This is a genomic window from Streptomyces sp. col6, from assembly GCF_008042035.1.
GTDB lineage: Bacteria > Actinomycetota > Actinomycetes > Streptomycetales > Streptomycetaceae > Streptomyces.
Window position 1 is genome coordinate 1 of record NZ_RDBL01000027.1, and the last position, 55990, is coordinate 55990.

A 55990-nucleotide genomic window follows, 5' to 3' on the forward strand; every position below is an offset into this window, starting at 1 on the left:
GCTTTCACCGATCCCATCGACACGTGCGCCGACGCCGGCACGGTCACCGCGAACGGCACGCACGTCGGCACCTACGCAGGCGACGACGCCGTGCTCTTCTCGGGGTCCTCGGCCGGGGTCCGGGCGAGGGAGGCGCGGGTGCCGCCGACGATGATGTCTGTGCCGTCGGACAGCCGGACGTGCAGGGCGTTGACGACGAGACCGCGTCCGTCGCCGTAGACCCGCTGCTCGTTGAGAGTGACCGTGCCGCGCTGCGGGAGGCTGATGATGGTGTTCGGTGCCGGGTGGGCGGCGACCGTGGTGTTGCCCACGCGAGCCCCGGTGAAGGTGGTCGTGCCGGTGGCGGAGACCGTGTCCAGAGCCGTGGGTGCGGTAGCGGTGGCCGTGGCGGTTGCCTTGTCCGCGCTGATCGCGCCACCGAGGAGATGTAGTCCGTTCACGGTGGCGGTGGACGTGGCCGTACGGGCACTACCGGAGCCTGCGGTGCCCGCCGCGTGGGTCGTGGCGGAGGTGAACGAGGCGATGGAGGAGCCGACATGGGTGCTGCCGAGCTGGGCGCTGTCGGTGGCCGGGTCCTCGGTGCAGGCGACATCCGAAGGGGCCAGTGGCGCTGCCGGGGTGGCTGTCACGGCCTGGGCGTGCGCGTCCATGAGCAGCGCCACGAACGTCACCGAGGAGCAGCCGGGCGGGTCGACGCCGTGCCGGGCGGTGGTCGCCGTGGCGCACAGGGTGTACGTGCCGCTGCGGGCCGAGGTCACCCGGATCGTGATGGTGCAGGACTCCTGACCGGCGGCGAGGTCCCCGCCGGCGGTGAGGCCGTGCCCATCGGGGTCGACGGCTACCGTGCCGGAGGAGCAGTTGGTGGTGGCGGAGCCGGGTTCGGTGATGAGCCCGGCCGGTATCTGCTCAGTAAAGGACCAGCCGCGCTTCGCCGCCCTCTCGGTGGTGTTGGTGACGGTGAAGGTCAGCGTGGTCGGATCGCCCGCGCCCACCGGGTCGCGAGCGAAGGCCGTACTGAGCTGCGGGGTGGCGTCCATGATCCGGAGGTTGTCGATCGCGCCGTCGTTGCCGGTCCCGCTGGCCTGCGCGTTGACCATGCGGACCCCGGCCGAGGACCCCGAGAAGAGCACGGCGTCGTCGCCTGCGTAGGTGCCGACGTGCGTGCCGTTCGCGGTGACCGTGCCGGCGTCGGCGCACGTGTCGATGGGATCGGTGAAAGCCGGGACGACCCGCTGCCCGTCGAGCAGGGAGAACTCCAGGAGCGGATGCGCGGCGAAGCAGTTGACGGCCGCCGCGTCCACCGAGAAGGTCAGGAAGCGGCCGGCCGACGCCACAGGCACCGGCTGCACCGTCTCCAGTTGCGTCTTCCCGGCCCCCGGATCCCCCGCGGTGTATGCGGTGACGGCGTGGTTGCCGATCGGGTCGGCCCCGGCCCATTCGGCCAGCGCCGACGCCATGGCCTGCTGAGAGGGCCAAGTGGTCCCGCAGCCACTTCCGGCCGGGGCGGTGGGGGAGTCGGCCGCTGAGACCAGCCAGCCGTTGCAGGCGGTCAGCCAAGCCGGGTCGGCGGTGTACGTCTCGGCGAGAGGCGGAGCCCCGGTGTACGCGGTCAGCGGGCGGGGAGCGCCCGGGGCGTTCTCGAACCCCTCCTCGAAGAGCACGGTCGCCGGCCGGGGCGCAGGCGCGTCGGCGGCCGCGACCGGATGAGCGCCGACGCCCGGGGAGGGCGCGGACACGGCTGAAGTCCCGGTGCGTGCAGGTGTGTCCGTTGCGGCGGCCGCGGGCAGTGCGGCGGCGAATGCCGTCGCGAACGCCGCGCCGGTTGCCACGGCGGCGCGCAGCAACGGTACGGCACGGCGTGGCCGATCCGGTAAGTGTCTGTGCACGTCTTCCCCTCCTCGACTCGTTCCGCGGACCGCGACCGCGGTTCGCGGCACGTCCCTCGTCGGGCGACGCGGGACGCCCGACGGCCGCGTCCGGACCCGAAGGCGATGCGCGGCCGCGAAACGGTAGTCAGTCTGTCCGCCGCGCCCGGACCCGGCAGCGGCGCACACAGGAGGGCAGGGCAGCGCACGCCGGGCGCAGGCATCCTCACACCCTCCCTGGTACGCCGAGGTGCGTCGCCTGCGCGGCCCCGGGTCTGCAGGTCGGCGTCCAGCACTGCCGGGCAGCCCGCTGTCCGGCGACCCGCTCATCTACGACCGGGCCTTCTGCGGAGCCGGAAAAGGCTCCTCGGTCGCCCTGAGGTACGGGCCCCGCCGGAGTCCCCGGACCATGCGGGGCAGGCACGCGTCGAGCGCCACGACACGGATGCTGTCGAATAGAGCTGGGCAAATGATGGCGGCGGGACCGGACCGGTCGCGGTCGCAGCGTTGGATCAGGCAGTGTCTATGGAATCTGCGTGGGGACAAGGAAGAGCGCGTCGGTTCAGCATTTGTTGGCAGCGGGTCCAGTGGGCGCAGCATGTTGGCCCCGGTGGTTCGCGTGCGCGGGTTGTCTTGGGCTGATGGGCCCCGTGGCTCTTTGTCAACGAGGACGGAGGTTCGGGCATTGTTCGAGGGCTTTGAGACCGGGCGGATGGAGGTTGGCGAAGCATCGAATTTCCTTCGCTATGGCGAGGGAGGGGCCGCCGGTGGTGCTGCTGCGCGGCCACCCCAGGACATCGGCGACCTGGCATCGTGTCGCCCTGCTCCTGGTCCGGCGCGGTTTCACTGTGGTCTGTCCCGATCTCCGGGGTTACGGCCGGTCCACCGGGCCGGCGCCTGCCGCAGACCACGCCGGGCACTCCAAGCGGACTGTCGCCGGTGACGTGGTCGAGGTGATGCGATCCCTAGGCCATGACCGGTTCTTGCTCGCGGGGCACGACCGCGGAGGCAGTGTCGCGCTGCGTCTGGCGCTCGATCATCCAGACGCGGTTTCGCGGGTGGCTCTGCTGGACTGTCTGCCCGTCACCGAGCACCTGTCCCGCATCACGGCTGCGTTCGCCGCGCAGTGGTGGCACTGGTTCTTCATCGCTCACCCAGAGATTCCCGAGCGGGTCATCAACGCCGGTCCGGACAGCTGGTACCGCGGCGATCCACTGAGCATGGGACATGAGAACTACGAGGAGTAGGGCGCGGCCACGAGGAACCCCGACGTGGCGCGGGCGATGCGGGAGGACTACGGGCCGGCCTCACCGTCGATCGGCGGCGCGAGGAGAAGGACAGCGTGACAGGGACGAGGATCCGGTGCCCGGCACTGATCCTCTGGTCACTCCGGGACGACCTTGAGGAGCTGTACGGGGACCCGGTGAAGATCTGGCAGAAGTGAACACCGGACCTACGAGGCCACGGCATCGACTCCGGGCACCACATGGCCGAACAGGCTCCAGTGGCGATCGCATCCTCCCTTGCAGAGTTCTTCGCTGAGCAACCTGCCTGAATGGCTGGATCGTTGGCAATCAGGATGCCGAGGTTGTGGTAGTTCGCGATCCGGATCCGCCAGTCAGTGTCTGCCGGCGGAAAGGGCTGGGGCGGAGGAGCGGGGCGGGGATCCGGTCCTGGTCGGCATCGTCGATGAAACGAAAGGCTCCACGAATGTGCAGGTCAGGCGGATCGCCACGCACGGGCCGCGGCCTTGCCGAGGTACACGGTGTGTTTGCCGTGGTGGGCGGGGGCGTCTTCAGCCGGCTGCCGGTAGGTGATCGTGCCGTGGGAGACCTGGTACAGGACGACCGTCACGCCGACGGCGACGAAGCCGGGTCCGTTCAAGGCTCTACAGGTTTGCGAAGAGCCCGTCGAGCGGGGGCGGCGTCCGGTCCGGTGCGAGGGCCTCGACAAGGAGACGGCCGTAGCGGATCTTGCGGCCCTTCTTCGTGCCGAGGAAGCGCCTCACCTGCTGCTGCCGGGGCCGGCCCTGCTGCGCAGGCTGACGCTGGAAGGACTGCCAGGCACGAAGCTCGCCCTCAGCGCGGAAGATGTCCACGACTTCCGCCGCGCCGAGCGCCCGGACAAGTTCGTCCTCAAGATCCGCGCTGCATACGTAAAGGTCCGTGAGCGCAGCCTGCGACCGCGTCAGGCCACGCTCGTAGAAGCCCTTCTCCCGCTCATCGCAAAGTCCTGTCAGACGCAGACCGAGACCGGGAGGCCCGAGAAGCCTGGCATAGCGGCTGACGTTCATCGCCCCGCCCATGGGCACGACCCACACCCCCTCGGCGGCCAGGTCCCGGCCATGCCGAACTGCCAGCGCCTCGACGGCCGCGAGATCGCTGAGCCCTTCAAGGAGCACCGCGGTGTCCACCCTCAGCTCTTCGGCCAGGTGGCGCACAGGCCCCGGAGGGCCGCCCGTCGCCCAGTCGGTGACCGCGTCCTGCAACATCCTGGTGTCTGCCACGGGGTGAGTCTGCAACATCCACCGGTGACATAGCACGGGATATATCCCTGGCTGCGGATTTGACTTCTCACCTCTTGACCTGGTCCTCGGTGTGAGGCAGACGAGTCGCTCGCACTTGACCGCCCGAGCGGTCGTTCGCGTTGCCCGGACCATCGCGCGTCATTCTAAAGCTGCGCGGCACCGTCCGGTCTCCTGCCCGCATCCGGACGTCCAGGCGCGGTCGCATGGTGAGCGGCCGAGCCTGGCCCCGGCCTCTGGCTTGTCGGACGCCTCCGGTACCGGCATCCCGTTGTTCACCGGCAGGAACCAGGCTTCGCGCCGCCGCTTCGCCGTACCCGACCACACCGTGCTGGCCAGCGGAGTGGTGATCCTCACCTACAACTCCAACTGAAGCAACTGCTACGGCTTTCGCACTTGTGGCCGTTTCGCATCCTTCGGTGGATGCGTCGACCGCCCGGGAGACCGGAGGGGTTCGGTGAAACCGCCGTCGCCCGTGCGCCGTCTCCTCTAGCCTGACCAGTTGTTTGTGCGCCTGCGGGCGAATGGTGGCGAAGGAGGACGTGCCTGTGCGGGCCCTGCGGGCGGACGACCCAGTACGCGTGGCGGACTACCGGCTGCTCGGACGGCTCGGCGAGGGCGGGATGGGCGTGGTGTATCTCGCCCGGTCCCCGCGCAGCCGCATGGTGGCGGTCAAGTCCATCCGGCTCGAACTCGCGGCGCTGCCGGACTTCCGGCTCCGGTTCGCCGAGGAAGTTGCCATCGCCCAACGCGTGGGCGGCGACTGGACGGCCGCTGTGCTCGACGCCGACCCGCACGCCGAGCGGCCCTGGGTCGCCACCGCGTACGTCCCGGGCCCCACCCTCGCCGAGGTGGTGGCCCGTCACGGGCCGCTGCCGGAGCGCTCGGTACGCGGGCTGGCATCCGGTCTCTGCGACGCGCTGGCCGACATCCACGCGGCCGGGCTCGTCCACCGCGACCTGAAGCCCTCCAACGTCATGATCACCATCGACGGCCCCAAGGTGATCGACTTCGGGATCGTCCGGGCCCTGGACGGCCCGACCCACGGTGGTCTGACCTCCACCGGCGTGGTCGTCGGCTCCCCGGGCTTCATGGCACCCGAGCAGGTACGCGGCGAACGGCTCACCACCGCCTGCGACATCTTCTCGCTGGGCTCGGTCCTCGCCTTCGCCGCCGCCGGCCGTCTGCCCTTCGACACCGCCGAGGGGCGCCCGCACGCCCTCATGTACCGCGTGGTGCACGAGGAACCCGACCTCACCGGTATTCCGGAGGCCCTGCTCCCGCTGATCGGCGACTGCCTCGCCAAGGACCCGGAGGCCAGGCCGTCGCTCGCCACGCTCCGGACACGTGAGGAGACGCAGTTCCGGCATCTCGGCCCCTGGCTCCCCGCGCCGGTCCTGGCCAGGCTCGGGCAGGATGCGGCCCAGCTGCTGGAGCACGAGGATCCCGGCACCGTTCTGACGGGGGAGGGCGGCCCGCCCCCGGCACAGCCGCCCGAGGACGAGATCGGGACCGTTCCGGCCCAGCGCCCCGCCGTCCCTGCCACCGCCCCCGTCACCGCTCGGGCCGAACCGGAGCCGCGGCGTGGGACGTCACCACGCACCTTGGCCGAGGAGCGCAACGGGCGCAACGGCCCAGCCCCGTCCACGGTGGCCGTGTACGTCACCCTCGCCCTGTTCGGGCTGGCGGCGCTGGGCGCCACGATCACCCAGCTGAACCTGCTGGGTGACACCGTTTCGAGCGCCTGGTCGATGGACGAGGAAACGGCCTACCCCTGGGGTTACATTCAGACGGGGGCGGCGGTCGGCTTCATCATCGCCTGGCTGATCTGGTGCGCGAAAACGCGTTCCACCGCCGAGGAGTTCGCCCCCGGACGGCTGCGATACGGGCCCAGACTTGCCGTCCTCTCGTGGTTCATCCCCCTGGGTAACGTCTACCTGCCCAAGCAGATCGCGAACGACGTCTGGCATGCTTCCAGCCCGACCGCCCTGGGCGGTGCCATGGCACCGGCGACCCGGCTCCACGTCTGGTGGGGATGCGCGGTCTTCGCGATCGTGACATCGCCGCTGTACTGGTACTTCGCGGCGTACGAGTGGGCCGACAACGACAATTTCACCCAACACGACAACGGGGCGGAGTTCCTGAGCGACTCCTATGACAGCTGGTACACGTACGACATGGCAGAGGGCGCATGGCTGGGCCTCGTCCTCCGCATCCTCGTGCTCCCCGCCGTCGTGGCGACCGCCCTGTACGTGTCCCGGCTGACCGCGATGCAGCAGGCGCGTCGCACCAGCTGACACCAGTACCGCTTAGGGCTTGCCGGGAAACAAGTCGTGGCTTCCAGGCGTGGGGCTCGTTGTTCTGGTATGGGGAGACCGGAGGGGATCGAGGCCGTTCTGGCGGCGAAGTTCCAGGTGTTGTTGCCGCATCTGGACGAGCGTCAGCGTCGGCTGGCCATAGGCGCGGAAGCGCTGTCGCTCGGGCATGGCGGGATCAGGATCGTCGCCGCTGCAGCCGGGGTCCGGGAGGCCGCGGTCTCACGCGGGGTGGCTGAACTGGATTCCGGTCAGGCCCCGTTGGGGCGGGTGCGTCATCCCGGTGGAGGGCGAAAGAAGGCGGCCGAGCTGGACCCTGGGCTGCGGCCGGCACTGCTGGCGCTGGTCGAGCCCGACGAGCGGGGCGACCCGGTGTCGCCGCTGCGCTGGACGACGAAGTCGACCCGGAAACTGGCCGCGGAGCTCACCCGCCAGGGGCACCGGATCTCCGTCGCCGGCTTGCTGCGCGAGGAAGGCTTCAGCCTGCAGGCCAACACCAAGACCATCGAAGGCACTCAGCACCCCGACCGGACGCCCAGTTCCACTACCTCAACGAGCAGGCACGAGACCACAGGGACTCCGGTGACCCGGTGATCAGCGTGGACAGCAAGAAGAAGGAACTGATTGGCGACTACAAAAACGCCGGGCACGAATGGCAACCCACAGGACAGCCCGTGAGGGTCGAGACACACGACTTCCCCGGCCAGGCCGAGAAGGCGATTACGTACGGAATCTACGACATGACGGCGAACACCGGTTGGGTCAGCATCGGCACTGATCACGACACCGCGGCGTTCGCCGTCGCCTCGACCCGCCGCTGGTGGCAGGCCCGCGGCCGACACGACTACCCCAGCGCCCGCCGGCTGCTGATCACCGCCGAAGGCGGCGGCTCCAACAGCTACCGCACCCGCGGCTGGAAGACCCAACTCGCCGATTTGGCTGCCGAGACCGGCCTTGAGGTCACGGTGTGTCACCTGCCACCCGGCACCTCGAAGTGGAACAAGATCGAGCACCGGCTGTTCTCCCACATCACCATGAACTGGCGAGGCAGGCCCCTGACCAGCCACGAAGTCATGCTCCAGACCATCGCAGCGACCACCAGCCGCACTGGCCTGACGGTCCAGGCTGAACTCGACAGCGGTGAGTACCCCACCGGCATCCGCGTCAGCGACGACGAGATCGCCGCCCTGCCCATCACCCGCCACCGCTTCCATGGCGACTGGAACTACACCCTCCACCCCCAGCGCCCGGCGGACGCGGCGACCACCGCCAGCACACCGGACGAGGCCCTGACGAACAGACCGGCCCGCCTCACGCGGCGTTCACTCCAGGACCCGGCTACTCACCGGGATGACCCACCGGCAGCTCAACGAACTCATCGACGTGCCGACTCCAGCGATGGACGTTCAACGCGAGCAAGTGCTCCGCACCCGCAGAGGCCACGAGCGCCTGGTGGCCCCTGGCACGGGAGCCAAACCCAAGCTCTCCTCAGCCGTCCGGGTCCTGGCCACCGTGCTCCACCTGCGAAAACTCGCGACCATGGCCCTCCTGGGCCAGCTCTTCAACACCACCGCCATGACCATCAGCCGCGCAGCGGAAGACGTCCGCCCGCTCCTGCAAGCCCACGGCATTCACATCCCCGCCTCGACCGCCCGCTTCCGCACACCGACTGACATTGCGAAGTTCCTCGACCTCGACGAAAACAAGATCAAACCGACGTATTGATTTCCAGCAAGCCCTAAGCAGGGTTCACTTGATGCTTCCGGCCTTCGGCCGGCGCACCTACTGCTTCCGGTCCTGTCACCTCGCCGCTACCCCACTGCGCTGCCGATGCGGAGCACCGCTGTGATGCCCTCGTCGGTGTCAGCGACGAGGGTGAGCTTCTTGAGGTCCAGACGGACCAGCCGGTCGCCGTATTCAAGTCTCAGAGCTCGGACGTGGCCAGTCATCTTGCCGCTGAGGTAACTGAGGCCGACGCCGAAGCAGCCCGCCGATCCTCCACGGTCGATCTCGGCATGCCGGCCTTCGCGGAGGTTGGCAGCCGCACCACCATCACAACGTCGACGGACCGGCACCGTCCCTGAAAATTCGTGGTCGTCACAAAGCTGACTGGCTACGCTCCAGCCCATGCGAACCGTGTTCGTGTTTCCTACAGGTGAGCGAGCTGAGACCGTTGCCTCGCTCGATCGGTACCTGCCCAAGCAGCGCAATCCGTGGACTCTGGACGGCAACCTCTACATCGACATCGAAGATGAGCAGACCGGCTACCTCTTCTCCGACTGGGATCCCGAGGATGTGGCGATCCTCGAAGCGGCCGTCGGACATCACCCCACTTGGGCGGTGCAGATCGACATCTCCGGGCGGATCGACGGCACCACAGAGGTTCACCGAATGATCGCGCTGCTGCTTGAGCATGGAGGCGTGGCAACGGACGACTACACCCCCCACCCTTGGACCTTGCCGGAAATCCTGTCTGGAGCGGTGGACGGCCTGCGGTTCTTCGACTTCCGCGGCTACCGCGAACTCACCCGCGAAGACGAGCGTTTCTGACTCGATCACCTCACCAGCGCAAGTTCAGAGAAGCCTGCGTTCGATGTCCGATGCTCCGCGTCGACCCACCTCAGCAGCGACGCCTAACTTGATCTTTAACCTGTGCGGCGCGGACGTGGGGTCGTCGACTTCTTCGTTCGTCGCTTTGTGGAGCCGGGTTTCCGACGGTGTGCACGTCGTAGCGTGCGGTGGGCTGGCTGTTCTTGCGGCCGGGCGGCCGTCCTGGACCGGGCTGCGTCCATTTCGGTGCTCCGGCTGGGCAGGCGGCCTTCGGGCGGAGGTGCCGAAAGTCGCGGCGGACTCGTGCGGGGGTGAGTTTGTCGGGCGGAGTCGGCTTCTCCCACGGCCGGCGGAGGTCTGCCGCCAGTGGGCGGGAGAGTCGGAGCTGGGTGAAAACTGCGAGGATCAGCCAGGTCCAGCGGTCTGCGGCTTCAGGGATGCGGATCTTCGGGCAGGTCCAGCCCAGGGTCTGCTCGAACAGACGGAAGGTGTGCTCGATATCGAATCGCCGCAGAAACGCCTGCCACAGACGGTCGACCTGGACCATGGTGGCGTCGGTGCCTGACCACCACAGCCAGACCGGCTTGGGTGTCGCGCCGCTGGGCAGGTGCTCGACCTGCAGGCGGATCACCGTGCCTTCGATGATCGGCAGCGCGCCTAGGCAGTTTCGTTTGGATCAGCCGATCGCTGGTTCAGGTGTGCCGTTGACCGACGCGCAGTGGGCGCGGATTGAGCCATTACTTCCGGACCGGACGCCGAAGCGGGGTGGCCGGTGGCGGAATCACCGTGAGGTGATCGATGCCATCGCCTTCAAGTTCCAGAGTGGATCGCAGTGGGTCCACCTTCCGGAGAAGTACGCCAACTGGCGCGGCGTCTACAACCGGCTGCGGATGTGGTCCGTCGACGGAACGTGGGAGCGGGTGTTCACCACGCTGATGGCTCAGGCCGACGCGGAGGAGAACCTGAACTGGGCGGTCTCGGTGGACTCCACGATCGTGCGGGCGCACCAGCATGCGGCTGGGGCCCGCAAAAAGGGGCACCAGTTGACGAACCTGCCGACCACGCCATCGGGCGGTCCCGTGGGGGGCTGACCACGAAGATTCACCTCGCAGCCGATGGACACTGTCGGCCTCTCGCCTTCGTTCTTACCGCCGGACAAGCCGGCGACGCGCCCGCGTTCTCCGACGTAATGGCCCGAGTGCGCGTTCCCCGACGCCGTGGACGGCCCCGGACCAGGCCGGACGTGGTTCTGGCGGATAAGGCGTACTCCTCCCGTGCGATTCGCGAGCACCTCCGCAAGCGTGGCATCCGGGCAGTGATCCCTACCCCGGCAGCTGGGCGGTCCAGGCCGAGCGGTGGGTCAGTCTCGGGTGGAGCCGGTCCCATGCCCGTGCGACGGCGGTGCCGTAGAGACGTGTCGCGGTCACTGTCTGTGCGTCGGGAGTGTTCCAGGAGTCCGGGTCACCGAAGACGAACTCCCCGCCGTGGCGTGGTGGCCGGCCGCGGACACCGGGCTCACGCGAGGGGACGGCGCGTCGCAGGACGCGGTCCGAGCGCATTCGGCCCAGCACCTGCACCGGAAGATCCTTCAGGAGGAAGGCCAGGCGGGGAACGCCGTAGCCGGCGTCCACGACGATGAGGATCTCGCAATCGCCCTCCGTCCACTGCCTGGCATCGATCAGCCGCTCGACGAGCTCGCGTGCCTGCCTGGCGGTGACGGTAGCGGCGTCGTCACCCGGCGCCAGACGTAGTGCGTCCAGCGGCGCGGTCCAGGAATTGCGGCCCGTCTCAAGTGCGCAGATCACCGAGTAGGGCCAGCCGGGAACGAGAATGTGCTGGTCCTTGCCCCGGCCGTAGGTGTGGCACAGGATCCGCTGCGGTGAGGTGTGCGCGCTGGGCCGCAGCCAGCAGGTGAGGTCGGCGGCCAGGACCAGTCGTCCGTCCGCCGTCCGCGGCAGAGGCACCGTGGCCAGGGCCCGTCGCAGTCGGGCCACATCGACCCGGCCTGCGGACAGGGCGTCGTAGAGCCCGCCGTGCCCGCGTCGGTGTTCACCGACCAGCGACAGTTCCACCAGCGACCGGACCGGACCGTCCGCGCACAACACCGCGTCTGCGAGTTCGAACAGCGCGTCCGCACGCCGGGTCAGGCAGGAATAGAACTCACCCCGGAAGCGTGACAGTCCCGCAAACGGATCCTGCCGGACGACGTGATGCGACAGACTCATCCTCACGGCCTTCGTGCTGAGCTTGTGTGTTCCTTGGTCGGATCACATGCTCAGCCGAAGGTCGGCTGCTCGTACGGCACTTACCAGCCCGAGTGATCAAGTACGACGAACTGTTCGACCTACGAGGTTCGCGATTGAGACACTGGGCTACTCGGAGCGCCACCAGCCCTGTCCGAGGTGCCAGTCCCTCACCCAGTCTAGGAAGCCGACTCCAAGTTCTCCGGAAGAAGAATAGGGTGTGGCGCATCCGTCCCTGAGCCACCACACCTTGCCGCGCTGCGGGCCAGTCACCACCAACGTCCAGTAGTCGCCGGATTGATCACTGCCCAGCAGCACGGAGCCGTGCTGGTAGATCTCGTGCAGCAGCCCCGAGTGGAGGGCGTGGTCGTAGTACTCGTACTCCCACTGCCACTCCTCTACAAGCGGGAAAGGCCGGTCGAGCTTGCGTAGGGCGGTGCCGTCGAACGGCTGAGGACTCATCCAACAGTCAGCTTCCCAACTGACCCAGCTGTCGGACTTTGCTCCCAGGGGCAAAAGACCGCCCTCGTACATGGGGCCCTCGTTCGTTCCGTTCGCAATCTCGGCCACGAAGGTGCGATACGGCTCCGGCAACACGACCCGTTCCTGGTCCTCCCACGATCGAAGCCCCTCCCAGCCCAGCGGCCGTCGACGGGTCTCTGCCACGAAGGCATCACTTAGCAGGGCTATCGCACTCGAGATCGCATCTTCCACGCCCCACAGATATCACCAGCAACCGACATAAGGTCCTGAGCACAGCGCAGTAGGTTAAAGATCAAGCTAAAGGCTGTCCCGTAACTCAGAATCAGGGTCGGCGGGTCACCGCAGACAGTTCGGCTTGTCCAGTACGCCCGACTCGCGGCTCTGACTGGAGCCGGGCCAAGCGGGTAAGAACGACACTGGTAGGCGGTAGTGGAGGTACGGGACAGCCCCTAGAAGAGATCAACCGCAACCTCGGTGACCGCATCGAGGAAGCCCGCGCCAACGGCTGACTCGGCGAGGTCCACGGACTCCAGATCACCCTGGACGCCGCTCGAAACAAGCTCGCCTCGCTCGACCGCCTCACCCGGCACAGAGCCCACGACATCGCTGTAGTAAACCGCGGCTGCCGCGGCGGGGGTCAACCTGTCGTCCCCGATCAGCCACTCGTATACATCGGAAAGCGCCCCATAACCAGCCACCGCGATAACCTCCATCACTCGACGACACGCGGGCGGGACCGCGCTGCGACTCGGACCTTGCGCCTCGCACTGTTCCAGGCCGTGTCAGCGAAGCATTGAGCAGGACCTAACCACCTCCGGCCGCTGAGACTTCACCGGATTTCATGGGAAACCGCGGCAGGCCGCACCGACGTAGGTCCCCACTTCACCAGCGCCCCATCGGCCACGATGGGGACAACGAACCCTTCTCAAGCTGCGGTGCCTGACCAGGACCTCACGGCTGCCGGGCCCGCCCCGCGTGTCGGCGGCTCATGACCGACTACGCATCAGCGCGAGCCGGTTGCCGTACGCCTGCACCGCCGACTTGAGCTTGCCGGTGGAGCCCGAGGTGAAGTGCGGTACGGCGATGTGGCCCTCGTCGCACTCCGTGTCGACGAGTTCCGGCTCGGCGTCCGCGAGGGCCTCGGCATAGCCGGGCCGAGATCGCTCGGGCCGTCATAGCCGAGAACGGTCTTCACCCCCGTGCCGGGCACCGCCACGCGGACGATGTCCAGAGGCGCGGCATCCGTCAGGAGGACAGACGCGTCGGACTCGGCGAGCAGAGAAGCCACCTCGGCGGCACCGAGCCTGGCGTTGACCGACACCAGAGCCGGGCCGGTCTTGAAGAGGGCCACCTCCGTGACGACGAGTTCGGCCCGGTTGGCCGCGCGGTCGCCCCGGGTTCGCACCGGCGCGAGGGCGAGATCGATGGGCGTCGGTAGGGGGTTTTGGAGGTGCGCGATCAGAGCGTCGCTGTCGTGGAGAGTAGTGGGTGAGGGTGACGCCGCCTCAGTTACGTGAGCTCCTGAGTAGCAGCAGCAGGAACTTTCCGGTGAGGCGTTTCGTTGCCCCTGAGCTCATCCACGTTGCTACCTTTGGGAGTCTCGTGCCCGAAACCACGCCCGCCGCCTCCACTTTTGCCTCCGCACTCCCGACGCCCAGCGCGCAGGCGGAACGACTCATCGAACTGGGGGTGCACGAGCTGGCACGGCTACCTGCCACCGAGCTTCGCACCTTCGCGGCAGCCGCCGAAACCCACACCAGCGACGAAGACGTTCTACTCGCCCTTCACCCGGACCACGCACCCGCCTCCGCCCTGGCGCCGCTGCTCCGCCGTGACGGCAAGGAGGGCTTTGTCGTCACCGACATGGCGGACGTCGACCGCTTCGCCCCACTCGAGACGCTTGCGCTGCCCGGCACTCCGCTCTACCTCCTCACCGGCCTCGACCGTGGCGACCAGATGGCCAACTGGAGCCCGGAAGAGGCGCTCCCCGCCATCACCGCAGGTGCCCGAACCCCCTTGCTGCTCACCGAAGGCATCCATTGGGTGCTGCAGCAGCCGACCGTCCTCGAACGCAACCACTGCTTCATGACCATCGGCGCTCGCCTGCGCAAAGACAACGGCGCACTCGACGCCCGCACGCCGGCACTCTGGATCAGCAACGGCACCGGCCGCGATGGCCGCGAGCGCCGCAACGCCCCGAAGGTCGGCTGGTGCTGGGCGAACAACCGACACACCTGGCTGGGCATCGCTTCCACGACGGGCCGCAGAACCCACAACCCGTAGAAGTACCTCGCAACCCCGGAGCGCGCGGTGGTCGGTGCCGGAGCTCCACACGGTGGAGGCGCGAGGGCTGCACGGTTCAAGGGGGACCGCTGCCGGCCGGCTCCACGTTGAGGGCTCCGGTCGTGGCCTGTGTGGCATGTCGGTAACAGTCGCGAGGAGCATGATGTTGCCCTGTAGCCGCAACGGCTGCCGGGCCCGGCAGGACTCCGGTGCGAAGGCCGCAGTCGGCACCACTCCCACGGTGATCCCCGACGTCGGCTACCGCGGCACCGGGCCTGACCATCCCGCACTACCGCCGGCACAAGAACGAAGAACTACCAGCCTGCAAGGAGGACCACAACGCCTCCCAACGCATGATCCGCGCCCGCGTCGAGCACACCCTCGCCCACGTGAAAAGCTGGAAGATCCTGCGCGACTGCCGACTCAAAGGCGACGGCGTCCACACGCCATGCTCGGCATGGCACGCCTTCACAACCTCACTGGATGATGCCGGAGGTCATTCACGGGATACAACGTCGAGCGGCCCGGAACGGCAGGACGGCTCAGCAGGTGCGGCCGGTGTACCAGGCGCCGTCGATGTCGGAGCTGGAGCCGAGCCAGGTCACGCCAGGCACCACGCACCGTTCACTGTTGGGCCCCCAGTCGTCGACCTCGATGACGATGTGCGAGCCGTCCGAGGTGCAGTGGTTGTAGTAGGCGTCGGAGGCGGTCTCGTAAAAGCCGCAGGGATTGGCCGCCGCAGGACCGGCGCTCAGGGTGACGGCGCCGACAGAGGCCAGGGCCAGCGCGAGGGAGGCAAGGAAGCTGTTCACGACACGACGAGTTGACAAGGCGAGCTCCGTTCAGTAGGGGGATCGTCGACCGAACTGCTGCCGTTCGTCGATCCGCTGACAATGCGAGGCCCAGGCTCACAGCTGCGGGAAGCCGTTTTGATCAACGAAGGCCCCCATTCACCCGGCGAATCGATTCACTGCTGCGCCGATCAGTTGATCTCTGCTGGTTCACGGACGGCGTCACTGGACGGCTGCACGTGGCGCGGCCGGGCGGACCCGGCGACCGTGGTCCGCGAGTGGCCCGATGACGTCCTCGCGATCCGCCCCTGCTCCGGCGGGGTGAACGCGGGGCATGTCCTGGTGCTGCTCCGCGTCCACATTGCCGACGCCGGGGCCGACCTCGAGGTCACCGCCTCGGTCATGCGCCGCGCCGCTGAGCTGATGGCCGAGCACCCCGCCGCGAGTTTGATCACCAGCAAGGAGAGCCCGGCGACACAGACCGTCGTCCATCTGCACATCCACGTGCTTCCCCGCACCGACGGCGACGCGCTGCCACTGCCCTGGACCCCGCAAGCACGTTGCTACTGAACGGGTCCCGGTGCGACGGGTTTCCGGAACCCGTGACGCTGCGCCGCACCTCGCTGTTCGCCTCCGCGCTCATCACCGGGGGCGTCGGACCCTGGATGCCGTACCAGATGTTCGGCTGCGCCTTCGTCGGCATGCTCGCCGGCCCCGCCGTGCTTACGACGTTCCGCCGCGCCGCCCGCCGCGCCCCGGCCCGCTTCACCCCAACTTCCGTCGGTGGACGGTCCCGTCCTGCCACGTTGACCGCGCGCCAGCCGGGAGCCAGCACACTCAGCGTCGCCGAATCGAAGACTTCTCCCGTCAGGCGGAAGCGACTGTGTCGAGCCGGCCCTCCTTCGCCTCGGTGACGAGGTCGGCGAACTGAGCCGTACTCATCTGTACGTGCTGGCCGAAGTCGTCGGTGATGACGACGCGGCGGTCCTCGCTCGCGGTGGGGTCGACGTAGAGCTGGGGGCAGCCGCAGCGCAGTTCCCGCAGAACGTGGCGAGGGGTTCGAGTGAGCTGAGGTCGAGGGCCTGCTTGTCGGATGACATCGGGTGCACCTTCCGTCGGGGCGGCCTTCTGCGCGGCGGCCTTGGACAGGGCGGACATACCCACACACGGGCGGTGCCAGACAGACGGGGCGCTTGTGTCATCCCTCCGCGTAACGGGGGAACTGCGGACAGTTCGCATCCGACTATCGGAGGGGGTGCGTCTTCGCTCCCGTGGTGCCGGGGCCTGCCCATACAGAGGCGGCCCCGGCACCTGCGTCAGGCGGCCCGAGTGAGCGGCTCCGGTTCACCGCCTTGCAGTTGTGCGGTCAGGACGGTGCGTGCGCGGGCGACCCGGGAGCGGACGGTGCCGACCGGGCATCCCGTCAGACGGGCGGCCTCGGCATAGGAAAGCCCGAGCATCTGCGTGAGGACGAATGCCTGCCGGCGTTCACGGGGAAGTGCTGCCAGGAGTTGTTGGAGGGCGACGCCGTCCTCGAATCCGGGCAGTCCGGTCGGCTGAGCGCGCTCGACGGTCGCGCACCAGTCGTCGGTATCCGCGAGCAGCGGGCGTGCCGCGGCCCGGCGGAAGTCGTCGACGACGGCGCGGCGGGCGATGGTCAGGAGCCAGGTGCGGGCCGAGGAGCGGCCTTCGAAGCGGTGCAGCGTACGCAGCGCTCGCAGGAACGTGTCCTGCGCTAGGTCCTCCGCCGACTGCGGGTCGGCGGAGAGGTGGGCGACGTACCGCACGACATCGCGGTGCAGACACCGGATGAAGGCGTCGGCGGCCTCACGGTCCCCGCTTCGGGCTGCCAGCGCCCAGGCGGTCGCGACGGCGTCGTCGGCCGTTCTGTCGCGTGGGACGGAGGCGCGCTGTGGCGCGCGCGGGATGGGCAGGGTGGTGTTCATCGCCAGGGATGTCCTTCACGGATCGGTCCGGCGCCGGACGTCCGGTCCGCGCGCACGCCGCAGCTGAGGCGTGAGGCAGCGCTGACGGAACGGTCCGGGTTTCCGGTGAATGGGGCGCCCGGTCCCTACGGGGCCGGGTGTGCCGGAGGACTTCCGCCGCATGCGGATGCGGCTGGGCGCCGGTCGGCGACCGGTCGCAAGCCTGCTTCTACGTCCTCCGGAATGCCTGCCGCGTCCTCACGACGCGGCGGCCACCCCGGGCGGGCCCCGCCGGTCCCGAGCCCGTGCGCACCGCAGCCCTCGGGTCGGCCGGTCGCTCAGGCCCCGCCGGGCTCGCAGACGGCGTCGCGGGGGCGGCAAGGGCGCTGTAAGCCAAGGATGGAGTGGCGCCAGCAGCCGGGCCGCGAAGGCACGCAGCACCTGGAAGGCGGCGCGCTCGCCCCGGGCCAGCCAGATTCCGCAGACGAGCGCGGCCAGAACGTGCGCGGCCAGCATCCCGGTCGATGACATTCCGGCCATGTGGTGGCCCGCATGCGCCATGGGACCCGAGCTCATCGCTCCCACGGCGGGGGCATGCCCCATGCCCGCCATGTGATCCATACCGGCCATGTGGTGCATGCCTGCCATCGCGTCGCCCATGGGTGCGTGGTGCATGCCCGCCATGTGGTCCATGCCGCTCATGGCCGCGGTCGGCGCCCAGCCGGTGCCGGCTGTGCCCGGCGCGGACTGCACGGCGGCGAAGGCGTTGTGCAGCACGCCCTGGGTCGCGACCGCTACGGCGGTGACGAGCCAAGGACCGCGCTCGCGTCCGGCGACCAACCAGCCGGGGACCGCGAGCGCGAGGAAGCCCGCGCCCAGTACCCAGAAAGGGAGCGGTGCCTCGGACATCAGGACGTGTCCGGTCGCGGCAAGGGTGACGGAGACGACGGCGAACATCGCCGCCCTCACCGCGCGTCCGACCGGTCCGGCCTCCATGGCGCCTCATCCTCCCATCGCGGGGGCCCGCGCGACATGGGCGGGTGTCCGGCTTGCCGCCCATGCCCGACATCTCACTGCTGGCGTGCGGTGTCGGCGTATGCCGTGCGCGGGGGAAGTGGTGCGGGTCATGGCGCTACGGGCGGGGAGGAAGGTTCTTCTCGGTGCCGGGCCGCACCACGACGGCGTTGACCCGCAAGGGCTTCCCGTGGGCGAAATGGAGGGTGAACGACACCACTTCACCGGGGCGCAACGGACTCTTCGGCCGGACGGTCACGTCGTTCCCGTGCGGGTTCATGGTGAGCCCGTCCCGCGCGGGGACGAGGACGGAGTCGACGCGCTGCCGGTAGGCACCGTTGGACGACGTCATCCGGTGTCCGCTGAGTGCGGGCGGTTCGGTGGTGTCGGGCGAGGTGACGCGTACGAGCCGGGCTGCGGAGCCCCCGTCGTTGGTGAGGGTGAAGAACGCGGCCGTCTCCGGTGTGGAGCCGAACGACCGGTAGACGTACGCCCGGGTGACGCCCACGTGCGGAGGGCCTCCGGCGCGTCCACTCGCGGTCCAGGCACCGAGCCCCGCGAGCGCGAGGCCGGAGGCGAGGACGGGAACGCCGACGGCGGTGAGCGACGTGCGCAGGCGCGCTTCGACAAGGGTCATCAGAAGGTCACCCGCGAGGTGGGGCGCCGGCGCGCGGCAGCCGGCGTCGGCTGCCAGCGGCGCAGACGGAGACTCCCGAGAACGACGAGAACGGAGCTCAGGGACATCGCGGCGGCGGCGAGCATCGGGTTGAGCAGGCCGACCATGGCGAGCGGAAGGGTGATGACGTTGTAGCCGAAGGCCCACAGCAGGTTGCCCCGGATGGTGGCGAGGGTGGCGCGGGCCAGACGCACGGCGTCCGCCAAGGCATCGATGTCGTCGCGGACGAGGGTGACATCGGCGGCGCCGATGGCGACGTCCGTGCCGGTTCCCATGGCGATGCCCAGGTCGGCTCCGGCGAGTGCCGCCGCGTCGTTGACGCCGTCCCCGACGACGGCGACCCGCCTGCCCCGCGCGCGCAGTGAACGGACGAGTTCGGCCTTGCCCTGGGGGGTGCAGCGGGAGTGGGTCTCGTGGATGCCGAGCGCGTCGGCCACGGCTCTCGCGGGTTCCTCCCGGTCCCCGGTGGCGAGGACGGGGTGAATGCCGAGCCGTCGCAGCCGGTCGACGGCGTGGTAGCTGCCGGGGCGTACGACGTCGCCGAGGGCCAGGACGGCCTCGGGCTGCCCGTCGACGCGGACCAGGACCGGGGTGTGGGCGGCTTCCAGTGCGGTGGTGAGGGCCGCGTCCAGCTCCGGGGGCAGCTCTCCCTCGGGTGCGGCGACCTCTACGAGCCGTCCGTCCACGTGTCCGCGTACACCGTTTCCGGGCAGCGCGGCGAACTCGCGGAGCACCCCGGGGCGTACGGATCCTTCGGGCAGTGTGCGCTCGCCGTGCCGGACGAGGGCCCGGCCCAGTGGGTGCTCGGAGCCGGTCTCGAGGATGGCCGCGAGCCGCAACGCCTCGTGCGCGCCGATGCCTTCGGGGCGTGCGGTGAGGGAGGCGACGGTGAGATGACCGGAGGTCAGGGTCCCCGTCTTGTCGAGCACGACGGTGTCGATCCGCCGGAGCGCTTCCAGGGCCTGGGGGCCTTTGACCAGGATGCCGAGCTGGGCACCCCTGCCCGTGGCTGCCATGAGCGCGGTGGGGGTCGCGAGGCCGAGCGCGCAGGGGCAGGCGACCACCAGGACCGCGACGCAGGCGGTGACGGCCGGCTGCGGGTCCGCGCCCGCTCCGAGCCAGAAGCCGAGGACGGTGACCGCGAGGGTGAGCACGATGGGTACGAAGACCCCGGCCACGGTGTCCGCGAGCCGCTGGGCACGGGCCTTCCCGGCCTGGGCTTCGGTGACGAGAGCTGTGATGCGGGCCAGCTGGGTGTCGGCACCGACGGCCGTCGCACGTACGAGCAGCAGTCCGCCGACGTTGACCGAGCCGCCCGTGACAGCGGAGCCCGCCTCGACCTCGACGGGCCGCGTCTCACCGGTCACGAGGGACAGATCCACGGCGGACGCTCCCTCCACCACCTCGCCGTCGGTCGCGACACGTTCCCCCGGCCTCACGAGGAAGACCTGCCCGGTGACCAAGCTCGCTGCAGGAACGGTCCGTTCGGTCTTCCCGTCGCGCACCGTCACCTCCTTCACGCCGAGTTGGGCGAGGGCGCGCAGGGCGGCCGAGGTGCCGCGCCGGGCCCGGGCCTCCAGGTGGCGGCCGAGGAGCACGAAGAGCGGGACGCCGACCGCCGCTTCGAGGTAGACGTGCGCCATTCCGTCGGAGGCCGTCGGCAGCAGCGTGAAGGACATCCGCATGCCGGGAGTGCCGGCGCTGCCGAGGAAGAGCGCGTACGTGGACCAGCCGAAGGAGGCGAGGACGCCGAGCGAGACGAGCGTGTCCATCGTGGCCGTACCGTGCCGCAGCCCCTGCCAGGCCCGTTCGTGGAAGGGCCACGCGCCCCAGGCCGCGACGGGAGCGGCGAGGACGAAGCACAGCCACTGCCAGTTCCGGAACTGGAGCGAGGGCCCCATGGACAGGACGAGAACGGGGAGGGCGAGAAGCGCGGTCACGACGAGCCGTTGCGTTTGCCCGGATCCGGTCTCCTCGCTCGGCCCCTCCCCGGCCGAGGAGCGGGGTTCAGGAAGGCGCGCGGTGTACCCCCCGCTCTCGACGGCCGCGACGAGCACGTCCGTACCGAGGTCCGCCGGATGCTCGACACGCGCCGTGCCGGTGGCCAGGTTGACGGTTGCGCGCACGCCTTCCAGGGCGCCGAGCTTCTTCTCCACCCTGCGCACGCAGGCCGCACACGTCATCCCGCCGACCAGCAGGTCCGTCGTGATGAGCGTGGGCGGGGCGGCTTCCCGGCCCATCAGTGGTCCATCCCGCTCATGCCGCCCATGTCGTGCGGGCCCGGTTCGTCCGGCTGCGTGACTCCGCGCATATCGGGGGCGACGGGGCCGGCGAGGCGGCCGGCCCCGTACGAGACGGCGAACAGCGCGGACAGCAGGAGCACGAAGCCCCCGAGCAGTGCGTACGGGGCAGGAGACGGACGCCGTTGGGTGCGGGGCGTCACCGAGTGGTCCATGGGGCAGGCTCCGGGCGAGAGTAGTGCGAGTCGTACGCACCAGTGGTCGGCCGCCCCGGGCCGCGAGTTCCCCCAGACCCGGGTGGCGTGCGTCACGTATCGGCCATTCGCCCGACTCCTCACACCATGAGGGCGAACATCACCGCCATGCCCAGCGCCATCAGCCCGTGACACCCCAGGTCCCACGCAGCGTGTGCCGCCCCGCCCGATGACACGTCGCCGGTCACGCGGGGCGCCGCGCGGCCGGTGTCGAAGCCCTTCGCGAGCCACCCCAGCGCGAGGGCGAGCAGGAGGAGCGCGAGCAGACACGCGCTCCAGCGGTCGCCGGTCCCGCTGAGCGTCATCGTCGCGAGCGCTCCGGGTGCGGACATGTCCATCCCCGGCATGTCGTGCGCCTGACCGGCGCCCGCCGCCCCCATGGACATGCCGGACGACATCGCGGCGGCCATCCATGCCATCGCGCCGGTCATCAGAGCGTGCGGCAGCGCGCCGGCGAAGGCTCGCCCCCGCGGTTCGGGGCCCGCGGGCAGAGCGAGGGCGGCCACCACGAACCAGACCGCGGCGGCGGAGAAGAAGACCACCTGCGGGGAAGCGGGCAGATCCATGCCCCAGGACCAGGCCATCGCGAACATGGCCAGCGCCATCACCGCGTGCAGCCCGTGCGCGAGCCGTGTGCTCCACGCATGCGAACGGGCCGCGAACGCGCGCCACAGACCGTAGGCGGCCAGTGCGCAGAAGAGCAGCGTCAGAATCCAGCGCAGCCCGGTGGCGGCGATCATCGGGCCATCTCCTTCGGCTTCTCGGTCTGTGCTTCCGTGTGCGTGCGCCCGCGTCGGCGCAGTTGGGCGATTGCCAGGTCCGCGAGCAGGAAGCAGACCAGAGGCAGCCCGAACAGCGGCAGGTAGTAGGCGACGACGGCGGTCACGACGACGAGCGGGGCCATGACCCTGCCCGGAACCCGCCGCCACGCCCCCCGCGCCGGCGGCCGGCCGAGCCGTGTCCCGCCGCCTCGGGTCGGGCGGCGCAGCCACCACATGCGGTAGCCCCAGAAGAGCATCCCGATGAGCGCGAGGGCGATGACCGCGAGAGCGATCTGGTTGGCGAGGCCGAAGAGCAGGCCCATGTGGGCGTCGATGCCCCAGCGGGTGAGTTGGGCGAGGACGGGGAAGTCGTCGAAGACGAGCTTGTCCGTGACCTTGCCGGTGGTGGGGTCGATGGCCACCGAGTCCTGCTGCTCCGGCCAGTGCCGGGTGTTCTCCTTGACGACGTACGCGCTCCCGCCGCCTGCGGGCGGACTGATGACGAGCTTGCCGCGCAGCCCTTCGGCACGGGCGATGCGGACAGCCCCGTCGAGATCGACCTGCGAGGCGGAAGTGCCGGGCGCGGGCTGCTTCGAGCCCGCCGCGCCCAGGGTCGAGGAGACGGACGGTGTCGCCCCGCCCAGCGAGTCCTGGATCTTGCCGATGTTCACGCCCGCGTGCGCGGACCACGTCAGTCCCGTCGCCGAGAGAGCCAAGAAGCCCGCCGACACCCACAAGCCCACGGCCCCGTGCCAGGACAGCGTGCGCTTGCGCCCCTTGGGGCTTCGGCGCGGCACGAACCACTTGCGCAGGCGCTCGCGGCCGCGTGGGGCTCCCAGCCACAGAGCGAGTCCGCCCAGCACCTCGACCCACAGCCAGCTCGCGGCGATCTCGCTGTAGTTGCGGCCGAACTCTCCCAGGTGCAGCGTGCGGTGCAGGCTGTCGAACCACGCCCGTACGGGCAGCCACTCGCCGAACGTGCGCAGCGTCCCGCGCACCTGCGCGTCGTACGGATCGACGAAGGCGGTCTGCGTGTAGCCCTCGGGCAGTCCCTCGACGTTGAACGTCACCCTCGTCGTATCGCTGTCCCCCGCCCCCTTGGTGACGGATACGAGCTGCCCGCCGGGTATCGCCTCGCGGGCGGCGTCCACCTGGGCGGCGAGCGGCTTCGGCTCGCCACGCGGAGTGACCTTCAGTTCGTGGTGGTAGACGACAGACTCGATCTGCGGCGTCGCCGTGTAGAGCAGCCCGGTCACGGCGGCTACGAGCAGAAATGGGCCGATGAGGATGCCCGCGTAGAAGTGCAGGCGAAGCAGGAGGGGCCGCAGACCGCTCCAGGCTCCGCCGCCGTTTCTCGGCATGGGTGTGGCGAAGTCCCCGGGCGGGGCGGCTTCCTCGGTCTGGCGTTGCCGGAGCGGTGGGGACGCGGCAGGCGTGGTCTCGGTCATCGGCTCTTCCTCATGCGTGGACCGGTGGGGACGGTGACGTGCACGTACAGGAGTCGGACCGAAGGGCGCGCGAGTTCCCGCAGTCGAAGTGTGTTGTGCATCACAGGCGTTGAGGGCTCGGGCAGGCGGGATACCCGCGCGTCGACGGGAACTTCCTCGCCCTGGCCCTCGACTCCTGCAACAGCGCCCCAAGGCGCCCCCACTTCATCGCCGAGGAGAACCTTCATGCCGACACCCAGGCCGGCAGCCGTCGCACTCGCCGCCTTCTTGTGTCTCACCGCCGGCTGTTCCGGGACGACCGGTTCGGACGTGGCCGGCGCAGCCGAGAATTCCACTGACGCGGCATCGCAGGGCACGTATCCCGTCACGCTCAGGAACTGCGGGACCGACCAGAGCTTCGACCACGCGCCCAGCCGGGTCGTCGTCATGAACGGGGCATCGGTCGCCGAGGTGTCGACGCTGCTGGCCTTGGGCCAGGGCGACCGGATCGTTTCCAACCAGCAGACCTACGGAATGTCCGAAGTCCCCGGACGCGCGCGGAAGATCGCGGATCTTCCCACGGGCGGCGTGAAGCCGAACGAAGCCTTCGACATCCCACGCGAGGCCATGATCGGTCTGCGGCCCGACTTCGTTCTCTCCACCACGTCGTACGGCTTCGATGCCAAGAACGGGTTCGCCACCCGCGAGCAGCTCAAGGAGATCGGGGCTCGCACCTATGTCTCACCCGAGGGCTGCGGACAGGACAACCTGAACATGACGATCGACGACAGCTACACCCTGCTGCGCGACATGGGCAAGGTGTTCGGCGTCGCGGAGAAGGCGGAGAAGCTCGTCGCCACCGAACGGCAGAACATCGCCGCCGTGGCCGCCAAGGTCCGCAACGCGAAGAAGCCGAAGGTCATGGTCATCTTCTCCAACATGACCATGGGCGGGAACGACTTCAGCTCCGTCGCGGCACATGGCATCTACAACGACATCCTCGCCGAAGCCGGGGGCAGCAACGCCTTCGCGAGCGCGTCGAAGTCCTCCTTCGCCGACCTCAGCAAGGAGAAGGTCGCCGCCACCGACGTGGACGCCCTCGTGGTCGTCAGCTACAACGACCCGGACCCGACGGCATACGCGAAGAAGCTGCTCAAGGAGTTCCCCCAGTGGCCCGCAGCCAAGAAGAACACATTCGTGGTGCTGTCCGACTCGATGTACCTCGGCCCCAGCAACGACGTGGCGGTCGAGAAGATCGCCCGGATGCTGCACCCCGACGCCTTCTGAGTCGGCTGCCGCTCCCGCTCTGCGCTCTGGCGCTCACCGCCGCGCTCCTGGTCTCGATGGTTCTCGCTGTCGGCATCGGCGCGGTCAACGTGCCGGCCGGAGACGTATGGGCGGTACTCGTCCACCACGTCACAGGCCGGGGGCCGGTGGACGACGTGGCCCTCGACCAGATCGTCTGGCAGTTCCGCACCCCGCGTGTGATCCTCGCCGCCGTTGTGGGAGCGGGACTCGCCGTCGCCGGAGCTGTCCTCCAGACCCTCGTCGCCAACCCCCTCGCCGACCCCACGGTGCTCGGCTTCTCGCACGGCGCCTCACTGGGCGCCGTCCTCGTGATCACGCTCGGCGGAACCGGACTCGGTGGACTCGGCGTCTCCGGAGCGGCGTTCGCGGGCGCCCTCATCGCCGGGCTGCTGGTCTTCGCACTCGGGCAACGAGGGGGACGGCTCGCGCCCACACGACTCGTCCTCGCGGGGGTGGCAGTCGGCTACGTGCTGCTCTCGGCGACGAGCTTCGCGCAACTGCGGGCCACACCCACCGAGCTGCGGAGTGTCATGTTCTGGATGCTGGGCAGTGTCTCCGGCGCCCGCTGGAGCCAACTTCCCACGGTCACAGCGGTGGTGATCACCGGGACGGTGGTCCTCGCCTCCTTCGGAGGCCGCCTGAACGCGTTGCTCGCCGGGGACGAGTCGGCGACGTCCCTCGGCGTGGACGTGCACCGCACCCGTGGAATGCTGCTGGTGGTGGCCGCCCTTCTCACCGGGACCGTCATCGCGGTCGCGGGCGGCATCGGCTTCGTCGGCCTGATGATCCCGCACCTGGTACGCCTCGCCCTCGGCGCGGACCATCGCCGGCTGCTTCCCCTGAGCGCGCTCCTCGGGGCCGTCTACCTCGTACTGGTCGACCTGCTCTCCCGCACCGTCAACCGGCCCAACGAACTGCCGCTGGGCATCCTCACCGCACTCCTCGGGGCACCGTTCTTCCTCTGGCTGCTGCGCCGCAACAGGGGGATCGACACCGCATGAGACTGACCGTGGACGCACTCCACCTCACGCTCGGCACGACCCCGGTCCTGCGCGATGTCGGCCTCGACGTGTCACCGGGCCACGTCGTGGGCCTCGTGGGCCCCAACGGGAGCGGCAAGTCCACCCTGCTGCGAGCGGTCTACCGATCACTGCGCCCCGCAGCGGGAATCGTCGAGGTGGACGGGCATGACGTCTGGCGGCTCTCCCCCCGGGCCGCCGCCCGGCACACTGCCGCCGTCCTCCAGGACGGGGCGGGCGCGGGCGGTCTGACCGTCATCGAGACGGTCGCGCTCGGCCGCAACCCGCACCACGGGCTGCTGGGCCGTGGCGGCGCCGCCGACCGGCGCGCCGTCACCGAGGCGATGGAGAACTGCGGCATCGCGCCGCTCGCCCACCGCGACCTCGCCTCGCTCTCCGGCGGTGAACGCCAGCGTGTCCTGCTCGCCCGTGCTCTCGCCCAGGCCCCGGGGCTACTCGTTCTGGACGAACTGACCAACCATCTCGACATCCGCGCCCGGTTCGAACTTCTCGGCCTGATCCGGAAGGCGGGAGTCACGACCCTCGCCGTACTGCACGATCTCGATCTGGCCGCCCGCTTCTGCGACCGTCTCGTCGTCCTCCACCACGGCCGGGCCGTCGCGGCCGGCCCGGTGCTCGATGTCCTCACCCCTCACCTCCTCCAGAAGGTCTTCGGGGTCGGCGCCCGGGCCGAACGGCACCCCGACGGCATCATCCGGGTCACGTACGAGGCGGACCCACTCGCACCATGAGGTCCCGCGGAACCAGTGAAGCCTTCGCCGGGCCACGCGAGCGAGTACCTTATTGCACACTGGTTGCAGTAGCGATCAATATGCGAAAAGGAGAGGCCGTGCGGACTCCGGTGGTGCTGCGCCCTCTCACCGGCTCGGAACTCCTCGCCCGCCACGAGGACGCCCGTCAGGTGTACGCGGAGGCGTTCGGCGGCCCTCCTTGGTCCGAGGACGCCTCGGCGGCGGACGGGTTCATACGCCGCCTGTCGGACGACGTCGCCCACCCCGGGTTCACCGCGGTCGGCGCGTTCCGCGACGACCGGCTCGTCGGTCTGGCCACCGCCTGGACCACCCCCACACCCTTGCCCTCCGGCCGCTGTTACCCCCGCGCGGCGGCGGCCCTGGGGCCCGGCCGTACGGCGCAGTGGCTCTGCGGTAGCCGTGAGGTCGACGAACTCGCGGTGTCCGCCGACGCCCGAGGTCAAGGAGTGGGCGCGGCTCTCCTGGAACGGGTCACAGCGGACGCCCCGGATGGCCGGTGCTGGCTGCTGACCTCCGTACGGGCCCGCGACGCGATGAGCTTCTACCGACGCCTGGGCTGGGCCCAGGCCACCCACCCCGCGTGCGAGAACACTGGCATCGCGGTCTTCCTCGGCCCCCGGCACCCGGGCCGGACTGCCGTTCCCCTCCCCCTGTGACCGACCGAAGGACTCCTTGTGCGTACCGCCGACATCCGCAGCCGCTTCCTCGACTTCTTCGCCGCCCGGGGCCACTCGGTCGTCCCCAGCGCGCCCCTGCCGACCCCGGACCCGACGCTGCTGTTCGTCAACGCCGGCATGGTGCCGTTCAAGCCGTACTTCACCGGTGAGGCGCCCGTCCCGTGGGAGCGGGCCACCAGCGTGCAGAAGTGCGTGCGGACGCTGGACATCGAGGAGGTCGGCCGCACCACCCGGCACGGCTCGTTCTTCCAGATGAACGGCAACTTCTCCTTCGGCGACTACTTCAAGGAAGAGGGCATCGCCTACGCCTGGGACCTCTCCACGAGCCCGCAGGCCGAGGGCGGCTACGGGCTGGACCCGGCCAGGATCTGGGTGACCGTCCACCACTCCGACAGCGAGTCGCGCGGAATCTGGCGACGGGTCGCGGGCCTGCCCGACGAGCGGATCGTGGAACGGGGGGACGAGGACAACTTCTGGTCCATGGGCGTCCCCGGACCGTGCGGCCCCTGCTCCGAGCTGTACTACGACCGGGGCCCGTCCTTCGGCCGCGAGGGCGGCCCGGCGGTCGACGAGGACCGGTACATGGAGTTCTGGAACCTCGTCTTCATGCAGTACGAGCGCGGCCCGGGCCCCGGCAAGTCCGGCTACCCGATCCGCGGGGAACTGCCCCGCCGGAACATCGACACCGGCATGGGCCTGGAGCGCATGGCCACCCTCCTCCAGGGCGTGGACAACCTCTACGAGATCGACGAGACGCGCCCCGTCCTGCAACGGGCCGCGGACCTGGCCGGCATCCGTTACGGGGCGGACGCGGAGGCCGACGTACGGCTGCGGGTCGTCGCCGACCACGTGCGTACCGCCCTCATGCTCCTCGCCGACGGTACCGCGCCGGGCAACGAGGGCCGGGGCTACGTACTGCGCCGTATCCTGCGCCGCGCCGTCCGCTCCATGCGGCTGCTGGGCTACGAGGACCTCGCGCTGACCGAACTGCTGCCGGTGGCCCGCGACTGCATGGCGCCCAGCTACCCGGAGGTCGCGGACGCCTATCCCCGCATCGCCGATCAGGCCGGGGCCGAGGAGGACGCCTTCCGCTCCTCCCTCAAGCAGGGCACCGCCGTCCTCGACACCGCCGTCGCCCGGGTCAAGGAGAGCGGTGGCCGGTCACTGCCCGGTGCCCAGGCGTTCCTGCTGCACGACACCTACGGCTTTCCCATCGACCTCACCCTGGAGATGGCTGCCGAGCAGGGCGTCGAGGTCGACCGCGAAGGCTTCACCGCGCTGATGAACGAACAGCGTGAGCGGGCCCGTGCGGACGCCCGCGCCCGCAAGGCCGGCGGCGCCGCGGACACCACCGCCCTGCGCACCGTCCTCGATGCGCACGGGCCCACCGACTGGCGGGCCTGGGACACCCTGGAGACGGAATCCCGCGTTCTCGCGCTGCTTGGCCCGGCCGGCCCGGTACCGGTGGCGCGCACCGGCGACATCGTCACCGTCGTCCTGGACCGGACGCCGTTCTACGCCGAGTCCGGCGGCCAGGACAGCGACGCCGGGCTGCTGTCCGGCGCCTCGGCCGAGGCCGAAGTCCTCGACGTCCAGCGCCCGCTGCCCGGCCTCGTCGCCCACCAGGTCCGCGTCACCGCGGGCGAACTCGCCCCAGACGACACCGTGCACGCCGCCGTCGACCCCGAGTGGCGGCTCGGCGCCCGCCAGGCCCACTCCGGCACCCACGTCCTGCACGCCGCGCTGCGCGAGGTCCTCGGCCCCACCGCCCTCCAGGCCGGCTCCTACAACCGCCCCGGCTATCTGCGCCTCGACTTCCCCTGGCGCGGCGCCCCGACCCCGGCCCTCCGCAGCGAGATCGAGGAGGCCGCCAACCGTGCCCTGCGCCGCGACCTGCCCGTCGGCGTGCGATGGATGACCCTGCCCGAGGCCAAGGAACTCGGCGCGCTCGCCCTCTTCGACGAGACGTACGGGGAGAAGGTGCGCGTCGTCGAGATCGGCGGGGCCTGGTCCCGGGAACTGTGCGGCGGCACCCACGTCGCACACGCCTCCCAGATCGGCACCGTCGCGCTCACCTCGGAGGGCTCGGTCGGCGCGGGCATGCGCCGCCTGGAGGCCGCCGTGGGCATCGAGGGCTTCGGCTACCTGGCCCGCGAACGGGACCTGGTGGCACGGATCGCCGAGCAGCTCGGAGCCCCACGCGCCGAACTGCCCGACCGTATCGCCGGCCTCCTGGACCGGCTCAAGGCCGCCGACCGGGAGAACGCCCGCCTCAAGCAGCTGGCCACCGTCGCCCGCGCCGGGGAACTCGCCGACGCGGCGGCCGACGCGAACGGCGTACGCGTCGTCACCACCACGACGGAGGGCACCGCCCAGGAGGCCCGCGCCCTCGCCCTGGCCGTCCGCGACCGCCTGCCCGCCGACACGCCGGGAGCGGTCGCGGTGGGCACCGTGGACGGAGCACTCGTCCTCGCCCTCAACAAGGCGGCCCAGGGTGCCGGTATGAACGCCGCCCAGTTGGTGAAGCAGCTCCTCGGAGGCCGGGGCGGCGGCTCCGCGGAGGTGGCCCAGGGCGGCGGCCTCGGGCCGGCCGGAGTCTCCGGTGCCCTCGCGGGACTGCCTGCTGTGATCAACGCGTAAGGACTGCCTGGCCACTGATCAGGCGAAGGCCAACTGTCGGAAAGAGTTGCGGACGTCGGTCAGTGGCTGTCGGTCGCGGGTGTAGTAGAGCTTGTTGGTCAGCAGTACCGCCCATCGGTCTTGCGTGGGGGAGATCCACATTCCGGTGCCGGTGAAGCCGTAGTGGACCCAGACGTCCTGCTCGTCGGTGGTGCCGGGGGCCGGGTGCCAGAACAGGCCGCGCTCCGGTTGGAGGCCGCCGGTCTGCACGGTGAGGGAGTGGGCGCTCCACTCGGCGCCGAAGCCCGCCTCGGCGGGGGCTGTGGTGTGGTCGAGCATGTAGCGCAGGAAGACGGCCAGGTCGTCGAGGACAGTGAAGACGCCGGCGATACCGCACACTCCGCCCAGGAGCCGGGCGGAGAAGTCGTGGGCGACGCCCCTGAGGTGGGTGCCGGTGTCCTGGTCGAGTTCGGTGGGAGCGCACTTGGCTGCGAGGTCGGCGGGCAGCGGCCCGTACCGGGTGGAGTCCATGCCGAGTGGGCGCCAAGTTTTTTTCGCGGCCAGTTGGTCGAGCGGTTGACCGGAGAGGTGTTCGGCGAGGTAGCCGAGGATGAGGGCGGCCCGGTCGGTGTACTCGACGGCTTCACCGGGCGGTCGATTGAGGGCTTCTCGCAGAACCCCGCGGCGAATGGCGACGGGATCGCTGCCGTAGAGGTTCTTCAGCTGGGCGCGGAGAGGCAGACCGGCGGTATGGGTCAAGAGCTGGCGAGCTGTTACGGCGCCGAGGGGATGACCCGCGACCTCGCCCCAGAAGGTGCCGAGCGGGGCGTCGAGGTCGAGGACGCTGTCCGCCCACAGCGCGCCGATTGACGCCCAGACCGCAAGGATCTTGGTCAGACTGGCGGCGTCGAAGACAGTGTCCCGCCGCATCCTCACGTCGATTTCATCGGGGTCCAAGGCCCCGGTGGCACCGGACGCCTGAACGCCGCCGGAGTCGCCGACAGCCCACACCACGCCCGGATAGACCTTGTCCCGGATGCCTTCGCTCAGCAGGTTCTCGATGCGGTCTGTGTGGTGCGGCATGGTCTCCCTCTTCGTGTGGGGCATCTCTCGGCGCTCTTGAGAAGCGCCTTCTGCTCGGCTTCGTCGGCGGTCAGGCCCCAGCGCAGTTGGCGGTCCAGTCGACGAGGTAGGTGCAGGACGCGGAGTCGGCGGGCGGCAGCCACTTTGCGGTGACCGTGACCAGCGAGCGCTCGGCCGTTAGATCGTTGGCACCGCTCGGGGGTCCAGTTGTAGGCGCCCTTGCCTGTCCCACGCCTCAGCGAGCGGGACCCTGTGGTCGGTATCGAAACCGCGTTGACGTGGTCCGCTGAGACAAGACAGCTGCTCAGAGGGGCGCACGGGATCAGCATCTGAGGCCTGGGTGCGGGGTGCTTTGTTGTCTGTGGATATCGAAGCTTCAGCAAGAACGCGGTCGGCCATGGCTGATCCGCGCTGACTTTGCGGGTGGCCCTCAGTTCGTGGCCTGCGGAAAAGCGCTGCTCGGTGTTGAGCGGCTTGTCCTTGGTGTGGTCCTCGGCTCATGATCATGCCACTTGATGCCTTGTTCCCTTGATGAAGAGATTTTCCGCTTGTGCGTTTTGTGCCCAGGTGACAGTGGGGGGCGCGGCTAGGCCTGCGAGGAGGAACATGGTGCCGACGATGTACCAGCCGGGGCGGCCCCAGGTGATGCACAGGGAGATGAGCAGGGCTGGTCCGACGGCTTCGGCCAGGCCGGCGCCAAGGCCGAACACTCCGAGGTATTGGCCGGTGGCGTGGGGCGGGGCCAGGGCGAAGGACACTTCGAAGCCGGCTGCTGAGTGCCACAGTTCTCCGATGGTGTGGACGACGACCGCGGTCAGCAGGAGTGAGGCGGCGGCCCATCCCGGTACGCCCGCGGACAGGGAGATCAGGGCGCAGGCTGCAAGGAAGGCCACCCCGGAGCGGCGGTAGGCCCATGCGCCTGTGGTGGGGTTGTCGATGTTGCGGCTTGCGCGAATCTGGAATCCGATGACGAGGAGCGTGTTGAGGAGCATGGTGCCCGAGATGAGCCAGTGCGGGGCTTCGGTGCGGGTGACCAGCCACAAGGGGATGGCGACGGTGAGCACCTTGAACTGAATGGCCATGACGCCGTCGAGGACAGTGAGCGCGAGATACGGGCGGTCGCGCAGTGCGATCCAGCGCGGCCCGTGCGACACCGGTACCGGAGCGACCTTCGGCAGCATGAACATCACAGCCGCGGACGCGGCGAAAGCAACCGCGTTGCCGATGACGAGCAGCGTGTACGACGTGTGGCTGCCGACCTGGACGGCCCAGCCCGCCAGCACCGCACCCACCGAGATACCAATGTTGCTCACTGCCCGCAGGTAGGCGCGGAACTCCTGAGGCCGCTCCCCGCCGTGATGCCGGATGAGCGGGCTGCGGGCGGCAAGGCCCGCACCCTTGGCACCCGTTGCCGCGCACACCGCGATGACGAACGGCCAGAAGCTGTCGGCCAGTACGAAGGCGGCCGTGGCCGCCGCCTGAACGGCGAGAGTGGCGACATAGACACGGCGCGCGCCGCGCCGGTCCGCCAGGTGGCCCGCGGCGATGCCGGCGGCCAGGGCGAGGATGCCGGCAATGCCGAGGCCGAGGCCGACCTGACCGGCGGGCAGATGGACCGCCTGTGTGAAATACAGCACCCCGGCGGTCAGGTAGAGGCCGCTGCCGATGGTGTAGACAAAGTTGGAGAGGGCGAGGATGCGTTGCGGTCGTGTGTCCGGCAGCAAGTGGGGCATGGGAAGGGCTCCGTTGCCTCGGCAGAATGTAAGGGCTACTCGTGGCCAGTGAAGCTTACGCGTTCACTCGTGGGATGAGGAGAGCGCAAGGAGTACCACCGTTGGCTGGCTCTGATTTATGGCTCGAAATGGAGACTAAGGGCTGTCCCGCAATTGATCTTCGACTCCGGTTGGACGCGGGTCCTCCGGGCGCGGCTTGTTTGCCTATCCGGCGACGGTGAGGTTGTGCAGGCGGGCGATGCCGAGCATGGCGTGGTGGACGCCGTCGCCTGGAGGACTTCGTTGCGGGTGTTGCAGCCGTCCTTGTCCGCGTCGACCCAGTGCTTGAACTTGCTCCGCTCGTAGCCGGCACGCGCCTCGTCCGCGACGGGCAGCGCCTGCAGGGCGTCGGTCAGGGGCAAGGTCAGGACGCTGCCCTTGTCACCGAGCGGCCCGGCTTCTGCGTGGGCGGGGGTGGTGAGAGCGGCGAGCGCGGCAGCGACGGCCGCCAGGGAGACGAGGATGCGCCCAGCGGGTCCTTTTCGAAGATCGGCACAGACGGTTCGTGATCTTCGTAGTGGCCCGGTTCCTGCCCGGCGGGCCGATTCGCCGGGCGTTCACTCCGGAGCGTGGAAAGTCAGACCGGCCAGCGGCCACGGCGCGCGTACTGCAAGCAGTAGCAGGCGCTGCAACTCCTGAGGATGCTTCAAGGGCTGCGCGGAGCACATCTGCATGGCCCCTGATGTGACCTGCCAAGCGGCCTCGTCGTCGGCGTAGCCGGAGATGGCGTTGTCAAACGGACAACCTCTGTGCGCCACGGTCGGTGGGCCGGGATCGTGGCGGGCATGCAGACCACCATCCTTGAGGGACGCGGTTTCGTTACCGCTGTCATCCATTCCATTGGTGCCCGTCATGCCGGTGTCGCATGACCTGGTCACCGACGGGCTCTGCGTCGACCTGCGCCGGGCGCTGCGTAACCCGGCTGATGATCCGGCCATGCGTTACCGAACGGGCCTGGACGATGACGTGTATCAGCACGTTCTGAACACTTCTGGCGCCCGTGACCTCATCAACCGCACCGCCGTTCAGCTCCACCTCCTAGTCGACGAGGTGCCCGTCGGGCGCGTTGCCCGCATGACCGTGGCATGCCAGGGCGGCCGGCATGTTCGGTCGCGGTGGCAGAAGCGGTGGGTCGCCGGGTCTGGGCGGCGATGGGCGGCGTGTACGGAGTGGAGATCGAGCACCACCACATCGACCACCCCGTGTTGGCTTCCTTCATTCCTGCCTAGGCCGCTTCTTCCGGATCATCTCCCGGAGGACCGGCGAACCAGGAACGGCCCTGGGCCCAGTGGGCCACCCATCCGGTGAATCCAGGGGTGCCCGGCATCGGGGAGGTGCTCTGCGAGGTACCGAAGGGCATAGCGCCGTACTCGTCGATCAGCCAGACGTGACCGCGCTGCGGGCCGGTGACGACCAGATGCCAGTACATGCCACAGCCGTCGGTTCCCAGCAACAGGGAGCCGTGATCGAACACGGCGTCCAGCCGGGACTCAAGTTCCTGCTCCGACAATGCCTCCTCGTCCTCCTCGTCGTTCTCCCATATCCACGTCGACCTGAGGGGAAACGGTTCGGCGATCAGGCGCTCGGGGCGGCCGGAGCCCCAATCCGAGGGCGTTTGCGCGAAGGGCAGCAGACCGTAGTAGGGCGGCCCGGCCCGCAGGCCGTCGCAGACCTCCGCCACGAACGTGCGGTAAGGCTCCGGCAGCGTGATGCCGTGCTCTGCCTCGAAGAACCGCACCGCCTCCCAGCCGGCCGGCGGCGACGCCTCGGGACGGGGCGCGAAGAACGCACGGAGGGCGGCCAACTCGGCCGGGTCGCAGTTTTCCGTGTTCATGCCGATCATCATGCAAGATCCGAAAGAAGCGGCCTAGGCGGGTACGGTGCTCCTCCACGAACGCCTCCAGGCGCTCGGTGACGCTGAAAGCGCCAGTTGGGAGAGGTGTGAGCTTCGGCGGCGAAGTGGAGCTCACGAGTGATCACCTCAAGTGAACGCCCGCCCCTGTGCGCGAACCACCGATTCGGCCGCCATTGCCTCCGGTTCGAGGAGTACGGCCTCAAGCGCTGGCAACACACCGCCCTCGTTTGGCCTCGGCAGCGGCTGTTACGAGCCCGGTCCACCGTCCGCTTGTACGCCCAACTGGCCTGTGGGTCATATGACTTGTAGGAATCGCAGGCTACGATTCAGTACTCCGATATATGGCCGCGTCCGGAGTATGGGGGTTGTGGAGCGATGAGGCAGGGCAGAATCGTGCGCACAGCGGTGGGGCTGGGCATCGCCGCTTCGGTGATCGCGGGGACCGCCTCCTGCTCCGAGAACAAGGGCGAACAGAAGATCGCGTCTTCGGAGCGCTCCGACGGGACAAGCAACTCAACGCCCACCCCGTCACACCCCTCGCCCGCTCCCGCCGATCCCCTGCTCGACCACGGCGTTCCCACGAGCGACGGGCTCATCGCGGCGCTGCCGAAGAAGGGGGAACTGCCCGCCGGATGGGTCAAGTCCGGTGAGGATTCCGTTGGCTGGCGGGACGCCGCCGATGCCATCAAGGAGGGCGAGGACGCGACCGCGTGCGGGGCCGCGGCGCTGGTCCGCCGCCCTAGCGTGCGGGTATGTCAACTCCTCGACGCTTCGCGGCCTTCGTGGTGTGCACGGCGGTGCTCACCGCCACCACGACCAGCGCCACCGCCGCCGACCCGAAACCGTTCGCCCGCTTCCACGGCCAGCACGTCGACTGGCATGCCTGCGCCCTCGACGCCGACGACGAGACGGGCCAGGCGCTGGATGCTGCCGGCGCCGACTGTGCCGACATCACCGTGCCGCTTGACTACGCCGACCCCGACGGTCGCACCATCACCGTCGCCATATCCCGTCTGAAGGCCACCGATACCGCCCACCGCGTCGGTTCGCTGCTGCTCAACGACGGGGGACCGGCCGGCCCCAGCCTCCAGATGCCACTGACCAAGTCGGAGGTGATGGGAGAGGTCGCTGACCGCTACGACCTGATCGGCATGGACCCGCGCTTCGTCGGCCGGAGCACCCCGCTGGACTGTGGCTGGGACCTCGGCTCCGCACCCCTGCGCTCCGCGGGCGCCGACCTGGCGGCGTACCGCAAGGAAGTCGCCGTCGCGCGCGAGCTGGCCGGGCGGTGCGAGCGCGCCCACGGTGACGTGCTGCCGTATGTCACCACCCGCAACACGGCCCGCGACATGGACGTCATCCGCGCCGCTCTCGGCGAGGACGCCCTCTCCTACCTCGGCTATTCCTACGGCAGTTACCTCGGTGAGGTGTACACACAGCTCTTCCCCGGCCGTACCGACCGTATGGTGCTCGACGGCGTCCATTTCCCGGATCGCTACAGCCAGACGCTGCTGCACGGCGCCGAGGCGGCCAACGAGGCGGCCCTGCGCGCATGGGCGTCTTGGGCCGCCGCACGGCACGACACCTACGGGCTGGGCGCTACGCGGGGCAAGGTCCTGGCGACGGTGGAGCACATCCTGGGCGCTGCTGCTCAGGAGCCGCTGCGGATCGGGGACGCGTATCTGCTGGACGAGCACGTGCTCCCCTTCTTCTTCATCGGTGGCCTGGGTAGTGACCTCGACAACCAGCGCGCCGATCTCGCCGCGACCGTACGTCTCCTGGCGCGCGCTGCAGACCGGGAGCCGGTCGAGCCGTCCGAAGAGCTCACCGGGCGCCTGGAGTTCCTGCTGACCGGGGCGGGCTCGGCGTCCGCCAGCCAGATGACCGCGATCGTCTGCGGCGATGTGGCAGAGCGGCGCGGCGTCGGCAGCTACTGGCACGCGGTCGAGGCGTCCCGTGAGCGGTTCCCCCTCGCCGGACCGCTGGCCAACCACATCACCCCTTGCGAGTTCTGGGACCGGCCCGCCGAGGCGCCGACCGTGCTCGACAACGACGTCCCGGCCTTGCTCGTCGCTGCCACCGGCGACCCCCGCACCGTCTACGCCGGCGCCGAGGCCATGCGCGAGCAGTGGCCGAGCTCCCGGCTGCTGACCGTGGAGGGGGCTCGTCAGCACGGCATGTACGGCGAGTACGGCAACTCCTGCGTCGACGAGCGCGTCAATGCCTACCTGCGCACGGGACGGCTCCCCACCCACGACCTGGCCTGCGAGGCGTAGCCCCGGCAGCGGTACTCGGCGACGCAGGCGGTGCCAAGACGACGGGGCGCCGCGGTGCAGGTACCGAGACCGGCCTTCCGTACCGATCCGACGGTGGCCGCCTTGCGGTGCCCGGACGACGTCCTGGCGCAATTCTTCTTCGACCACGGCGACAGCGCCGCCTTCATCGACGACTACAACACCATCGACCTGCACACCATCACCTGGCAGCTGGCGCCCCTCCCCGCCGCCCACTTCACCGGCATCCCACTGGAGCCGCCGACGAGGGATGCATCTAGAACTACGCCAAGAACCCGGTCTACTGGGTCACCGCCCCCCGCAGGTCGCCCTTCACTGGGAGAAGCACGGGACGTGGCTGCGCTCGCTGCTCCTGATCGAGCGGCGTCTCCTGGATCCGGACCCCGGCGTACTACAGGTCCTGGAGAGCCGGCGGAGATCCGCCGGGGTCCGGGGCCACTGTCAGCGGCCCCGGACTCGCGGGGGATTGAGAGGGTTCAGCGTCGAGCCCAGGAGCGCGCCGAGGCGGGCCTGCGGGGTACGGCCGGCCTGTTCCAGCCGCTGGCGGCGCCGCTGCGCCGCGAGCACCTGGTTTCCTGCGACCGGCCTCGGCTGCAGAGGCCAGGACCGGCCACCGCAGGCCCCGTCCTGCGGGTGCGCGAAGCACTGCTCAACGCTGCCCAGTCCCACGAGGCTTGTCCTCACCCCTCGCTGCCGCCCGTTGCCTCCCCAGCCGCAGCAGCCTGCTCGCGAAGCGTGGTCATCCACGATTCCATGAAGCCGGCCGCGCCGGTATCGTCCTCCGGGATCTGAAGAATGTGCGGGCTCTGCGCGGGCCGTTCCATGAGTGCCTCGTGCAGGCGGCCGAAGAGCGGTTCGAGGCACATGGTCAGGCTTTCAGCGTTGCCTGGGGGAGGGGGCAAAGAGATCATGTGGTCCAGCAACGGGTCCATGCCCCATGAGTCGATCAGATCCCGCATCGCCGCCAGCCCGGGTGTATCCGGCATGAACAGCCCACTGCGGGACCCCCTGCGACGGCACTGGGACACGGACCGCGACAGCTATCTGGAGCCTCCGCCGCGGGGCCTCCGATAGGGGAGGGCGACAACATGGCCGGGCCGCCGCCATCGGTACCGACGGACCGGCAGTCTCCGCGGCCCCCGCTGGACGCCGGGGCGCCCCGGATCCCCCAGCGGGCACCGTGCGGGTCACCGGGTCCGGCCACCGCGTGCGGAACGGCGCGGCCGCCCGTGCGGGCGGCAACGGTTCGGCGCGAAGGGCGTCGCCCCGCCGCCTTACGTACGGGCCCGGACGGCAACCCGGCTGTTCAGGGGTGTTCGGGGAGCCGGGCCGCGGTGACGGCCACCCGGCGGTCGCCGAGGACTGCCACCTGGGCCGCATGGGGTACTGGCTGCACCCTGCCGCCACTGGACAGGGCATCGCCACCAGAGCAACGGCGGCCATGGTCACCGAGATGTTCACCTTGCCGGATGTGGAGTACCTGGAAATCACGCACGACCTGTCCGACGCCTCCAGTGCCGCGGTTCCACGCCGGTTGGGCTTCACCGAGGTCCTGCGTGAACGGGGAACGCCGCCCGCAGTTCCCTCGGGCTGCGGGATCGCCGTGGTTTGGCGGCTGAACCGTCCTACGCCGCCCATTAACGGAACTCCCTGCCCCTGAACATCCGAACCCACCGAGCTCGCTCCCTGTCCCTGCGGCACCGAACGAGACGACCTCTTAGGGCTTGCAGGAGATCAACACGTCGGTTTGATCTTGTTCTCGTCGAGGTCGAGGAACCTCGCAATGTCAGTCGGTGTGCGGAATCTGGCGGTCGAGGCAGGGATGTGAATGCCGTGGGCTTCCAGGAGCAGGCGGACGTTGGCCGATACCCGTGGCGGACTGCTCATCTACGGCGTCGCCAACGACCACACGGTCATAGGCGTCGACTGGGAGAAGGCCGATCTCCGACAGTACTCGCAGTGGGTCCGCAACCACGTCCACCCCTACCTGCCCGACCTGGTCATGTTCCGCTTGACCGACGGAGCGGAGTCCCTCGTGGTCGTGGATGTGCCGGCCAGCGAGATCAATTCCCGCTGATTAGCAGCAGGGGGCTGGGCAGGCCTGTGGCCCCCTCTTCGTATCCGACGGCGGTAACACCATGAAGGGTCCAGGCCACTCCGGTCAGGTGGCTGCCTGTGTCCGCGCTGTTCGAGGGTACGGACAGCTTCGACCACCGGTCGTCCCGAAGGCGCATGACGTACGGCGTGCCGTCCGTCTGTTCACCTGTGATCGCGATTCCCTGGGGTGCGAGTGTCAGGTCGTTCACCCGGCCGGTGCCTGCGGGCGCGGGGACCTGCCGCCAGGTGTGGCCGTTCCAGTGCGCCAGCAGCGCGTGTCCGGTGTCCGCGTCGTCGTTCAGCTTGCGGCCTGCTGCCCAGATGTTGTGGGCGCCGCGGGCCTCCAGGTCGATGAGTTCGCCGTTCATCCCGTCGTACGGGACCGGCACGCGCGACCAGGAAGCGCCGTCGTAGTGCAGGATCACGGGCTGGTCGTCGGAGGTGTAGCCGGAGACCCACACGTCGTCGGCGGCGAGGGCGGTGACGGAATTCGTCCACAGTGAGGTCGCATCGGGCACGGGCACAATGTGCCACGCCGTGCCGTCCCAGTGCTCGACCAGCGCCTCCCCGTGCGTCTGCTGGATCGTACCCCCGGGCTTGTCCGGGTCGGGCTCCTCACTGTCGACGACGATGAGCCAGCCGACCGCCCACACATCGTCCGTGGCCCGCGCCGACACGTCCAGCAGTCCGGCGCCCGAGAGCCGCTTGCCCGCCGGTGCCGGCGCGCCGATCACCTGCCATGCGGAGCCGTCCCAGTGCTGGGTGAGAAAGGCACCGCGCTTCTCCTCGTACAGTCCGACCGCCCACGCGTCGTCCTGGGACACGGCGCTGATTTCGCTGATCTGGTTGGAGCGGTCGGCGAACGCGGGCATCGGTATCCGATGCCAGGCCTTCTCGTCGTCGTCGCGGGCGAGCAGCAGCGGCGTCCTGGGCTGGACCTTGCCCTCCTGACTGACCTGCACTCCGTAGGCCCAGGTGGTGTCGGCGTCCACGCGCGTGACTCCGGTCAGCGCCGCATCCCCCACACCCGACAGGTCCGCAGCGCACCACCGGGCGTCGGCGTGCGCGGTGACCGCCGACAGGGCGATCACGGTCACGGCAAGCGCCGCGACGGCCGTTCTCGTGCGTACGTGGACTGCGCTCATGCTGAACACTCCTGATGTGTGTGCGGATTCAACGCCCTTCCCCCCTTCAAGTGCGGCGGCGGCAGTTAAGCGTTGCGGCGCGCCAGCAACCATTTTTCCGCTGTCGAGTCATCGCCGGCGCCGGAGCGGATCGCGGCCGCGGACGATCGATGAGTACTTCCAGGTCGAGCGGCCGCCGCTCATGCCGTTGCCCGAGGAGCCGTTCGAGACGGACCGACTTCACTCCCAGGGACGACCGCTACAGCCAGATCGCGGTCCTCACGAACCCTTACTCGGTGCCGGTCCGGCTGGTCGGCAAGCGGGTCCGAGTCGTGCTGCACGCGTCTTACCTGGTGGTTTACGACCGGAACGTTGAAGTGGCCCGTCACGAGCGTCTGATCGCGATGGGCGGCTGACGTCTGGATCTGGACCACTACCTGGAGGCCCTGATCCGCAAGTCGGAAGCCTTCCCGGCGCGCGGCGCCCGAACAGGCCCGCTCGGCCGCCAAGTTCGCCCCGGTCCACGACGCCTGGTGGGCCGCAGCGGTCAAGGAAGCGGCGTAGCGCAATACGCCGTAATCCCGGACCTTCACTCATTTGCTGTACCGTTAGTCGCTTCCGGTGGCAGCCGAGTGCGTACAGGATTTCCCGGTCCGGCCGACGGTCAAGCACGGTCCTGGCCTGTTCTGGTGACCCGCCCCGCCCCTAGGTATGCGCAGCGCCGGTTGCGTCGGGGACGTAGGGTCCGGGCATGACTCCCGAGTCGCCCCGGAAGCGCTACAGCCGTGCCGACCTCGAGGCCGCCCGTTCCGCGCAGCTGCCCGATCTCGTGTGCCCGGGCCTGCTCGTCCTGTTCTGCGGAATTAACCCCGGGCTGCGGTCGGCTGCGTCAGGGCTGCACTTCAACCGCCCGGGCAACCGATTCTGGCCCGCGCTCCACCTCTCCGGCTTCACCCCGCGCCTGTTCACCCCCCAGGAACAACACAAACTCCTCCCGCTGGGGCTGGGCATCAGTGACATCGTGGACCGGCCCACCGCGGCCGCGCAGGAACTAACCGAAGAGGAGTTGCGCGAAGGTGGCCGCCACCTGACGGCCAAGATCGAGAGACTACGACCTGCCTGGGTGGCCCCCCTGGGCATCACCGGCTACCGCACGGCCTTCGCCGGTCCCGACGCCGTCATCGGCCCGCAGGAATCCCGGATCGGACCGGCCAGAGTATGGGTCCTGCCCAATCCGAGCGGCCGCAACACCCACTTCCCGCTCCCCGCCCTCACCCAGGAGTTCGCCCGCCTGCGCCGGGCTTGCGGCATACCCGACCGCCGCACGACCTGACAGATCGCAGGCGCGGCGTCCGGCCGGCCGACGGCCCGGCCCCTCGTCGTGGTACAGCTGGCTCAGACTCTCTACGACCCTCCCGAGCCGGCCCAGGGCGAGGTGGCGGCGGAGCCACAGTCCAGCCGTTGGTTCGTGCGTCGGCCTGAAGGTGCACGGTGCGTGGCACGGCAGGGGGGCTTTCAGTCGGTGGGCCAGGGTTTCCCCTGCCAGGTCTTGGAGCCACCGGGGTTGGCGCCCTTGCCGTACCCGATACCCCTCCCCATCTCGTCTGCGGGGGGATCATGCGGGCGGGCGCGTCGGAGCTGGCCAACGAGAACCTCGCCCCCGTTTTGGGGGTCACAGTGACCTACAGGTCTACACGGCGGTGACGTTCACAGGAGATGGGCCCTTCTGGCCGTCCTGAATCTCGAACTCGACGTTCTGCCCCTCGGTGAGTGTCTTGAATCCGTTGCTCTACCACTGCGAACGTGATCATTACGCGTCTCAGCCGCCGCCGTCCCCCACTTTTCTTCATGCCCCCAGACTCCCGCCGGGGCAGAGCCGGCACATGAGGAAGACCCCTGACAGACCCCGGACAGGCCCCTGACCCAACCTCCGCCAAGCCCTGCCCCTTTCGGCGTATTTGCGATGCCCAGGGCCGGGACTGCCCGACTGGCGGTCTCTCTCCATCTTCGGCCTGTCGTGCGCTCGCCCAGCGTGGACAGCCCATGCCGGGCCTGCAGAATCGTGCACTGATAGTAGGTGACGGTAAGTCAGTAGTGCAGGACCGAAGGGAGGCAGGGCGAAGGGGTGCCTGCACGGGCGAGCGAGGGAAAATGAGCGCTCCTTCCCTTCACCATGCACGCCAGTCGCAGCGCGCGCAGAACCGCTGCTCGTCAGCCGTCGCACGCCTGGCCAGTGAGAAGTGGATCCGCGCACTTCACCACCGTGAGCATCGCTGGTGGGATCGGGGTGTGCGGCAGCCGGGACGAGCGCGCCGGCTTTCACCGCCTCCACAGCGCCCTGGATCGCGTCCGTGCTGATCACGGCGTGCGGGGCGCAGGCGGCATCGGCCAGAACCCCGGCTTGCTCGGCGACGCCCGGTGCGGCGGTCCCGAAAGCGAATCGGGAGGCATCCCGCTGGATTCCCCTCGATGTCATCTGGGTGCGCCGATGGTTCGGATGGCGGCCCGGGGCTGCCGGGGCGAGGTCGATGACGGCCTAGTCGTAGAACCGTTGCCCCTTCGCGCCGCGCCCAGCCGAAAGCTTCTGCCAGGCCCGTTTCGGCACCTTCCGTGCCAGAGCATCGGCGCGGAAGGTGCCTGCGCGCCGGTGGGCACTTCGGTCGAGCATGCCACCGCGAGGATATAGCCGATGCCGCGTTCCTCCAGAGCCGTACGGAGTCTTGGGTTGCCGCCGTGGCCCTCGTTCCCGGTGACCCAGCCGACCTTCGATTTCGCTCAGTGAGCCCGGTGCCGGTGAGCGAGGTCGTCGAGTGATGGCCGGTGGCGCCGCGATGCGCTACGAGGAAAGGAGTGGTGCGCGCTGAGAAGGGAATCACCGTCGGTCATGCCTACCTTTCCCGCCCCTCCCGGGCCCGTCCTGGAAGCGGCCGCTGCCGCTTTTGCCGAGGCGACCGCGCAGCCCCCTTACCTCTTCGACCTGGCCCCTGCCGAGGGCCGTGCCGCTGTTGACGAGGCGCAGTCCGGCTCCGTGGAGCTGCCTGAGGTGGACGAGGACCGCAGGCGGCAGCCGAGCGGCGCGGCCTGACCGTCGCGTACGCGGCGGACACGCATCTGCACGCCGACTTCCTTTCCGGCGCCGTCCAGCTCGGTCACGACACCGGCGCCACAGTGCTCGCCTCCGCCGCCGGCCGCCGCGCCTTCCCTCACCACGCTCTCTCCGACGGCGCCGAGGTCGACCTCGGCGGGCTGACCCTGTGGGCCCTTGCCACCTCCGGGCATACCGACGAGCACATGTCCTTCCTCCTGCTGGACGGCTCCCGGGAGCTGGAGGTGTTCACCGGCGGGTCGCTGATCGTGAACTCCGCCGCCCGCGCCGAAGAACTCGCCCGTGCCCAGTACCGGTCCCTGAAGCGCCTGACCACGTTCCCGGACGAGACAGCGGTGTGGCCCGCCCACGGCGTCGGCTCGTTCTGCTCGGCTCGCCGGCACCCAGCGCACCACCACCATCGGCGCGCAGAAGCAGGCCAACCCGCTGCTCGCCGCGCACACGACCTCGACGCCGGGCCGATCGGCGAGCCAGGCCGCCGGCCTCGATGCCTCCCGGTCGGGCAGTAGGTCAGGGCGGCGGGTCTCGACGTAGACGAGAACGGTGCCGTAGTGGCGGCCCTTGCGGGCGGTGTGCTCGTCGACGCCGACCACACACGGGGCGGGCACCTCCGGCTCGGGAAGAGCGTCGACCAGTGAGCTTCATTTCTCTTCTCCGATCAGTGGTACGACGGCGCGAGGAATTTCACGAGTCGGTTACGGAGCCCGCCCTGTGTTCGGCCGGTGAAAGGGAGTCCCTGCCGCCTACCGCCGAGCCGAAGCTGATGAGTAGGGCGGTGAGGATGCGGCGCAACCGGGGTTCCACCTCGAAGAGGGCGTGGCCGAGCCGGGGATCGCTCGTGTAGAGCTCTCGCAGGAGTGGTCCGGGGGTGGCCATCTGCCACAGCGCTCCGGCCAGGCCGGTTGCGGTGGCGACCGTATCGACGGCCTGCTCCTCGGTCAGGCCGAGTAGCCGGTGCAGTTCGGCACCGATCCCCGCTACCTCCTCCAGCGTGCCGAGCTTGAAGGTGCGTACGGCCTCGAGGGACACGTTGCGTTCCAGATTCAGGGGTGCCTGCGCCAGCAGATCGCAGAACAGAGGGCGCGCGGCCAGGGTGGTCGCCAGAACGTCGGCGACGGCCGCGGGCGCGGCGCGCTTGCGCTGTGCCAGATCCGCACGCAGTGCTGCGGACCATTCCCGCCAGCCCTGTGCGGTGAGGTCGAGGAAAATCTGCTCCCGTGTCTCGAAGTACCGCAACAGCGCCGACTTGTGCATGCCGACCTCGGCGGCGATGTCGGTGAGTGTGACCTCACGGATCCCGCGCCGGCCTCCGAGGGTCCGGGCCGCGTCGAGGATCGCAGCCTCGCGTATCTGCTTGGCCTGGGTGCTGCGTGCCCGCTGGAAGGCAGCCTGATCAGTCATGACGCCATCATAGAAGCACTTACCGCAACGACGTTGCGATATTAAGGCAACCGTGTTTCACTAAATGCATGAGTGACAACACGAACAACGGCACCGCACAGGCTGGGAGCGGCGGCGAGGAGCAAGTCTGGTTCATCACCGGTTCATCCCGGGGTCTCGGTCGCGCCCTGACCACAGCAGCACTCCAGGCGGGCGACCTCGTCGTGGCCACCGCGCGCCGCCCCGAGGTCCTCGCAGAAGCCTTCGCCGCCTTCGGCGAGCGCATGCTTCCCCTCGCCCTGGACGTCACCGACCCCGAAGCCGCGCGCGCCGCGGTTGCCGCCGCAGTGCAGCGTTTCGGGCGGATCGACGTGCTCGTGAACAACGCCGGCTACGCGAACGTGTCACCGATCGAGACCTCGGACGACGGCGACTTCCGCGCCCAGTTCGAGACGAACTTTTGGGGCGTTTACAACGTCACCAGGGCAGCCCTGCCCACCCTGCGGCGTCAAGGCTCCGGCACTGTCGTGCAGTTCTCCTCGATCGGCGGCAGGGTCGGCGGTTCGCCGGGCATCGCTTCCTACCAGGCCGCCAAGTTTGCCGTCGACGGCTTCAGCCGCGTCCTGGCCACGGAGACGGCACCGTTCGGGGTGCGAGTGATGGTCGTCGAGCCGAGCGGCTTCGCCACCGACTGGGCGGGCTCCTCGATGACGGTCCACGGCATCCCCGAGGCGTACGACGCGACGGTCGGCGAGATGAACCGCCGCGTGCGGCAAGCCACCGACGGCGCGGCCGGGGACCCGGAGCGTGCCGCCGAGATCATCGTCCGCACGGTCCACCGCGCCGAGATCCCCAGTCACCTTCCCCTCGGCGTGAACGCGGCGACCATGGCTCTGGATCACTCTCGCCACCAGACGGCACAAGCGGTCACCTGGGAGAAGGTCAGCCGCTCGGCCGACTTCGGCGAGCCCTACCCGGTAGTTCTCCCCTGATCTTGTTCTTCAACCTCTGCCCGTGGTCGGCCCCTTGGCTGACCACGGGGTCTTCGCGTTCGCAGGACAGTTGGACGACGTCCGAGTGATCATGTGCTTCGGCCGCAAGGCACGATGACAACCGGAGGACGAGTGTGCTGGAGAGTGCCGATTGTGCCGGGGCGGTGAGTGCGATGTCCGATTTCCGTGCGGGCTTCCACGGATGCCGCACTGCCCGGGCGGAGGCCCTTTTCGAGCTGACCGATGCCATGCTCTGCGTCGACGGACCGGTGAAAACTCTGGTCGACCTGACGCTGACGTCTGTGCACCGGCGCGGACACGGTGCGCTCTACCATGGGTTGAACTGTGGCCGGATCGAGGTGGACCGACTCCGCACCGAGTTGACCGGCCTGCCTCTTTCCAGAGCGGCCGACGGACGGATCGTGCTCGCGGTGGACGTCAGCCCGTGGCTGCGCTCAGACGCGCCGACAAGTGCCGGGCGGCTCTTCCGCCATGTCTACGGGCGCGCGAAAAGCACATCGCAGTGCAGCGGCTCTTTCGGTCGACGTGCCCGCACCGGTGACCGGGCGACCGTCATGCCCGGCGTACGGACCGGTGACGGCGCCATCATCGCGGCCGGCGCCCAAGTCACCGCCGACGTCCCGCCGTACACGATCGTCGGCGGCAACCTGGCCAGACCGATCCGGCAACGCTTTGACAACGCCGACATCGAGCGGCTGCAGCGCGCCGCGTGGTGGGACTGGCCCGCCGACCTGGTTACCGAGCACACCCGCACGATCATGGCCGGCACCCCGGCCGACATCGAATGCATAGCCACCGAGCACGGATTGGGGAAGTCCCTTTGAGTCATGTGACCCAGGTGTCCATCGAGGAGCACACGGTGGCCGACGGCGCAGCGGGGCCCTACGCCCTCACCACAGGGCCGGACGGCGCGCTGTGGTTCACGCTCGTCCACTCGGGCCGGATCGGCCGGCTCGTTCCCGGCGAGGAGCCGACCGGCCACCGACTTGCCCCCGACAGCGGGCCGACCGTCATCGTGCCCGGCCCGGACGGCGCGCTGTGGTTCACCGAGTACCGGGCGGACCGGATCGGTCGGATCACCATCGACGGCGTGATCGATGAATTCGGCCTGCCCGCGCCCGGCTGCGGGCCATTCGGGATTGCGACGGGCCCCGACGGTGCGCTGTGGTTCACCGAGACTGCTGCTGACCGTATCGGCCGTATCACAGTCGACGGCCACGTCACCGAGTTCCCGCTACCCGTCACAGGCGCGTTCCCCTCAGCGATCACCGCGGGAGGAGATGGCGGGATGTGGTTCACCCTCAACCAGGCGGGCGCCATCGGGCGAATCGGCATGGACGGTGCAGTCGTTCTCCATCCGCTGCCGACGGAGGCGGCGGCGCCGGTCGGGATTGCCGCAGGCCGCGACGGCGAGCTGTGGTTCGTCGAGATCGCCGCCGGCCAGATCGGGCGGATCACTCCCGACGGGCACATCACTGAGTTCCCGCTGCCCGACCGCGCCGCCCGGCCGCACGCCGTCACCGTGGACGACGACGGGGCCGCGTGGTTCACCGAATGGGGAGGCAACCGCGTCGGCAGAGTCACCCCCGACGGCTCGGTCACAGTCCACGACCTGCCCACTCCCCGCTCCGAACCGCACGGCATCGCCGTCGGCCCCGACGGCGCCCTGTGGACCGCACTCGAGATCGGCGCACTCGCCCGCATCGCTTCTGCAGACAACGCCGCCTGAACAGACCGCCCCACGTTCCCACCCCGTCAACAGCGATCGTCCTTGCGACGATCGGAGAGGAAAGTTCATGAAATTTGCCCTCGTCATCTTCGAGACCCACGAGTCGCGCAGCCGGATCCAGGCCGACCGGGCCGCATACCGCAAGGAGTACGAAGGATGGATCGGAGGCATCGCCGCAGCCGGAAAGCTGGTCGGCGGCGAGGCCCTGGAGACCGAGCACACCGCACCCGCGACGGTACGAACTGCGGCAGACGGGACGCCGACGGTGACCGACGGACCCGCCCACGCCGGCGAGGAGACCCTCGGCGGCTGGTTCATCATCGACGTGGCCGACCGCCAGGAAGCCCTCGAACTGGCCAAGAGCCTCCCCACCCCGGAAACCGTCGAGATCCGCCCGATCCTCGAATCCGCCTGAACAACACCGACAGTCGGCCCGGCGGCACGACAGCACCAGGCCGACGGAGCCGCCGCTGTCGTGCCGCCCGGCTCCGCCTCATGTCCTCCAGGACAGGCAGACCGTCGTCACATGGCGGGCCGAAGTCAATGTCGATGTCTGAGTCGTACGCCTCGGCCCCAGGGGCGCACTATGGATGGAGCAACTGCCGAAACAACGGATGTGGACAACCTTCTCCTCGACGTGAATCGTTGCCGGTGACGCCGCCGGCGTTGCCGAGGCCAAGCGACTGGCACAGAGTTGCACGCCTCCACGATGTTCAAGGGAGCGCTGACTGCGCGAGCAACCCCGGCACGCCCGAGGCTACGGCCCCGTGTGAGTACCCTTCGGCGGTGGACGGTGAGCTCGTCGGGGGCGACGGGTTTCCCCGGAGGCTTCGTCGTTCCGTGGCCGTGCCCGCCTCCGCACTGGAGAAGTCGTGGCACGCTAGCCGCTCTGTGGCCGGCCCCGGGATCGGAGCCACCCTCGGGGCCCACCCCCGACAGTGGTCCGGCGAGGGTGAGTTGGCCAGATACCCGGGGCGGTGAGCGTGGATTCGCCGCTGGTCAGGGGGTGCGGAATCCGACGAGGTCGGCGAGCAGGTTGGTGCTGTGGTCGAAGAAGACGGTGTCGTTGTCGAAGGCGCCGCGGAGGTGGCCGAAGAGTTCCATGCTGATGGCTCCGAAGAGTTGGGTGTAGGCGCTGACAGCGCGCATGAGCAGTGCGGGCGGGACGTCGTGGAAGCCTGTTGCCTCGGTGAGGGTCGCGGCGTTCGTTCGCCCTGGCGCTCGGTGAGCATCTGGCCGAAGGAGCGGACGTGGCCGGTGAGGGCGTCCAGTTCAGGGCAGTGGACCAGAACGGCCTTATGTCGAAGGTGCTCCGTCTCGTTGAGGTTCTCCGGCCGGCGGAGGATCCACCCGGCGACGACACGAGGTGATGGCGGCCGAGCGGTGACGGCGCCTGGCGAGAGCCGCTTCTCCCGGAAATAGGTGCGAACCCGCTGGTAGCTGCCCTGATAGCCGAGCGGCACGATCTCCTCCCACACCCTCCAGGCGGTCGTGCAGCCTTGGTTCCAGCGGTCATCCAGGTAAGGCTTGAAGGCATCGAGTTTGGATGGTCGGCCATGCCACTGCCCCTGGAACAGTTCCTCCGGGGTGGCTGCGTCGGCCAAGAGCTTGACGGTGCGGGAGGTCATCCGGAGTTGGCGGCCGATCGCCCTCCGGCTGAGCCCGGCGGCCAGCAGTTCGTGGACGGTCGCGTGGTTGACGCGAGTGCGGTCGGCGAAGCGGTGTCCCCTTGGCCAGGGCGAGCCGGAGGGGTCTTCGAACCTCTCCGGCTCGGGGGCAGGCTGGGCTGGATCTGGCGCCAGGACCTGCAGGCATCCGCGGTGGTCTGCGACGCACCGCTCGGCGGCCTCGCTCAGGTTGTGCCAAAGATGCCACCGGTCCGCGACCTGCACCGCTTGTGGTGCCCCGGCTGTGGCGCCTTCGGCGAAGAATGGTGCCCGATCGCGGCAGACCACCTCCACCCCGGGCCGATTCGCGAGCCAAGTGGCCAGGCTGGACGCCTCCCGGTCGGGCAGCAGGTCCACTGGACGCCGGCTTTCGACGTCGACCAGGACGGTCCCGTAGTGGCGGCCTTTGCGGGTCGCATACTCATCGACGCCGACTACCCGAGGGGCTGGGACTTCGGGGTCGGGCAACGCCTTGACCAGTCTGAGCACCGTACTCCGGCTGACAGACACGCCGAAGACTCTCGCCATGCGAGCACCGGCCCGGCCGGCGAGTGCGAGGCCCACCGCAGCCAGCGTCGACCGCAGGCGCTCGGTCCGCCGGCCGTACCGACGAGTTAAACCCGGCAGCTGTTCGGCGAAGGTCCGCCGCCCGCACGAGGTGACCGGGCAGAGGAACCGGCGAACCCGTAAACAGAGAGCGACCCGTCTGCCTCCGCTGGGCACATCAGCGGGAAACCGCAGGTAGGAGCTGTGAATCCGCCGTGATCAGATCCCGCATTCGGGACAGATGGCCCCGCCACCTTGCTTCGGGCCTCGATGTGAACCGCCTCGTCGTTCACGGCCACGGACAGCACCACCACGTCGGATGCCGACGGGAACAGCAACTCCTCCAGCCGGAGCATCACTTCTTCCACGGGCCGAACTGTCAGCCACACCACACCCGCTACGGATCAATTCCGGGCATCTTCCCCCGGACCCGCTCGCCCGACGATCATCACTCAGAGTGCATGCTCCACGGAAAGTGAGCCAGAACCGGTCCTCGTGAACAGAGCCAGCTGACCAAGGGCGGAGTTCGCTGCTGGATCACGCATCCCAGTCCGCGTAGTCCCCGATCGCCACGTCGTCGCAGAACGTCTCCCAGAACCCGTTGTCCGCGAGAGCGGTCTCGTCGATGCCGGAGATGAGATCGCGAAGCTCTTCCGCCACCTTCTCGTACCTGTCCTCGTAGCCGTCCGCGTAGAACGGGAAGCGGGCGATCGCCGCGGCCACGCATTGGCTGAATGAGTCGAGATCGCTGTTCACGTGATGAGCGCTCGCCGAGTCGATCGTGGGAATCTGCACCACGTGACCCGTGGCAACGTCGACGGCGATGCGCCCGGACAGGCCACTCGTCGCGATGGCGACCAGCCCCCGCTCACCGATCCCCGCGAGGAACACCGGCTCGCTCAGCGGCCGGTACTCGTACCCGATCAACCCGGCCGGGATGCCGACCTCACCGAGATCGGCAGCAACCTGGGCGGGCGCCTCGGGCGGAGCCTCGACGCGGATCAAGACGAACTCGGGCTTCGGCAAGTGCGGCAGGGGCTGACTCACGGGAAGATCTTCTCCCGAAGGACTGCCCCGGCAACACCCGCAGACCCGTGAGACGGGCGCACGGCGTTGGGCAGTCGGGTTCCGACATCACCCATTCAAGTTCAGTAGCGCGCACCGTCAGCAGAAGCATCCCGGCAGGGTCTGCGGGCTTGAAGCCCGCTGTCAGGGCAGCACGCCCCGCAGTCCTCGGTACGGCGAGAGCCGGAGACGGCGCGAACGAGGCAGGCTACTTGGTGAACAGCTCGCTGACGCCCCAGATCGCTGAGGCCACCAGTACTGCGATGGCGAGCACCAGGGGTGCCTTGCTGGCGCGTCGAGGTACCGGGGGAACGGCGGCCGGTATGGGCATGGGGTCCAGATGCCCCCCGAACGCTTCCACGATGGGTGGCTGGGGCTCACCGAATACCCATACAGGAGGGCGGGACACCCCCTGCCGCAGTGTGCCGTCACCAAGGCGCAGCCAGCGCACGCCGGCAACGTCGGTGAACTCGACCTGTAAATCGAGCACGTCCGGCGTGCCTGCTAGAAGTTCGGAGGTGGCCGACGCGCCTCCGCCCAGGACACTTTGCCTCTCGGCGGAAGCCTGCCCAGGAGAGGGGAACGTGATCACTTCGTTCTGCAGGTACACCGTCAGATCTCTGACCGGCTGATCGCTGCTGTTACTGACCATGACCCGGTGCAGGTGTCGCCGTTCATCGAGGGTCGATCGGCTATTGATCACTTTCACCGCGACCATGGATGCCTGCCGAAGAGCGTCCCGACGGTCCGCTGCCCGCTCTCGTTCCGCAACAATCAGCTCGCGTTCTCTGATGCGTTGGTTCTGACGCGCCTGCGAGCGGTAAGCGGCGTACGCCACACCGAGCCCGCCAACCCCCACTGCTGCCCCTACGACACCGATCGCGATTTCCACCACAGCGCTACCTTGCCGACTCGCCGGTCGGGGCGTCCAGCGCCATAGGCCATCGACGACTGATCGGTTAGAACCTGTCTGCACACGCACCCGTTCTGGTCGACCACTCTCGGCGGTGTGCCGGCGGCCCGGATGGAGCTGCGCCGCCGCGCCCGTGCGTCTGGGCAACGACGTGATGAGCGATCGGCGTGAACCCGACCGGGTTGTCGCCGCGGCAGGAGGCCGTCCTGCGCGCGGTGCGGGAGTGGATCGCCGAGCACGGTGAAGGCCCGTCGGTCAGGGTTATTGGTGCCCGGGTCGGTCTGTCGAGCACGAGCTCGGTCGCCTACCAGCTCGGGCGCCTGGAGGTGCTCGGGCTCATCAGCCGTACCGGCCGGCGCTGGCAGACCTGCCGCCTGCATCCCTAACCCGGGTACTGGGTCAGCGGTCCGGGCGCTGGGCGGACCGGGGTGGAAACGCTGGCCCATTTGCTGCGGGCGCTGACCCGAACACTGACCCAGGCCCACAGCGCCGCTTCCGGCTGGTCTCGTTTCTCCTTGACGCAGCGCGCTGCCCGGAACTCGTCAGACCGTGGTCAAGGGGTCCCGCCGCAGGCTGCCCGTGCCCCCGTCCGGTGCAGTGAAGGAGCCCCCAATGCCGTGTACCACCCGTCCGCGAGCGTGCCGTGAGGTGCGGGCCCGGCCGGCACCTGCGGTGGCCCCTGCAGATGCCCCTTGGGATCCCCCTTCGGTGCCCGGTCGTCGAAACCCCGCGAAGGTGCTGGTCAGGGCGGAATGGAGCGTTGAAGCTCCTATAGATCGTCAAGTCGGGTAGTGAGGTCCATAGGATGCGCTCGTGACTCGGTTTGATGAGGTTAAGGCGACGTTCTGGGGCGAGGGCCTGTACGGGGTTCAGCCACCGCTGACCGACGCGGTCGTACAGGATGCCGAGCGCCAGCTCGGTGTCCGTCTGCCGGCCTCGTTGCTGGAGATCTTGCGGGTCCGAAACGGGGGCCCGGTGGCGGAGGTGTGGAACGCGTTCCCGACCGATGTGCCGACCTCGTGGAGCGAGAACCACGTTCCGCTCGACGACATGATGGGCATCGGCCGTCACGACAGCCAGCCGTCGTTGCTGGACTCAGGTTATCTGGTTGAGGAATGGAGTCTTCCTTCACCTCTTGTGCTGCTCTCCGGTGATGGCCACTGCTGGATCGCCCTCGATTACCGGACATGCGGAGAGCAGGGGGAGCCGTCCGTGACGTGGTTCGACGTGGACACCGACACGGAGCTCCCGCTGGCAACGGACTTCCAGGCGTTCGTCGAGCGGCTGGCCGCGGCCGCGTCGCTCGATGACTCGGACGGCAGCCAGTCGGCATCATGATCCGGCTCCGCCCGAGCCCGCCGTGTTCAGGATGCCTGTGCTCCTGAGGGCCTGTAGACCTCGCTGGCGACGAACCTCTTGAGGCACCGCATGATGTCCTTGGTGGACATGCCCTCGGTGGCGTCTGGCGACGTAGTCCCGGGTCCGTTGGTCGTGCCTCATGCGGACCAGGACGATGGTGTAGAGGGCACTGTTGGCATTGCGGTCCCCGCCGCGGTTGATGCGGTGACGGTTGGTCCGGCCGCGGACGAGGCGGGGATCGGGGCCGCCCCACAAAGGTGCGCGAAAAATGCTTCGGACCGGAGCCAGCCAGACCCCCGCCAGGACCTGCCGCCTGACCACCGCCCACGTCCTACACGACGAGGACGGCGTCGCCCTTCGTATCAACAAAACGCCGCTCAGGCTGCCGCCGCCCCTGGACGCTCTCGTCCTGCAACTCGTCGACATCGCGCACAGCCAGGAGCACGCGGTGAACAGCAACGAGCTGAACGCACCGTGGCTGTTCCCGACTCAGCGTCCTGGACGGGCGCTGACCAGCAGCCGCCTCGCAACCCGCCCGCGGAATATCGGCCTTCCGCCCGAGGCTGGGCGATGCGCCGCCCTGCTCGACCTCTGCACGCAGATGCCGCCGGCCGTGCTGCAACGGCTCCTCGGCATCAGCTCGATGGCGGCAGAGCGGTGGTCTGCCGGGGCGGTGAGAATTGCCTACGCAGCTGAGGTGGCCCGGCGGCCAGGACCCTGACGCTGAGCCTCATAGTGAGCCTTTTCCAACCTCGCATTGAGGGCGTGATTAGCTGCGGTGTTCGGCGCTGCTGTCGGCGATCGACCGGAACAGCTCGCGAGCCTGCTCGCAGAACTGCTCGACCTCCGTGATGTCCGGGTTGTCACCGTCGGCCAGCATCCGGGCCTGGAGTTGCTCGGAGCGCAGTCCGCCGTAGCGGGCCCGCACCTCGGCGGTCACCGGCTGGACCGCGATGTGCAGGTGCTTGCGCGCGTCGCGGCCGTGCGACCACATGCAGACGTAGGTCTGCTCGGGTCGGCACAACGTCTCCACGACACGAGCGGTATCGCGCAGAAGCGGGCCGAGTTCCGCCGCTGCCGTGTCGTCGAGTTCGGCGATGGCCACGACGTGGTCCCGCGGGCCGACGATCAGGGTGCCGAGATTCATCGGGCCGACGACGTGGTTCACCACCCAGGCAGCAGTCTCGTGCAGGACGCCCCCGGGCAACTCCCGGCGCCCGCTCAGAAGATCACACCCAAGACACCCTGTTACATCCACGCGCACCAGCCTATACAGAGCGCAGCGATGAGGCCAGCGGCCAACTCGGCTGGGGAGCAGGCCCCACAGCCGCACCGATCAGGGACGGGATGCCTCCCGTTCTCGTGGCCATCGACTTCAGCGGTGGCCGGGCCGCCTCCCCACGTCAGACGACGCTCACCACCGAGAGGGCACAGCGATGGCTCTATTCCGCACACCGAGATATCAGACCTTGCCGATATGGATGCGGATCGCCCGTCAGCAGAAGTGGGCCGCCGCCGGCGGTGCCGCCCACGTCGACCAGGCCGCGCACGTCCTGGTCCTGGCCGCCGCCGCCCTCACCCTCGCCGCACTGAGCTGACCCACCCACCCGCAGACCATCACGAGAAAGGGGAAGTCTCATGGACGCCCAGGAGATCGAGGAACAGCTGCGCCGCGAGCTCGAAGGGCAGGAACGCGCCGCCAGAGCGCTGGCCAAGGAAATCGCGAAGGCGGCGCAGCGGGACGGCGGCGCCTGAGTAGAGAGGAACAGCGGCCGGGGCCGGCACGGGATCACTCGTGCCAGCCCCGGCTCTGTGCTGTCACCGCCGCGGGCCCAAGGGCGGTTTGCCGATGACCGCCTGCAGGGGGCGGTCCGGCGCGCGCGTACGGTGAAACGACGCCGTCAAGGAGGCCACGATGAGCACCCAGCCGCCCCCGCTGCACCTCGCCCCGGGGTGGCGGCCTACCGCCACCCTGAGCGAGGATGCCCTGTTCTGCGTCGAGCACGGGCAAAGCTGGGAAGGCCTGATTCCGATGACCTCTACCGAGATGCCGTTCGGCGCCTTCTGCAGCTGGGGAACGGATGACGACATGACCGTGTGCGGGCGGGCACTCCACAAGAAGAGGTCCCACCGATGAGCGCCCGCCCCAACCAGGCGTCCGTCACGCCGACCATGACGGAGGCCGCCGCGGACGACGCCGTTCCCGCGCCCGCCCGATACCGTGGTGGCACACGCCCGTTCGCGCCTGGAGGTCCTCGATGAGCGAACAGCCGGCCCCCGCCGACCACGCCCGGCAACAGCTAAAGCCCGACACTGCTGACGAGCTGCGCGCGTACGCGGCCCGGACCCGCGAGAGCGCCGACCAGCTCGCCGCCGTCCTCGAGGACATCGCCACCAACGGCCTGCCCGCAGCAGAGGACTGCACCCCGTGGGAGGAACTACGCGAGACCCACCTCACCCGGCTCACCGCCCAACGCCCGGCCGTCGCCTGATGCCCCAACCGCATAGCCCGCGCCGGCGCGCCCAGATCGCGTTCACCGACTCCGCCGCCAAGCAGCTCGACGCCATTACCAGGGAAGCCGAGCTCCACGCCCTGGACCGCGCCCTGGTCGTCATCTCCGTCGACCCCGACGCCGGCGAACCCCTCCCCGGCAACAGCACCGGACCCCGCCTGCGCCAGTACGTCGACGACATCGAGCGGGTCCGTCTCGTGTACTGGGTGACCGCCCTGCGCATCGTGGTCGTGGTTGCCTTCATCGAGGTGTAGCAGCCGCTGTCGCTCTTGACATGCTCGCGCTGCATGGTGGCGCGGGATGCAGCGCAGCGCAGCATTTGCACGCGCCTTACGCGGCCTTGTACTGGTGCGCGCGCTATCTCACTGCGGCCGCGCAGCTCGTTCAGCAGCCCGCAGATCTTGGGGCCGGCCAGGCGCTCGACCCCCGCGCGGGCCGGTCCAGAAGTGACGGCATGCCGTCACCGGTGCTCTGAGCTGCGAGGGTCAGCGTTTGGGTCAGCGTTTCAGCGCCCGGCTGATGCGGTTCATGGGATGTCGCTTTCCCAGACGAATGGACCATTCGCGGCGCCGGGGGCGGGTGCGTAGGAAGCGCGCCCGCCGGGGTAGGCGCTGTACGGGGCGATCAGGAACGCCCCGGTCTCGATCTGCTCGTCTTGAACGGGGTCCAGCCGCCCCGGCGGCGGGGTGAGTTCTAGATCTCGTCGCTCCAGCCGGCGACATCGAGC

49 protein-coding genes and 16 pseudogenes are annotated in these 55990 nt (G+C 69.3%); 32 read left to right on the plus strand and 33 right to left on the minus strand.

Going from position 1 to position 55990, the window contains the following annotated elements; genetic code table 11:
* Positions 1-71: 71 nt before the first annotated feature.
* Positions 72-1736, minus strand: coding sequence for a choice-of-anchor P family protein (locus EAO73_RS26930; protein ID WP_147974180.1), 1665 nt, complete (start codon positions 1734-1736; stop codon positions 72-74).
* Positions 1737-2550: 814 nt separating this feature from the next.
* On the opposite strand from EAO73_RS26930, the pseudogene EAO73_RS26935 reads away from it, so the two are divergent.
* Positions 2551-3420 (plus strand): annotated as a pseudogene (locus EAO73_RS26935) (alpha/beta fold hydrolase).
* 164 nt (positions 3421-3584) lie between these two features.
* Here EAO73_RS26935 and EAO73_RS36115 read toward each other — a convergent pair.
* A complete protein-coding gene (locus EAO73_RS36115) occupies positions 3585-3749 on the minus strand; it encodes a hypothetical protein (protein WP_191134237.1) in 165 nt (54 codons plus the stop codon).
* 4 nt (positions 3750-3753) lie between these two features.
* Complete coding sequence (locus EAO73_RS26940) at positions 3754-4356, minus strand: TOPRIM nucleotidyl transferase/hydrolase domain-containing protein (protein WP_412075453.1); 603 nt, start codon at positions 4354-4356, stop codon at positions 3754-3756.
* Between the two features lie 575 nt (positions 4357-4931).
* Between EAO73_RS26940 and EAO73_RS26945 the strand changes: the two genes are divergently transcribed.
* A complete protein-coding gene (locus EAO73_RS26945; protein WP_412075338.1) occupies positions 4932-6686 on the plus strand; it encodes a protein kinase domain-containing protein in 1755 nt (584 codons plus the stop codon).
* 69 nt (positions 6687-6755) lie between these two features.
* A pseudogene (locus EAO73_RS26950) lies at positions 6756-8377 on the plus strand (ISAzo13 family transposase).
* 138 nt (positions 8378-8515) lie between these two features.
* On the opposite strand, the gene EAO73_RS36120 reads toward EAO73_RS26950, so the two are convergent.
* Entirely contained in the window at positions 8516-8833 is a 318-nt protein-coding gene (locus tag EAO73_RS36120; protein WP_191134238.1) for a hypothetical protein, read from the minus strand.
* On the opposite strand from EAO73_RS36120, the gene EAO73_RS26960 reads away from it, so the two are divergent.
* Positions 8832-9254: a hypothetical protein gene (locus EAO73_RS26960; RefSeq protein ID WP_147974183.1), complete on the plus strand. Its 423-nt coding sequence runs from the start codon at positions 8832-8834 to the stop codon at positions 9252-9254. The genes EAO73_RS36120 and EAO73_RS26960 overlap by 2 nt on opposite strands.
* 95 nt (positions 9255-9349) lie before the next feature.
* On the opposite strand, the pseudogene EAO73_RS26965 reads toward EAO73_RS26960, so the two are convergent.
* Positions 9350-9912 (minus strand): annotated as a pseudogene (locus EAO73_RS26965) (transposase); the annotation flags it as partial.
* 40 nt (positions 9913-9952) lie between these two features.
* Between EAO73_RS26965 and EAO73_RS26970 the strand changes: the two are divergent.
* A pseudogene (locus EAO73_RS26970) lies at positions 9953-10587 on the plus strand (IS5 family transposase); the annotation flags it as partial.
* 4 nt (positions 10588-10591) lie between these two features.
* Here the strand turns inward: EAO73_RS26970 and EAO73_RS26980 are convergent.
* From EAO73_RS26980 to EAO73_RS26995, 3 genes and pseudogenes are all read right to left on the minus strand, one after another.
* Positions 10592-11479 (minus strand): annotated as a pseudogene (locus EAO73_RS26980) (transposase); the annotation flags it as partial.
* A gap of 147 nt (positions 11480-11626) precedes the next feature.
* Entirely contained in the window at positions 11627-11959 is a 333-nt protein-coding gene (locus EAO73_RS26985) for a hypothetical protein (protein WP_147974185.1), read from the minus strand.
* Between the two features lie 596 nt (positions 11960-12555).
* Positions 12556-12693 (minus strand): annotated as a pseudogene (locus EAO73_RS26995) (SAM-dependent methyltransferase); the annotation flags it as partial.
* 889 nt (positions 12694-13582) lie between these two features.
* Here EAO73_RS26995 and EAO73_RS27005 point away from each other — a divergent pair.
* Together EAO73_RS27005 and EAO73_RS36770 are read left to right on the plus strand one after the other, a co-directional pair.
* Positions 13583-14263, plus strand: coding sequence for a DUF5701 family protein (locus EAO73_RS27005; protein ID WP_147974186.1), 681 nt, complete (start codon positions 13583-13585; stop codon positions 14261-14263).
* A gap of 175 nt (positions 14264-14438) precedes the next feature.
* A pseudogene (locus tag EAO73_RS36770) lies at positions 14439-14750 on the plus strand (transposase family protein); the annotation flags it as partial.
* 55 nt (positions 14751-14805) lie between these two features.
* Here EAO73_RS36770 and EAO73_RS36125 read toward each other — a convergent pair.
* Positions 14806-15093 (minus strand): DUF6355 family natural product biosynthesis protein, encoded by a 288-nt coding sequence (locus EAO73_RS36125; RefSeq protein WP_191134239.1) that lies wholly within the window; start codon positions 15091-15093, stop codon positions 14806-14808.
* Between the two features lie 99 nt (positions 15094-15192).
* Here EAO73_RS36125 and EAO73_RS27020 point away from each other — a divergent pair, with 99 nt between their 5' ends.
* Complete coding sequence (locus EAO73_RS27020; protein WP_224756468.1) at positions 15193-15624, plus strand: HIT family protein; 432 nt, start codon at positions 15193-15195, stop codon at positions 15622-15624.
* 35 nt (positions 15625-15659) lie between these two features.
* Positions 15660-15794: pseudogene (locus tag EAO73_RS37380) on the plus strand (ECF transporter S component); the annotation flags it as partial.
* Positions 15795-15921: 127 nt separating this feature from the next.
* Here EAO73_RS37380 and EAO73_RS36130 read toward each other — a convergent pair.
* The 8 genes and pseudogenes from EAO73_RS36130 to EAO73_RS27065 all read right to left on the minus strand — a co-directional run bounded on the left by EAO73_RS36130 (position 15922) and on the right by EAO73_RS27065 (position 23372).
* Positions 15922-16154, minus strand: a pseudogene (locus tag EAO73_RS36130) (hypothetical protein).
* A gap of 216 nt (positions 16155-16370) precedes the next feature.
* The gene (locus EAO73_RS27035; protein ID WP_147974189.1) at positions 16371-17000 is read right to left on the minus strand and encodes a sigma-70 family RNA polymerase sigma factor; all 630 of its coding nucleotides are present in this window, start codon (positions 16998-17000) and stop codon (positions 16371-16373) included.
* A gap of 237 nt (positions 17001-17237) precedes the next feature.
* Positions 17238-17975, minus strand: coding sequence for a hypothetical protein (locus tag EAO73_RS27040; RefSeq protein ID WP_147974190.1), 738 nt, complete (start codon positions 17973-17975; stop codon positions 17238-17240).
* Between the two features lie 136 nt (positions 17976-18111).
* Positions 18112-18630 carry a copper chaperone PCu(A)C gene (locus EAO73_RS27045; RefSeq protein WP_224756469.1) on the minus strand — a complete coding sequence of 173 codons (519 nt, stop codon included), beginning with the start codon at positions 18628-18630 and terminating at the stop codon, positions 18112-18114.
* The gene (locus EAO73_RS27050; RefSeq protein WP_147974191.1) at positions 18630-20909 is read right to left on the minus strand and encodes a heavy metal translocating P-type ATPase; all 2280 of its coding nucleotides are present in this window, start codon (positions 20907-20909) and stop codon (positions 18630-18632) included. Before EAO73_RS27050 ends, EAO73_RS27045 begins: the two co-directional genes overlap by 1 nt.
* Positions 20909-21124, minus strand: a complete 216-nt coding sequence (locus tag EAO73_RS27055; protein WP_147974192.1) for a hypothetical protein — start codon at positions 21122-21124, stop codon at positions 20909-20911. Before EAO73_RS27055 ends, EAO73_RS27050 begins: the two co-directional genes overlap by 1 nt.
* A gap of 119 nt (positions 21125-21243) precedes the next feature.
* Complete coding sequence (locus EAO73_RS27060; RefSeq protein ID WP_147974193.1) at positions 21244-21903, minus strand: DUF5134 domain-containing protein; 660 nt, start codon at positions 21901-21903, stop codon at positions 21244-21246.
* Complete coding sequence (locus EAO73_RS27065) at positions 21900-23372, minus strand: PepSY-associated TM helix domain-containing protein (RefSeq protein WP_147974194.1); 1473 nt, start codon at positions 23370-23372, stop codon at positions 21900-21902. The genes EAO73_RS27060 and EAO73_RS27065 overlap by 4 nt, the downstream gene beginning before the upstream one ends.
* A gap of 225 nt (positions 23373-23597) precedes the next feature.
* Between EAO73_RS27065 and EAO73_RS27070 the strand changes: the two genes are divergently transcribed.
* From EAO73_RS27070 to alaS, 5 genes are all read left to right on the plus strand, one after another.
* Positions 23598-24638, plus strand: coding sequence for an ABC transporter substrate-binding protein (locus EAO73_RS27070; protein WP_147974195.1), 1041 nt, complete (start codon positions 23598-23600; stop codon positions 24636-24638).
* Between the two features lie 56 nt (positions 24639-24694).
* The gene (locus EAO73_RS27075) at positions 24695-25660 is read left to right on the plus strand and encodes a FecCD family ABC transporter permease (protein WP_147974196.1); all 966 of its coding nucleotides are present in this window, start codon (positions 24695-24697) and stop codon (positions 25658-25660) included.
* Positions 25657-26430, plus strand: a complete 774-nt coding sequence (locus EAO73_RS27080) for an ABC transporter ATP-binding protein (protein WP_147974197.1) — start codon at positions 25657-25659, stop codon at positions 26428-26430. Before EAO73_RS27075 ends, EAO73_RS27080 begins: the two co-directional genes overlap by 4 nt.
* A 98-nt stretch (positions 26431-26528) precedes the next feature.
* Positions 26529-27107, plus strand: coding sequence for a GNAT family N-acetyltransferase (locus tag EAO73_RS27085; RefSeq protein ID WP_224756470.1), 579 nt, complete (start codon positions 26529-26531; stop codon positions 27105-27107).
* Between the two features lie 18 nt (positions 27108-27125).
* Positions 27126-29768 (plus strand): alanine--tRNA ligase, encoded by a 2643-nt coding sequence (alaS, locus tag EAO73_RS27090; RefSeq protein ID WP_147974199.1) that lies wholly within the window; start codon positions 27126-27128, stop codon positions 29766-29768.
* An 18-nt stretch (positions 29769-29786) separates the two neighbouring features.
* On the opposite strand, the gene EAO73_RS27095 is transcribed toward alaS, so the two are convergent.
* From EAO73_RS27095 to EAO73_RS36135, 3 genes are all read right to left on the minus strand, one after another.
* On the minus strand, positions 29787-30830 hold the full coding sequence (locus EAO73_RS27095) for a serine hydrolase domain-containing protein (protein WP_147974200.1): 1044 nt from the start codon (positions 30828-30830) through the stop codon (positions 29787-29789).
* A 503-nt stretch (positions 30831-31333) separates the two neighbouring features.
* Positions 31334-32563, minus strand: coding sequence for an MFS transporter (locus EAO73_RS27105; RefSeq protein ID WP_147974201.1), 1230 nt, complete (start codon positions 32561-32563; stop codon positions 31334-31336).
* A 596-nt stretch (positions 32564-33159) separates the two neighbouring features.
* Positions 33160-33456, minus strand: coding sequence for a hypothetical protein (locus EAO73_RS36135; RefSeq protein WP_191134240.1), 297 nt, complete (start codon positions 33454-33456; stop codon positions 33160-33162).
* Here EAO73_RS36135 and EAO73_RS37385 point away from each other — a divergent pair.
* Entirely contained in the window at positions 33455-33910 is a 456-nt protein-coding gene (locus EAO73_RS37385; protein WP_412075347.1) for a hypothetical protein, read from the plus strand. The genes EAO73_RS36135 and EAO73_RS37385 overlap by 2 nt on opposite strands.
* Here the strand turns inward: EAO73_RS37385 and EAO73_RS27115 are convergent.
* The gene (locus EAO73_RS27115) at positions 33828-34448 is read right to left on the minus strand and encodes an SMI1/KNR4 family protein (RefSeq protein WP_147974203.1); all 621 of its coding nucleotides are present in this window, start codon (positions 34446-34448) and stop codon (positions 33828-33830) included. The genes EAO73_RS37385 and EAO73_RS27115 overlap by 83 nt on opposite strands.
* Before the next feature lie 761 nt (positions 34449-35209).
* Between EAO73_RS27115 and EAO73_RS27120 the strand changes: the two genes are divergently transcribed.
* On the plus strand, positions 35210-36733 hold the full coding sequence (locus EAO73_RS27120; protein WP_147974204.1) for an alpha/beta hydrolase: 1524 nt from the start codon (positions 35210-35212) through the stop codon (positions 36731-36733).
* 698 nt (positions 36734-37431) lie between these two features.
* Here the strand turns inward: EAO73_RS27120 and EAO73_RS27125 are convergent.
* Entirely contained in the window at positions 37432-37737 is a 306-nt protein-coding gene (locus tag EAO73_RS27125; protein WP_147974205.1) for a hypothetical protein, read from the minus strand.
* Positions 37738-38129: 392 nt separating this feature from the next.
* Between EAO73_RS27125 and EAO73_RS27135 the strand changes: the two genes are divergently transcribed.
* Positions 38130-38411 (plus strand): GNAT family N-acetyltransferase, encoded by a 282-nt coding sequence (locus EAO73_RS27135; protein ID WP_263576314.1) that lies wholly within the window; start codon positions 38130-38132, stop codon positions 38409-38411.
* Between the two features lie 198 nt (positions 38412-38609).
* Positions 38610-38828 carry a helix-turn-helix domain-containing protein gene (locus EAO73_RS27140; protein ID WP_147974206.1) on the plus strand — a complete coding sequence of 73 codons (219 nt, stop codon included), beginning with the start codon at positions 38610-38612 and terminating at the stop codon, positions 38826-38828.
* On the opposite strand, the gene EAO73_RS27145 is transcribed toward EAO73_RS27140, so the two are convergent.
* A complete protein-coding gene (locus EAO73_RS27145) occupies positions 38815-39993 on the minus strand; it encodes a hypothetical protein (RefSeq protein ID WP_147974207.1) in 1179 nt (392 codons plus the stop codon). The two genes, EAO73_RS27140 and EAO73_RS27145, sit on opposite strands and share 14 nt — an antisense overlap.
* Positions 39994-40142: 149 nt before the next feature.
* Between EAO73_RS27145 and EAO73_RS37390 the strand changes: the two genes are divergently transcribed.
* Both EAO73_RS37390 and mug read left to right on the plus strand, forming a co-directional pair.
* Positions 40143-40388: a Mu transposase domain-containing protein gene (locus tag EAO73_RS37390; protein WP_412075352.1), complete on the plus strand. Its 246-nt coding sequence runs from the start codon at positions 40143-40145 to the stop codon at positions 40386-40388.
* 335 nt (positions 40389-40723) lie between these two features.
* Positions 40724-41305 carry a G/U mismatch-specific DNA glycosylase gene (gene mug / locus EAO73_RS27155; RefSeq protein ID WP_147974208.1) on the plus strand — a complete coding sequence of 194 codons (582 nt, stop codon included), beginning with the start codon at positions 40724-40726 and terminating at the stop codon, positions 41303-41305.
* A 357-nt stretch (positions 41306-41662) separates the two neighbouring features.
* Here mug and EAO73_RS27160 read toward each other — a convergent pair.
* Both EAO73_RS27160 and EAO73_RS27165 read right to left on the minus strand, forming a co-directional pair.
* Positions 41663-41749: pseudogene (locus EAO73_RS27160) on the minus strand (cold shock domain-containing protein); the annotation flags it as partial.
* 762 nt (positions 41750-42511) lie between these two features.
* Positions 42512-42729, minus strand: a pseudogene (locus EAO73_RS27165) (IS701 family transposase); the annotation flags it as partial.
* A gap of 127 nt (positions 42730-42856) precedes the next feature.
* Between EAO73_RS27165 and EAO73_RS27170 the strand changes: the two are divergent.
* Positions 42857-43027, plus strand: a pseudogene (locus tag EAO73_RS27170) (esterase); the annotation flags it as partial.
* Between the two features lie 113 nt (positions 43028-43140).
* Complete coding sequence (locus tag EAO73_RS27175) at positions 43141-43587, plus strand: hypothetical protein (protein WP_224756472.1); 447 nt, start codon at positions 43141-43143, stop codon at positions 43585-43587.
* Between the two features lie 175 nt (positions 43588-43762).
* On the opposite strand, the gene EAO73_RS27185 is transcribed toward EAO73_RS27175, so the two are convergent.
* A complete protein-coding gene (locus EAO73_RS27185) occupies positions 43763-44479 on the minus strand; it encodes a TetR/AcrR family transcriptional regulator (RefSeq protein WP_147974209.1) in 717 nt (238 codons plus the stop codon).
* Positions 44480-44547: 68 nt separating this feature from the next.
* On the opposite strand from EAO73_RS27185, the gene EAO73_RS27190 reads away from it, so the two are divergent.
* The 4 genes and pseudogenes from EAO73_RS27190 (at position 44548) to EAO73_RS27210 (ending at position 47615) form a co-directional block, all read left to right on the plus strand.
* Entirely contained in the window at positions 44548-45450 is a 903-nt protein-coding gene (locus EAO73_RS27190; protein ID WP_147974210.1) for an SDR family NAD(P)-dependent oxidoreductase, read from the plus strand.
* Between the two features lie 173 nt (positions 45451-45623).
* Positions 45624-45971, plus strand: a pseudogene (locus tag EAO73_RS37245) (transposase); the annotation flags it as partial.
* 284 nt (positions 45972-46255) lie between these two features.
* Positions 46256-47200, plus strand: coding sequence for a virginiamycin B lyase (locus EAO73_RS27205; RefSeq protein ID WP_191134267.1), 945 nt, complete (start codon positions 46256-46258; stop codon positions 47198-47200).
* A 67-nt stretch (positions 47201-47267) separates the two neighbouring features.
* Positions 47268-47615 (plus strand): YciI family protein, encoded by a 348-nt coding sequence (locus EAO73_RS27210; RefSeq protein WP_147974212.1) that lies wholly within the window; start codon positions 47268-47270, stop codon positions 47613-47615.
* A 584-nt stretch (positions 47616-48199) separates the two neighbouring features.
* On the opposite strand, the pseudogene EAO73_RS36795 reads toward EAO73_RS27210, so the two are convergent.
* The 4 genes and pseudogenes from EAO73_RS36795 to EAO73_RS27225 form a co-directional block, all read right to left on the minus strand.
* Positions 48200-48382 (minus strand): annotated as a pseudogene (locus tag EAO73_RS36795) (TetR-like C-terminal domain-containing protein); the annotation flags it as partial.
* Between the two features lie 86 nt (positions 48383-48468).
* Positions 48469-49590, minus strand: a pseudogene (locus EAO73_RS27215) (ISL3 family transposase); the annotation flags it as partial.
* Between the two features lie 360 nt (positions 49591-49950).
* On the minus strand, positions 49951-50460 hold the full coding sequence (locus EAO73_RS27220; protein WP_147974213.1) for an SUKH-4 family immunity protein: 510 nt from the start codon (positions 50458-50460) through the stop codon (positions 49951-49953).
* Between the two features lie 226 nt (positions 50461-50686).
* Entirely contained in the window at positions 50687-51373 is a 687-nt protein-coding gene (locus EAO73_RS27225; protein WP_147974214.1) for a hypothetical protein, read from the minus strand.
* Positions 51374-51558: 185 nt separating this feature from the next.
* Here EAO73_RS27225 and EAO73_RS27230 point away from each other — a divergent pair, with 185 nt between their 5' ends.
* On the plus strand, positions 51559-51777 hold the full coding sequence (locus EAO73_RS27230) for a LexA family protein (protein WP_147974215.1): 219 nt from the start codon (positions 51559-51561) through the stop codon (positions 51775-51777).
* Between the two features lie 427 nt (positions 51778-52204).
* Positions 52205-52729, plus strand: coding sequence for an SMI1/KNR4 family protein (locus EAO73_RS27235; protein ID WP_147974216.1), 525 nt, complete (start codon positions 52205-52207; stop codon positions 52727-52729).
* Positions 52730-52755: 26 nt separating this feature from the next.
* Here EAO73_RS27235 and EAO73_RS27240 read toward each other — a convergent pair.
* Positions 52756-53034 (minus strand): annotated as a pseudogene (locus tag EAO73_RS27240) (transposase); the annotation flags it as partial.
* Between EAO73_RS27240 and EAO73_RS27245 the strand changes: the two are divergent.
* Entirely contained in the window at positions 53019-53471 is a 453-nt protein-coding gene (locus EAO73_RS27245) for a hypothetical protein (RefSeq protein WP_224756474.1), read from the plus strand. The pseudogene EAO73_RS27240 and the gene EAO73_RS27245 overlap by 16 nt on opposite strands.
* Positions 53472-53519: 48 nt before the next feature.
* On the opposite strand, the gene EAO73_RS27250 is transcribed toward EAO73_RS27245, so the two are convergent.
* Entirely contained in the window at positions 53520-53921 is a 402-nt protein-coding gene (locus tag EAO73_RS27250; RefSeq protein ID WP_224756475.1) for a hypothetical protein, read from the minus strand.
* Between the two features lie 744 nt (positions 53922-54665).
* On the opposite strand from EAO73_RS27250, the gene EAO73_RS27255 reads away from it, so the two are divergent.
* From EAO73_RS27255 to EAO73_RS27265, 3 genes are all read left to right on the plus strand, one after another.
* On the plus strand, positions 54666-54887 hold the full coding sequence (locus EAO73_RS27255) for a hypothetical protein (RefSeq protein WP_147974218.1): 222 nt from the start codon (positions 54666-54668) through the stop codon (positions 54885-54887).
* A gap of 121 nt (positions 54888-55008) precedes the next feature.
* Positions 55009-55242 (plus strand): hypothetical protein, encoded by a 234-nt coding sequence (locus EAO73_RS27260; protein WP_147974219.1) that lies wholly within the window; start codon positions 55009-55011, stop codon positions 55240-55242.
* On the plus strand, positions 55242-55517 hold the full coding sequence (locus tag EAO73_RS27265; RefSeq protein WP_147974220.1) for a hypothetical protein: 276 nt from the start codon (positions 55242-55244) through the stop codon (positions 55515-55517). The genes EAO73_RS27260 and EAO73_RS27265 overlap by 1 nt, the downstream gene beginning before the upstream one ends.
* 272 nt (positions 55518-55789) lie before the next feature.
* Here the strand turns inward: EAO73_RS27265 and EAO73_RS36800 are convergent.
* On the minus strand, positions 55790-55990 hold a 201-nt coding region (locus EAO73_RS36800; protein WP_147971944.1), incomplete at its 5' end, for a hypothetical protein.

What these genes read in the sequence shown, in the direction of transcription:
- EAO73_RS26940 (WP_412075453.1), bottom strand. Translation starts at nt 4,356, where the DNA reads ATGTTGCAGGACGCGGTCACCGACTGGGCGACGGGCGGCCCTCCGGGG.
- EAO73_RS26960 (WP_147974183.1), top strand. Translation starts at nt 8,832, where the DNA reads ATGCGAACCGTGTTCGTGTTTCCTACAGGTGAGCGAGCTGAGACCGTT.
- EAO73_RS36120 (WP_191134238.1), bottom strand. Translation starts at nt 8,833, where the DNA reads ATGGGCTGGAGCGTAGCCAGTCAGCTTTGTGACGACCACGAATTTTCA.
- EAO73_RS26985 (WP_147974185.1), bottom strand. Translation starts at nt 11,959, where the DNA reads ATGAGTCCTCAGCCGTTCGACGGCACCGCCCTACGCAAGCTCGACCGG.
- EAO73_RS27035 (WP_147974189.1), bottom strand. Translation starts at nt 17,000, where the DNA reads ATGAACACCACCCTGCCCATCCCGCGCGCGCCACAGCGCGCCTCCGTC.
- EAO73_RS27040 (WP_147974190.1), bottom strand. Translation starts at nt 17,975, where the DNA reads ATGGAGGCCGGACCGGTCGGACGCGCGGTGAGGGCGGCGATGTTCGCC.
- EAO73_RS27045 (WP_224756469.1), bottom strand. Translation starts at nt 18,630, where the DNA reads ATGACCCTTGTCGAAGCGCGCCTGCGCACGTCGCTCACCGCCGTCGGC.
- EAO73_RS27050 (WP_147974191.1), bottom strand. Translation starts at nt 20,909, where the DNA reads ATGGGCCGGGAAGCCGCCCCGCCCACGCTCATCACGACGGACCTGCTG.
- EAO73_RS27055 (WP_147974192.1), bottom strand. Translation starts at nt 21,124, where the DNA reads ATGGACCACTCGGTGACGCCCCGCACCCAACGGCGTCCGTCTCCTGCC.
- EAO73_RS27060 (WP_147974193.1), bottom strand. Translation starts at nt 21,903, where the DNA reads ATGATCGCCGCCACCGGGCTGCGCTGGATTCTGACGCTGCTCTTCTGC.
- EAO73_RS27065 (WP_147974194.1), bottom strand. Translation starts at nt 23,372, where the DNA reads ATGACCGAGACCACGCCTGCCGCGTCCCCACCGCTCCGGCAACGCCAG.
- EAO73_RS27070 (WP_147974195.1), top strand. Translation starts at nt 23,598, where the DNA reads ATGCCGACACCCAGGCCGGCAGCCGTCGCACTCGCCGCCTTCTTGTGT.
- EAO73_RS27075 (WP_147974196.1), top strand. Translation starts at nt 24,695, where the DNA reads ATGGTTCTCGCTGTCGGCATCGGCGCGGTCAACGTGCCGGCCGGAGAC.
- EAO73_RS27080 (WP_147974197.1), top strand. Translation starts at nt 25,657, where the DNA reads ATGAGACTGACCGTGGACGCACTCCACCTCACGCTCGGCACGACCCCG.
- EAO73_RS27095 (WP_147974200.1), bottom strand. Translation starts at nt 30,830, where the DNA reads ATGCCGCACCACACAGACCGCATCGAGAACCTGCTGAGCGAAGGCATC.
- EAO73_RS27105 (WP_147974201.1), bottom strand. Translation starts at nt 32,563, where the DNA reads ATGCCCCACTTGCTGCCGGACACACGACCGCAACGCATCCTCGCCCTC.
- EAO73_RS37385 (WP_412075347.1), top strand. Translation starts at nt 33,455, where the DNA reads ATGCCGGTGTCGCATGACCTGGTCACCGACGGGCTCTGCGTCGACCTG.
- EAO73_RS36135 (WP_191134240.1), bottom strand. Translation starts at nt 33,456, where the DNA reads ATGACGGGCACCAATGGAATGGATGACAGCGGTAACGAAACCGCGTCC.
- EAO73_RS27115 (WP_147974203.1), bottom strand. Translation starts at nt 34,448, where the DNA reads ATGATGATCGGCATGAACACGGAAAACTGCGACCCGGCCGAGTTGGCC.
- EAO73_RS27120 (WP_147974204.1), top strand. Translation starts at nt 35,210, where the DNA reads ATGTCAACTCCTCGACGCTTCGCGGCCTTCGTGGTGTGCACGGCGGTG.
- EAO73_RS27125 (WP_147974205.1), bottom strand. Translation starts at nt 37,737, where the DNA reads ATGCCGGATACACCCGGGCTGGCGGCGATGCGGGATCTGATCGACTCA.
- EAO73_RS27135 (WP_263576314.1), top strand. Translation starts at nt 38,130, where the DNA reads ATGGGGTACTGGCTGCACCCTGCCGCCACTGGACAGGGCATCGCCACC.
- EAO73_RS27145 (WP_147974207.1), bottom strand. Translation starts at nt 39,993, where the DNA reads ATGAGCGCAGTCCACGTACGCACGAGAACGGCCGTCGCGGCGCTTGCC.
- EAO73_RS37390 (WP_412075352.1), top strand. Translation starts at nt 40,143, where the DNA reads ATGAGTACTTCCAGGTCGAGCGGCCGCCGCTCATGCCGTTGCCCGAGG.
- mug (WP_147974208.1), top strand. Translation starts at nt 40,724, where the DNA reads ATGACTCCCGAGTCGCCCCGGAAGCGCTACAGCCGTGCCGACCTCGAG.
- EAO73_RS27185 (WP_147974209.1), bottom strand. Translation starts at nt 44,479, where the DNA reads ATGACTGATCAGGCTGCCTTCCAGCGGGCACGCAGCACCCAGGCCAAG.
- EAO73_RS27190 (WP_147974210.1), top strand. Translation starts at nt 44,548, where the DNA reads ATGAGTGACAACACGAACAACGGCACCGCACAGGCTGGGAGCGGCGGC.
- EAO73_RS27205 (WP_191134267.1), top strand. Translation starts at nt 46,256, where the DNA reads ATGCATAGCCACCGAGCACGGATTGGGGAAGTCCCTTTGAGTCATGTG.
- EAO73_RS27210 (WP_147974212.1), top strand. Translation starts at nt 47,268, where the DNA reads ATGAAATTTGCCCTCGTCATCTTCGAGACCCACGAGTCGCGCAGCCGG.
- EAO73_RS27245 (WP_224756474.1), top strand. Translation starts at nt 53,019, where the DNA reads ATGCTTCGGACCGGAGCCAGCCAGACCCCCGCCAGGACCTGCCGCCTG.
- EAO73_RS27255 (WP_147974218.1), top strand. Translation starts at nt 54,666, where the DNA reads ATGAGCACCCAGCCGCCCCCGCTGCACCTCGCCCCGGGGTGGCGGCCT.
- EAO73_RS27260 (WP_147974219.1), top strand. Translation starts at nt 55,009, where the DNA reads ATGAGCGAACAGCCGGCCCCCGCCGACCACGCCCGGCAACAGCTAAAG.
- EAO73_RS27265 (WP_147974220.1), top strand. Translation starts at nt 55,242, where the DNA reads ATGCCCCAACCGCATAGCCCGCGCCGGCGCGCCCAGATCGCGTTCACC.